General features: G+C 40.1%; 44 protein-coding genes, 1 tRNA gene and 1 pseudogene (2 of these 46 only partly in view). 22 read left to right on the forward strand and 24 right to left on the reverse strand.

Annotated elements, in window-relative coordinates:
• Positions 1-105, reverse strand: partial view of a tRNA uridine-5-carboxymethylaminomethyl(34) synthesis GTPase MnmE gene (gene mnmE / locus ACSQ6I_RS05515; RefSeq protein ID WP_438889657.1) — the 5' end (the start) only. The gene continues 1290 nt to the left of window position 1, outside the view; the window shows 105 of its 1395 coding nt (coding positions 1-105); its start codon is at positions 103-105; its stop codon lies beyond the left edge, outside the window.
• Positions 106-275: 170 nt separating this feature from the next.
• Between mnmE and ACSQ6I_RS05520 the strand changes: the two genes are divergently transcribed.
• Entirely contained in the window at positions 276-476 is a 201-nt protein-coding gene (locus tag ACSQ6I_RS05520) for a hypothetical protein (protein WP_438889369.1), read from the forward strand.
• Here the strand turns inward: ACSQ6I_RS05520 and ACSQ6I_RS05525 are convergent.
• The gene (locus tag ACSQ6I_RS05525; RefSeq protein ID WP_438889371.1) at positions 473-1162 is read right to left on the reverse strand and encodes a Uma2 family endonuclease; all 690 of its coding nucleotides are present in this window, start codon (positions 1160-1162) and stop codon (positions 473-475) included. The two genes, ACSQ6I_RS05520 and ACSQ6I_RS05525, sit on opposite strands and share 4 nt — an antisense overlap.
• 143 nt (positions 1163-1305) lie before the next feature.
• Between ACSQ6I_RS05525 and ACSQ6I_RS05530 the strand changes: the two genes are divergently transcribed.
• The 3 genes from ACSQ6I_RS05530 to ACSQ6I_RS05540 all read left to right on the forward strand — a co-directional run bounded on the left by ACSQ6I_RS05530 (position 1306) and on the right by ACSQ6I_RS05540 (position 3697).
• The gene (locus tag ACSQ6I_RS05530) at positions 1306-1752 is read left to right on the forward strand and encodes a DUF29 domain-containing protein (protein WP_438889372.1); all 447 of its coding nucleotides are present in this window, start codon (positions 1306-1308) and stop codon (positions 1750-1752) included.
• Between the two features lie 174 nt (positions 1753-1926).
• Positions 1927-3018 (forward strand): AAA family ATPase, encoded by a 1092-nt coding sequence (locus ACSQ6I_RS05535; protein WP_438889373.1) that lies wholly within the window; start codon positions 1927-1929, stop codon positions 3016-3018.
• Positions 3011-3697 (forward strand): DUF3226 domain-containing protein, encoded by a 687-nt coding sequence (locus tag ACSQ6I_RS05540; protein ID WP_438889374.1) that lies wholly within the window; start codon positions 3011-3013, stop codon positions 3695-3697. Before ACSQ6I_RS05535 ends, ACSQ6I_RS05540 begins: the two co-directional genes overlap by 8 nt.
• 71 nt (positions 3698-3768) lie before the next feature.
• Here ACSQ6I_RS05540 and ACSQ6I_RS05545 read toward each other — a convergent pair whose 3' ends face one another.
• The 8 genes from ACSQ6I_RS05545 to ACSQ6I_RS05580 form a co-directional block, all read right to left on the reverse strand.
• Positions 3769-5397, reverse strand: a complete 1629-nt coding sequence (locus tag ACSQ6I_RS05545) for a mucoidy inhibitor MuiA family protein (protein ID WP_438889375.1) — start codon at positions 5395-5397, stop codon at positions 3769-3771.
• Between the two features lie 171 nt (positions 5398-5568).
• Positions 5569-6510, reverse strand: a complete 942-nt coding sequence (locus ACSQ6I_RS05550; protein WP_438889376.1) for a LysR substrate-binding domain-containing protein — start codon at positions 6508-6510, stop codon at positions 5569-5571.
• Positions 6511-6756: 246 nt separating this feature from the next.
• The gene (locus ACSQ6I_RS05555; protein WP_015212734.1) at positions 6757-7551 is read right to left on the reverse strand and encodes a BMC domain-containing protein; all 795 of its coding nucleotides are present in this window, start codon (positions 7549-7551) and stop codon (positions 6757-6759) included.
• A gap of 52 nt (positions 7552-7603) precedes the next feature.
• On the reverse strand, positions 7604-8380 hold the full coding sequence (locus tag ACSQ6I_RS05560) for a transferase (protein ID WP_438889377.1): 777 nt from the start codon (positions 8378-8380) through the stop codon (positions 7604-7606).
• A gap of 156 nt (positions 8381-8536) precedes the next feature.
• A complete protein-coding gene (locus ACSQ6I_RS05565; protein ID WP_438889378.1) occupies positions 8537-10201 on the reverse strand; it encodes a ribulose bisphosphate carboxylase small subunit in 1665 nt (554 codons plus the stop codon).
• 114 nt (positions 10202-10315) lie between these two features.
• A complete protein-coding gene (locus tag ACSQ6I_RS05570; protein WP_015212737.1) occupies positions 10316-10615 on the reverse strand; it encodes a EutN/CcmL family microcompartment protein in 300 nt (99 codons plus the stop codon).
• Between the two features lie 6 nt (positions 10616-10621).
• On the reverse strand, positions 10622-10966 hold the full coding sequence (locus tag ACSQ6I_RS05575; RefSeq protein WP_015212738.1) for a carbon dioxide-concentrating mechanism protein CcmK: 345 nt from the start codon (positions 10964-10966) through the stop codon (positions 10622-10624).
• Between the two features lie 88 nt (positions 10967-11054).
• Positions 11055-11363: a carbon dioxide-concentrating mechanism protein CcmK gene (locus tag ACSQ6I_RS05580; RefSeq protein WP_015209255.1), complete on the reverse strand. Its 309-nt coding sequence runs from the start codon at positions 11361-11363 to the stop codon at positions 11055-11057.
• Positions 11364-12018: 655 nt separating this feature from the next.
• Between ACSQ6I_RS05580 and ACSQ6I_RS05585 the strand changes: the two genes are divergently transcribed.
• The 8 genes from ACSQ6I_RS05585 to ACSQ6I_RS05620 all read left to right on the forward strand — a co-directional run bounded on the left by ACSQ6I_RS05585 (position 12019) and on the right by ACSQ6I_RS05620 (position 26163).
• Entirely contained in the window at positions 12019-13875 is a 1857-nt protein-coding gene (locus tag ACSQ6I_RS05585) for an NAD(P)H-quinone oxidoreductase subunit F (protein ID WP_438889380.1), read from the forward strand.
• Positions 13876-13978: 103 nt separating this feature from the next.
• Positions 13979-15478, forward strand: a complete 1500-nt coding sequence (locus ACSQ6I_RS05590) for an NADH-quinone oxidoreductase subunit M (RefSeq protein WP_438889658.1) — start codon at positions 13979-13981, stop codon at positions 15476-15478.
• 101 nt (positions 15479-15579) lie between these two features.
• The gene (locus tag ACSQ6I_RS05595; protein WP_438889381.1) at positions 15580-16713 is read left to right on the forward strand and encodes a CO2 hydration protein; all 1134 of its coding nucleotides are present in this window, start codon (positions 15580-15582) and stop codon (positions 16711-16713) included.
• Between the two features lie 152 nt (positions 16714-16865).
• Positions 16866-17639: a COP23 domain-containing protein gene (locus tag ACSQ6I_RS05600; protein WP_438889382.1), complete on the forward strand. Its 774-nt coding sequence runs from the start codon at positions 16866-16868 to the stop codon at positions 17637-17639.
• Between the two features lie 301 nt (positions 17640-17940).
• Positions 17941-20160 carry an FG-GAP-like repeat-containing protein gene (locus tag ACSQ6I_RS05605; protein WP_438889383.1) on the forward strand — a complete coding sequence of 740 codons (2220 nt, stop codon included), beginning with the start codon at positions 17941-17943 and terminating at the stop codon, positions 20158-20160.
• Between the two features lie 502 nt (positions 20161-20662).
• Positions 20663-21388, forward strand: a complete 726-nt coding sequence (locus ACSQ6I_RS05610; RefSeq protein WP_438889384.1) for a peptidylprolyl isomerase — start codon at positions 20663-20665, stop codon at positions 21386-21388.
• 79 nt (positions 21389-21467) lie between these two features.
• Positions 21468-24473 carry a peptidase domain-containing ABC transporter gene (locus ACSQ6I_RS05615; RefSeq protein WP_438889385.1) on the forward strand — a complete coding sequence of 1002 codons (3006 nt, stop codon included), beginning with the start codon at positions 21468-21470 and terminating at the stop codon, positions 24471-24473.
• A 106-nt stretch (positions 24474-24579) separates the two neighbouring features.
• Positions 24580-26163, forward strand: coding sequence for an HlyD family efflux transporter periplasmic adaptor subunit (locus ACSQ6I_RS05620; RefSeq protein ID WP_438889387.1), 1584 nt, complete (start codon positions 24580-24582; stop codon positions 26161-26163).
• 402 nt (positions 26164-26565) lie between these two features.
• Here ACSQ6I_RS05620 and ACSQ6I_RS05625 read toward each other — a convergent pair whose 3' ends face one another.
• The 3 genes from ACSQ6I_RS05625 to trpS form a co-directional block, all read right to left on the reverse strand.
• Entirely contained in the window at positions 26566-27309 is a 744-nt protein-coding gene (locus ACSQ6I_RS05625; RefSeq protein WP_438889388.1) for a Uma2 family endonuclease, read from the reverse strand.
• 157 nt (positions 27310-27466) lie between these two features.
• The gene (locus ACSQ6I_RS05630; RefSeq protein WP_438889389.1) at positions 27467-28381 is read right to left on the reverse strand and encodes a methylenetetrahydrofolate reductase; all 915 of its coding nucleotides are present in this window, start codon (positions 28379-28381) and stop codon (positions 27467-27469) included.
• Between the two features lie 59 nt (positions 28382-28440).
• Positions 28441-29448, reverse strand: coding sequence for a tryptophan--tRNA ligase (gene trpS / locus ACSQ6I_RS05635; protein ID WP_438889390.1), 1008 nt, complete (start codon positions 29446-29448; stop codon positions 28441-28443).
• A gap of 649 nt (positions 29449-30097) precedes the next feature.
• Here trpS and ruvB point away from each other — a divergent pair.
• The 3 genes from ruvB to ACSQ6I_RS05650 all read left to right on the forward strand — a co-directional run bounded on the left by ruvB (position 30098) and on the right by ACSQ6I_RS05650 (position 32686).
• Complete coding sequence (ruvB, locus tag ACSQ6I_RS05640; protein ID WP_015212775.1) at positions 30098-31201, forward strand: Holliday junction branch migration DNA helicase RuvB; 1104 nt, start codon at positions 30098-30100, stop codon at positions 31199-31201.
• Between the two features lie 29 nt (positions 31202-31230).
• Positions 31231-32025, forward strand: coding sequence for a TIGR01548 family HAD-type hydrolase (locus ACSQ6I_RS05645; protein WP_438889391.1), 795 nt, complete (start codon positions 31231-31233; stop codon positions 32023-32025).
• 160 nt (positions 32026-32185) lie between these two features.
• On the forward strand, positions 32186-32686 hold the full coding sequence (locus ACSQ6I_RS05650) for a dihydrofolate reductase (protein WP_438889392.1): 501 nt from the start codon (positions 32186-32188) through the stop codon (positions 32684-32686).
• 192 nt (positions 32687-32878) lie between these two features.
• Here ACSQ6I_RS05650 and ACSQ6I_RS05655 read toward each other — a convergent pair whose 3' ends face one another.
• The gene (locus ACSQ6I_RS05655; protein WP_438889394.1) at positions 32879-33685 is read right to left on the reverse strand and encodes a tetratricopeptide repeat protein; all 807 of its coding nucleotides are present in this window, start codon (positions 33683-33685) and stop codon (positions 32879-32881) included.
• Between the two features lie 186 nt (positions 33686-33871).
• Here ACSQ6I_RS05655 and ACSQ6I_RS05660 point away from each other — a divergent pair, with 186 nt between their 5' ends.
• Together ACSQ6I_RS05660 and ACSQ6I_RS05665 are read left to right on the forward strand one after the other, a co-directional pair.
• Positions 33872-34171, forward strand: coding sequence for a 30S ribosomal protein PSRP-3 (locus tag ACSQ6I_RS05660; protein WP_013190996.1), 300 nt, complete (start codon positions 33872-33874; stop codon positions 34169-34171).
• Positions 34172-34751: 580 nt separating this feature from the next.
• The gene (locus ACSQ6I_RS05665) at positions 34752-37901 is read left to right on the forward strand and encodes a GAF domain-containing protein (RefSeq protein WP_438889395.1); all 3150 of its coding nucleotides are present in this window, start codon (positions 34752-34754) and stop codon (positions 37899-37901) included.
• A 327-nt stretch (positions 37902-38228) separates the two neighbouring features.
• On the opposite strand, the gene ACSQ6I_RS05670 is transcribed toward ACSQ6I_RS05665, so the two are convergent.
• From ACSQ6I_RS05670 to ACSQ6I_RS05700, 7 genes are all read right to left on the reverse strand, one after another.
• Entirely contained in the window at positions 38229-40364 is a 2136-nt protein-coding gene (locus tag ACSQ6I_RS05670; RefSeq protein WP_438889396.1) for an SPFH domain-containing protein, read from the reverse strand.
• Positions 40365-40708: 344 nt separating this feature from the next.
• Positions 40709-41122, reverse strand: a complete 414-nt coding sequence (gene atpC / locus ACSQ6I_RS05675; protein WP_438889397.1) for an ATP synthase F1 subunit epsilon — start codon at positions 41120-41122, stop codon at positions 40709-40711.
• A gap of 109 nt (positions 41123-41231) precedes the next feature.
• Complete coding sequence (atpD, locus tag ACSQ6I_RS05680) at positions 41232-42680, reverse strand: F0F1 ATP synthase subunit beta (RefSeq protein WP_015212783.1); 1449 nt, start codon at positions 42678-42680, stop codon at positions 41232-41234.
• A gap of 338 nt (positions 42681-43018) precedes the next feature.
• On the reverse strand, positions 43019-43561 hold the full coding sequence (locus ACSQ6I_RS05685) for a DUF2231 domain-containing protein (protein WP_438889398.1): 543 nt from the start codon (positions 43559-43561) through the stop codon (positions 43019-43021).
• A 419-nt stretch (positions 43562-43980) separates the two neighbouring features.
• Positions 43981-44133, reverse strand: coding sequence for a hypothetical protein (locus tag ACSQ6I_RS05690; RefSeq protein ID WP_438889399.1), 153 nt, complete (start codon positions 44131-44133; stop codon positions 43981-43983).
• 88 nt (positions 44134-44221) lie between these two features.
• Positions 44222-45145, reverse strand: coding sequence for a DUF4344 domain-containing metallopeptidase (locus ACSQ6I_RS05695; protein WP_438889401.1), 924 nt, complete (start codon positions 45143-45145; stop codon positions 44222-44224).
• Between the two features lie 1297 nt (positions 45146-46442).
• Positions 46443-49142: a DUF3536 domain-containing protein gene (locus ACSQ6I_RS05700; RefSeq protein ID WP_438889402.1), complete on the reverse strand. Its 2700-nt coding sequence runs from the start codon at positions 49140-49142 to the stop codon at positions 46443-46445.
• Positions 49143-49426: 284 nt separating this feature from the next.
• Between ACSQ6I_RS05700 and ACSQ6I_RS05705 the strand changes: the two are divergent.
• From ACSQ6I_RS05705 to ACSQ6I_RS05715, 3 genes and pseudogenes are all read left to right on the forward strand, one after another.
• Positions 49427-50059: pseudogene (locus tag ACSQ6I_RS05705) on the forward strand (RNA-guided endonuclease TnpB family protein); the annotation flags it as partial.
• A 458-nt stretch (positions 50060-50517) separates the two neighbouring features.
• On the forward strand, positions 50518-51636 hold the full coding sequence (cax, locus tag ACSQ6I_RS05710) for a calcium/proton exchanger (protein WP_438889403.1): 1119 nt from the start codon (positions 50518-50520) through the stop codon (positions 51634-51636).
• A 371-nt stretch (positions 51637-52007) separates the two neighbouring features.
• Entirely contained in the window at positions 52008-52556 is a 549-nt protein-coding gene (locus ACSQ6I_RS05715) for a peptidoglycan-binding domain-containing protein (protein WP_438889404.1), read from the forward strand.
• A 170-nt stretch (positions 52557-52726) separates the two neighbouring features.
• Here the strand turns inward: ACSQ6I_RS05715 and ACSQ6I_RS05720 are convergent, their stop codons facing one another.
• The 3 genes from ACSQ6I_RS05720 to ACSQ6I_RS05730 all read right to left on the reverse strand — a co-directional run bounded on the left by ACSQ6I_RS05720 (position 52727) and on the right by ACSQ6I_RS05730 (position 56023).
• Positions 52727-55147 (reverse strand): sucrose synthase, encoded by a 2421-nt coding sequence (locus ACSQ6I_RS05720; RefSeq protein ID WP_438889405.1) that lies wholly within the window; start codon positions 55145-55147, stop codon positions 52727-52729.
• 531 nt (positions 55148-55678) lie between these two features.
• On the reverse strand, positions 55679-55816 hold the full coding sequence (locus ACSQ6I_RS05725; protein ID WP_438889406.1) for a hypothetical protein: 138 nt from the start codon (positions 55814-55816) through the stop codon (positions 55679-55681).
• Between the two features lie 133 nt (positions 55817-55949).
• Positions 55950-56023: transfer RNA gene (locus ACSQ6I_RS05730), tRNA-His, on the reverse strand.
• A gap of 118 nt (positions 56024-56141) precedes the next feature.
• Between ACSQ6I_RS05730 and ACSQ6I_RS05735 the strand changes: the two genes are divergently transcribed.
• Together ACSQ6I_RS05735 and ACSQ6I_RS05740 are read left to right on the forward strand one after the other, a co-directional pair.
• Complete coding sequence (locus ACSQ6I_RS05735; protein ID WP_438889407.1) at positions 56142-56522, forward strand: DUF4359 domain-containing protein; 381 nt, start codon at positions 56142-56144, stop codon at positions 56520-56522.
• Positions 56523-56589: 67 nt separating this feature from the next.
• On the forward strand, positions 56590-57671 hold the 5' portion of the coding sequence (locus tag ACSQ6I_RS05740) for a protein kinase domain-containing protein (RefSeq protein ID WP_438889408.1). It continues 454 nt past the right edge of the window; the window shows 1082 of its 1536 coding nt (coding positions 1-1082); the start codon lies at positions 56590-56592; its stop codon lies off the right edge, out of view.

The raw sequence follows: 57671 nt of genomic DNA on the forward strand, positions 1-57671 counted from the left end.
TGCATGATCACCAGAAACCCGCACAATCCCCACACTACCTTGTTGAGGGACAACAGCAGTAGCTATAGCAGCGATCGTTCCAGTATTAGCTAATAATTCCGACATGGGAGTGTAGTAGGGGTGGTATTTTCTCACCAATTTAAGATTTTTGTAGGGGTTTAGCACTGCTAAACCCCTACAGCACTTAGATAGTAATATTAGTTAATAACCTATTACCAATAATAGTAAAATTTATTTGAAGGGTAAAACGCCCAAATTGTAGAGAGGAATCCACCGTGGAGCAGAAAATTAACTGCGCTGAAGCCTGCGTTAACGGTTGCGTTTTAGGCGATAAATGTCCCAATATCGAGTTTAGAGAAGCAACTTCTAAGTTTATTGAAGAGACTTCTTTGGATCAAATGCTAGAGATGGCTGAAGAACGACTGCGGAAAAAAATGACCGAACCGCCAAAATGGGTGTTTCCAGAAGATCCTTAAACAGTATTTGGATCAATACCTAATTCTCGCAGCTTCGCCGCCAATCGATCGCTGCATTGTTTCTCCTGTTCAGCCCTTGCAAATTCCTGTTTTGCTACTTCTTCAGGTGTGGGAACTAATTCTCCTTCAGCCGTGAAAAAGCGTAATTTGTTTTGATCAACTCCCAAAAATAACTCTAACTGCTGACTCCACAACCAACCTTGATCATTAGGTTCTATTGGTTGATACTTTCCAGCTAAGAGGACAAACCCAGCAAACTCTAAATTGTGAGGATCAAACCAAAAGTATTCTGGTGTCCGAAAAATATCTTGGTAAATTTGTTTTTTTAAACCCTTATCTGTTTTAGCTGTAGAATCTGATAGCAGTTCGACAATTACATTGGGATACTTACCATCTTCTTCCCAAACAACCCAACTTTTCCGGGGTTTACGTTCTGTCTCCAACACAACAAAAAAATCTGGACCCCGGAAATGTTCAGATTTCAGTTGCCGAGGACTGTAGTAAATTGTAATATTACCAGATGCATAGAAGTCATTATTATTTTGCCACAACCATTCAAGACATTGAATAAGCAGCGTCATTTGTAGTCGGTGTAAGTCAGTTTCCAAAGGCGGTTCATCACTATATAAATCTCCTGGAGGAAATATAACATCTTCTGGGACGGGAATATCTTGGATAAAAGTCATGGTAATAAGTAGCGGATTAATAAATGTATCCAATTGGTCGGTGCTAAGTTCAGTAATTCAATACTGTCAACTTACAGATGATATTATGATTATAGAATAAGCTCAATGCCAGAAGAAGGCTATATTTTAAAGTATAAACCGCTATGAAACTTCAAACTCAAGCAACTTTATACGAGCAAGATTATTATTTATGGCTAGAAACTACGATAAAAAAATTACAAGAGCATGAATTTCAATCTTTGGATATTGACAATTTAATTGAGGAACTTGAAACATTGGGACGAAGTGAAAAGAAAGCTTTGCGAAGCTATTTACGTTTAATTGTCATGCACTTGCTCAAATGGCAATATCAACCGGAGATGCGTTCTAAAAGCTGGCAAATCACTATTAGAAACAATCGCTTTGAAATCGAAGAAGCATTACAATATAGTCCTAGCTTTAAACCTCAATTAGCAGAAATCCTCACTCAATGTTATCCTCGTGCTGTCATGGAAGCCAGTGATGAAACAGGTTTGTCTGCTTCTATATTTCCTCCATCTTGTCCTTTTACTATAGAACAAATCTTAGATCAAAATTTTCTTCCCAACTGAAGTGTAAAAAGGATGAAAATAGTATCTCAATTTCCTTGACTACAAGATTAGTAATCTCTTATGGCAGGCTACGCATCTAAATTACTAATTCATTAGACAAAAGTGAAAGAAGATCGAATATGGATACATTTTATTAAGCAATGCAAGTGAGTATATTTTTATCTGGAGGTTACAGTGATTAAGAATATTGAGATTAAAAATTTTAGATGCTTCGACAATTTAAAAGTATCAGGGTTTGAAAAAATTAATTTAATTAGTGGAAAAAATAACGTTGGTAAAACTGCATTATTAGAAGCATTATTTCTAAATAGTACACCCAGACCAGATACTATTTTTCTATTGCGGCAAGTAAGAAGAGAATCACCTAAGTTTAGTAAAACTTGGCCTGAAAGAACTTGGACTAATTTCTTTTTTCAACAAAATAAGAATATTACCATAGAGATTGAAGCTACCCTTGAGAATGGTTTTTTTAAACAGGTTCAATTATTTGTTGATGAATCAGTGCAAAGTTTAGAAGATACCTATCAACAGGATAATGATGATGATCAGGAAAAACTGATCAGTCTCTTTTCTAGTAGTCAGTCTGTATTATCTGTGATGCATCTGAAAACAAGGATTAATCATCAAGAATCTTTTGAAAATCTAATCATTTCCAGTGCTAAGGGTATTATAGGGAGAGATATCAAAGTTCCTGACATAAAAAATGCTTTCTTTATTCCTTCATTTCTACGAGTTGCTAGTAGAGAATTAACAGAGGAGTTTGATAAAGCTGTTTTAAATGAGAAGAGAGAAAATGAGCTTTTAAAAGCCTTTCAATCTATTGATAATTCTATTATTGCTGTAGAGAGTGTGAGTATCGGTGAACCAAATCTTTGGGTAAAGAGAGAAGGAGGAAATAAGTTGCCTTTATCCTTATTTGGTGATGGTATGAATCGCATTGCTGATATTATTTTAAGGATTGTGAATAATGAAAATAGTATTTTGCTGATTGATGAAATAGAAAATGGTATTCATCACTCTAACCAAGCTGCTTTCTGGAGTATTATTTACAAGTTAGCTAATGAATTAAATGTACAAATATTTGCAACAACGCATAGTTTAGAAATGATTGAAGCTTTTATAAAAGCTGGTTCAGAGTATCAAAAAATGGCTGCTCACTTTGAGTTCACAAGAAATATTAAAACCAGTAAAATAATTGCTATAAAACGAGATTTAGATACTTTAGAGTATGGAATAAGTCATAAAAAGGAGGTGCGAGGTGAGTAGTAATATTGTGATTGTAGAAAGCAATAATGATAAATATTTTTTACAGGCAATTATTCGTTACCTCAATTTCAATATAGAAGTTGCACCTCCGATTATTATTTCAGAAGATGATTATAAGTCGATGAATGGATTAAATCTAACAAAACTAAAGGATGCTCTCAAAGATTTAAAAGCGGACATACAAAAGGGCGAGATTGAAAGGGTAGGAATTGTTATTGATATTGATGACAAGGGAGAAAGTGAGAGAATCAATTTTATTAATGAGTGTATTCAAGAAGTTTTTCCAGGTTCACCATTACTTGCAAAAGTTAAGCAGTTCATAAATATAACTTTTGATGATTTCAATATCCAACTGGCTTGCTATTTTACCAATGTTGATGGGCAAGGAGAACTGGAAACAGTCCTAAAAATTATTAAGAGTAAAGATTCTAATTATGCTGATTGCTTAGAGAGTTGGAAAAGTTGCTTGAATAATCATGGTCAAGAAATAACTATTAAAGACTTTGATAAATTCTGGGTTTCTATATATCTAAGATTTGATACTTGCTCAAAACGGGACAAAAAGCAAGCCGAGCGTAAATGTAGCTTTGAGTATGCGATGGAGAAAAAAGCAGAGATTTGGGATTTTGAGCATCCTACTTTAAATGATTTGAAAGAATTTATGCAAATGTTTACTTAATTCTAAATTAAAATAAACTATTATTATAGTATTCTTCAAATAGATTTTATTATCCTTCAATCTCCACCTTTCTAAATATCCAAACCCAACACCGTTAACTCCGGTGGATGTTCAACAGTGAACTGATAATATACCTCTTGTTGTTCCTGTGGTGCAAGTACAATATCCCATTCTAGAATTCCCATTTCACCTAATTGAATTTGTGGCTGAGAACGGCTAAGACGCACCTTAATTTGCTCATTACGACTAACTGGTAATTGTTCAGTTAATTTCAAATTTGCTTCTTGATTTAACAAGTTAGTAATTACAACTCGATAAGCATAGGTAACTCTGCGTTGACTGCTCATCAGTTTCTTATCTACCTGACGTTCAACTAAATCACGCTCAACTTTTAAACCTTCATCTATCCCTAAATTAATTTTAAATTCTTGTCCTGGAGCAATATTTTCTAATTGAGTTGCACCGACAAAAATAGTATCACGAAAAATATTTGCTTTTCCTGGTAATAAAGTTGCACCATCAGGACTATTTTTTATATTAGCTTGCAAATAAGCAAAACTAACTAAACGAGGCATTCCTACATAATTAAAATTACAAGGATAATCACCTTGCCAAATAGTTATTTTATGAGGTGCGCCATCACTAGGAATATTACCACCACTATTTAGTTTAAAAGTAACTACACTTCCTTGTTTAGATACTTCAGTCACAACTATTTCCGCGTCAATAAAATTTTCTTCATCTTCCTCTTTTACAGGTTTCAACATACTGCTTGGAGTAGGTAAAAGTATTGCCATAGCAGGAGGAGGAGACATGGAACGCTGCATAGTGAGAGTATCATCTGTGCGTATACGTGGAGTGTCAATATACCAAGGTTTCAACTTAGGTGGTAGTGTACCTAATCCCGGTTTAGCCGTAGAAAGGGTAAGAGCTACATCTAGCCAATCTTCCCCTGTACTTTGGGTAACTTCTGCCAAATAGCTTAAATGTAGAGTCTTGCTTAGACTATCTACCCGCAAGTCATAAAGGGGTTTCCAGTTAGCACGATTTACCAAATAAGACATCTCTAACTCAAATTCACCTTCTCCCCCAACTTCTACACCCACAATTACGCTTAAACTTTCTTTAGGGTGGGGTGTTTGGATTTTTTGTAATGCAGTGCGGAGTGATTGTAATTGCTTTTCTATTTCTTGCTGTTGGGTTTTACATTCCCCAGAAGCGATCGCATATTCGCTATACTGACTACCAATAAAGTTGAGAAAATCCAATGTTTCACTCAAGCTCAAATTTTTGCGCGACAGGCTCTGAGCAAAGGGTTCTTCCGTCTTCTCTCCCAAGCCTGCAATGAAATGAGATTGTAATGCCAAGGCATCTATTTGAGCTTGTAAATGGCGTTTTTCTGCTTCTAGTTGTTGAATTTGTCTTGTCAACTGCGCCACTCTTTCAGCCACTGGTTCAGTAGTGTAAATGCGATCGCAACTCACCCCCAGTAACCGCACTCCTACCGTACCAGCACCGCTTATCCGCACAGACTCAGTTTCCAGAGTTACAGGCAATGGTGTAATTAATAACTCCCGTTCTTGTCCTGTAAAGGATATTACACCTCGTCTTGTCACTAAAGCTTTGTCACCATAGACAGTGACAGCAACAATTTGGCTTTGTACTGTTTTGCGCCAAGATGATATTTCCGGGTTCACCACTACCAGTTTTGCCTCATGTTTAACAGTTATCAGTTATCAGTTTCATCGTTTGGAGCTAAATTCCCCTCCGTGATCCTAGATAACTGTTCACTGGTTTAATCTTTCTGTTAGTTCATTGTCAATGGTTTGAGGTTACACCGTCAAGCAGACAGGAAATTTTGGATGTAAACTTTATTCTGGAAGTCTATCAACCGTAATACTTAGAGGGGTAAGGTTTTGCGCTACAATCTTCTTTGCCGCCTCTAGCAGATACTCATAATAAGTACGAGCAACAATAGATAACTGCTTACCTGCTGGGTAAACGATATACCAAGTGCGTTTAATAGGAAAATTCTGCACATCTAAAATGCTGAATTCATGAGCATCTGTCAATAAAGTATGACGAGATAAAACCGAAATTCCTAAACCTCCAGCTATTGCTTGTTTAATCGCTTCATTACTTCCCAATTCCAATTTTACCTTTACCTTTACCCCATGTTCATCAAAGAGACTCTGCACAGCGCGACGTGTACCCGAACCAGGTTCACGCATAATAAAAGGTTCTTCTCCTAACCGTTCTATAGGAATATTTTTTTCCTTTGCCAAAGGATGATTAAAAGGTGCAAAAACTACCAAAGGATTTTCTAAAAAAGGCTCGAAATTGATATCCAGATGATCTGGAACTTGGCTCATAATATACAAGTCATCCAAATTACCAATCATACGTTCCAAAATCCGTTCATGATTCGTAACTTGGAGAGATATGTCAATTCCCGGATAAAGTTGACAAAAAGGCCCCAACAAACGGGGAATAATATATTTGGCCGTAGTGATCACAGCCAATCGTAATTGACCTTGTTTTAGCCCTTTTAAATCTGCCACTGTCATTTCAAACTGGCTGATAGTCTCAAAAATCTGGCGACAAGTGGCAAATAACTCCCGTCCTGCTTCCGTCAAAAATAACCGTTTCCCCACCTGCTCAAATAATGGCAACCCTACCGATTTTGTCAGCTGCTTGATTTGCATTGATACGGTAGGTTGGGTGAGAAATAATTCTTCAGCAGCACGAGTAAAGCTACCGTGCCGTGCAGCGGCCTCGAACACCTTCAACTGGTGCAGCGTCGCTTGGTTCAAGGTGATTCTCCTCTAATAGCAATTCGTAGACATATATTTTAGTATTACTTAACACTAGCCAATTATGTAGTGGCACACATACCAAGTTATGAGTCTAAGTATAGACAAAAGTCTATGTTCGCTATCAGAAGTGCGGTATTGGACTTATGGAGTTAAGAAGTTATCATCAAAAAACAAGCAAATGACAAAATGCCTTCCAACTCAAGATGAATGCTGAATATTGAATAATTTATTATTTAGAATTCATCATTCATCGTTCCATAGTTCTTCCTTAATTTTGACAGGCAATCTGGCTAAATCTGGCAACTCCACAGCTTCCGCGTCTACAATTTTATCCCTGATATTCAAGGGAATATTTAACGGTTCACGTTCTTCTATCCAACAACTTGCGATCGGTAAGGTTAGCTCCATTTCATCCAAAGGACGAGGAATTACCATCACCGCGTTTAATTCCCCAATGCGTTCAGCCTCAAACATTCCCGCTTCTACGGCTACGGCCACATTAGCCACAGAACCACGAATAATAGCTGTACACAAACCCGCACCAATTTTTTCATAAGCTGCCAAATGAACATCAGCAGATTTGAGCATGGCATCACAAGCGCCTACCATTGCCGGAAAACCCCGCGTTTCCACCAAACCAATTGCTTGATTACTCAACCGGCTATAACTACCTTCCTCCATCAATTTACTGATGCGGTTGGTAATTGGCAGCACAATATCAAGGTTGGGATAAGGCCTGGGAATCACCAAACTAGAAACCAACTGACCAAATTGTTCAGCAGTTTGGACACCAGCTTCCACAGCCAAACGGACATCAGCAATACCACCCCTGATAATTGCTGTGCAGTGACCACTACCGATTTTTTCATATCCAACCAAGTGAACTCCGGCCGATTTCAACATCATGTCAGCTGTCCCAACTATTGCAGGAAAGCTAAGAGTAGATACTAAACCCAGGGCAGTATCCTTGAAGTTGTCTCGATGACGGCGACGTGATGGCTGGATAGTGGTAAGAGACCGTTGATTAGATGTTTCCATCATGAATTCTCCAGGATACTCACAAAACTCTCCACTTAACAATTAACACTTACTACAAGGAATTGTCAGAGTGTTTGTCGTTGTGTTTGTCGTTCAAGGATTGCCTATGGGGAAACAATGTGACCAACAGCCTATTGATGCTACCTTGTCCGTAAATTTGAGTCCCAAAAGTGTTATTAGCTTCAGTTTCAGCTTGGCCGGTTGCTGCTTCTGGATTACTAATTTCGGTAGATTCTGGGGAATCAGGTTCTTCTTGGTTAGATTCAGCAACCTGAGCCTGTTCCTCCACTGGGGGAGATTGGCTTTTGGGAGTCGGAGAAGGCTGAGAAACAGCATTAGACTGGTTTTGGAACTCCACAAAGGCTGAGGCTGAAAAATGAGTCGAAGAAATTACTTTTTCTTCTTGCTTTTCTTCTCCAACTTCCACGGCAGTTGAATTATTAGTGGATGGTTCAAGTTGTTGGGTTTCTCCAACTTGGCGACTGGTGTCTCCTAAAAGCGATCCAGGTGCGACTACTTCTCCTGGTGCGACAGAACAGTTGAATACTGTCGTTGCTGCACCAATACAAGCATTAGCCCCGATTTTGCCTTGACCAACCATTAAAAAACCGGCTCCCAGATTCACTCCTGCTTCTACTTCTAGAATACCCTCATTAACCTGGAGAATTGACCCCATGCCAATACAGACCCCAGGCCCAATAATAATTTTACTGTTGGTAGCTGCTTGGAGTAATACTCCTGGAGCAAGTACCGCGCTCTTATGAATATTCACCTCGCCACTGATATACTTATCAAAATTGTCGCTGAGGCGAAGCAACGGCACAGACATGGAATTTATTCCCTTGGAAGATCAAACTCGATGATGTTGGTAATTGGTGTTGGCGTTAGCCTGCCGTTAGGCATATGGTAAGTGGTAATTGGGAAGAATATATTACCTAGTACTCATTACCTATTACCCATTACCCATTACCCATTACGCAATCAATTATGGACGTTGGATAATTGCTTCCAACACGCGGCGTTTAGCTGCGGAATCAATACCTATCAAGCGTACATATTCACCTGCATATTCAGAAATGTAAGCTTCTAAGGTAGCGATCGCATCTCGTTCAGATGTAGCCTGAATCTGACCGCAGCTTGCCCAAGTACCTGTTCGGAAACGTCTTTGGTCTACGTGTTCAACGCTAATCTTAAACCCACCGTTTAACAACTGTCTCAGCTGGTCTATTACTTCTGTACTCAAGCGAGTGCTGGTTGCAGTTGCAGTTGCAGTTCGACCACCATAATTGGCAGCTACTGCTGTTTTAGCACTACCTGAAGATACTTCTTGACCGTTAGGACGCTGGATAATTGTTTCTAGTACCCGACGCTTGGCTTTGCTGTCAATGCCAATTAGACGCACATATTCGCCTTGGTGGTTAACCATGCATTCTTCCAAAGCAGCAACTACATCATTAGCTGAGGTTGCTTCAATGGGGTTACAACTTTCCCAAGTACCTGTCCGGAAACGACGCTCATTTACGTGTTCTGTACCAATTTTGTAACCATTAGCCAAGAGTTGGCGAATTTGGTTAACAGTTTCAGCACTGAGTCCACCAACAGCACCATTACCGTTGCCATTGCCATTGCCGTTGTAGCTCCTGTAAGATGTAGCAGCAGGAGTCTTAATACTAGATGTACCTGCAACTACACCATCGGGACGTTGAATGATGGTTTCTAATACCCGTTTTCTACCGTTATCAATGCCAAACAAACGCACGTACTCGCCACTGTGGTCCATTAGACAAGATTCTAACGCTGCGATCGCTTCTCCTAAAGACCTAGTTTCAATCGGCTGGCAGCTTTGCCAAGAACCTGTGCGAAAACGTCTTTGATCAACGTGTTCCGTGCCGATTTTATAACCTTGATTCAGTAAATAACGGACGTGTTCTACTGTTTCTGCACCCAATTTGCTTGCCACTTCACTACTCCTTTCCAACTCTTCAACAACAATACTTCTTGTATAAGATTTAGCCCCAGACAGATTCAGCTCATCCCGAATTGGGGTAATACACTTAAGATCCTCCGCACAGCGATAACCAGTCCGCAAAGCCTGGTTAATCCCCACAACGTGGTGAGCAAATTCCTCATCCTGAGCTTGTACATCTGGCAAGCGGTCAGCTTGCTGCTGCGTAGTAATTATCGAGCCAGAGGCTACGTATTTACCCGGGGGAATTTCTACATCTTGGATTAAAGCGTGCATCATGACGATGCAACCAGCCCCTACCCTGGCATTAAATACCGTGGAGCGAAAGCCAATAAAGCAACTATCACCAATGTATGCGGGCCCATGAATGAGCGCCATGTGGGTAATTGAAGCATTTTTACCAATCCATACCGAGTATTCTTGGCCATCATCACCAATTACTCGACCTTGCTCCAACCCATGAATTACTACACCATCTTGAATATTAGTATTTTCACCAATAAAAAAAGGTGTGCCTTCATCTGCTCTAATCGAAGTTCCTGGAGCAATAATCACATTTTGACCCAGGTGTACATCCCCAATAATAAGAGAAGAAGAGTGTACAAATGCGGTTTTATGGATATCGGGTTCAGCTAAACTCCTAGACCACGGGGTTGGGGGGGCCGCCGTGCTGCGGACTGCCATCGCGAGATTCCTCCTGAAATAAGCTTTTTGTCAGTGATTCAGTTATCAGTGGAAAAGGCAATAGGCAATAGTTTATTCTCGCTTCCTGTTCCCTGTTAAGAGTTCCCTGACTATCTATATTTGGTCTTTTTTGCTGTAAAGGAGGCGATCTTCAACATATATAGTATCTATTATCGCCACTACTGCTGCATCTAACGGACGTTGTTCATTGCCAAGAACTTGACGAGCGGCACCATTACGACTAAACAGCACCCACTCTTCCACTCCTGCTCCGACATTATCGGCTGCTACCTCATATTCTGGCAGGAGTTTTCCGTCTTCATCTACTAATTGCAACAGCAGTAGTTTGACACCTCTAAGACTTGGATCTTTTTGCGTGCTAACTACTGTGCCACGGACTTTGGCAATTTGCATTCTAAATTATGGTCTTCTGCCGAAAGGACGAATCGCGTTTACACCTTCCCGGAACTGTTCTACATCTTCTGTATAACGAATTGGTAGAACGTATTCCAAGTTTTCGTGAGGACGAGCAATGATGTGAGTAGACAGCACTTGTCCACCGTTGACTCGCTTCACATTTTCAACTCCAGCTGCTACTGAAGCTTGTACTTCGGAAACGTCACCGCGAACAATGACTGTCACCCTACCACTACCGATTTTTTCATAGCCTACCAAGGTAACACGAGCAGCTTTCACCATCGCGTCAGCAGCTTCTACTACTGCTGGAAAGCCCAGCGTTTCAACCATTCCCACTGCAATTGACATTATTGTAAATCCTTAAATCAAGTTTTCCGACAGGCAAAAATTTCCACTCAAGCAAGCAACACCGTTAATCGCTTTGTTTAAACACTTTTTAAGTGCGGAACTGTTCTACCGCTTCTGTGTACCGAATTGGTAAGACGTATTCTAGGTTTTCGTGGGGACGAGCAATGATGTGAGTGGACAACACTTCACCGCCATTTACTCTTCTGGCTGCTTCAACTCCAGCTGCTACTGAAGCTTGTACTTCAGATACATCACCCCGTACTATAACGGTAACACGCGCACTACCGATTTTTTCATAGCCTACCAAAGTTACACGGGCTGCTTTCACCATCGCATCAGCAGCTTCTACTACTGCTGGAAAGCCTTTAGTCTCAATCATTCCAACTGCAATTGGCATCGCAGAACTCCTAAAAATTTAATCAATTAGTACTATGGGTTGAAATTTTTGACGGGGATGCTTATCTTGAGGGAAGAAAATACTTCTAAAATTAAGCATATAAAACCTTGGCATCCCTGGCAACATAAATTACTATAATAGTTTGTAATAAAAAAGTTTTAAAAAACTTAACAAAACTTAATGCACTCCTAAATTTGATCAAAGTTCACGGTTTCCTAGAGCGGCCGCTTATGCTTTATAATTTCTTTATTACATTTAGAAAATCACATTCATAACCAGGGCTAACCATATCTGGTCAGGATTGGGCAGAGGCTGTATATTCTACTGTCTCGGTCTTTCCTCAATTTTTGCTATTTGCACAGGTATTAAATGAAAAATATATAACTTTTTTAAATATAAACTATAAAATTCTTTGCACCAAGTAGAAATATAAATTTCCACCCAGAGAATTAGTAAAGGCAAGTAAATGCTGTTAAATCTGTAAACCTATATTTAACTGCCATTGAATAGCGCACATTAAAGTAAAAATGCTGATTCAAGTTTATTTGGAAAATAGTTAAGAGAAACTTGATTTTTTCAAAATTAACGTTTTAAGCAAAGGATTTTTTTTAGGGTGTCTAAGAAACTAAAAGCTGAGTCGTCAAGGAAAATTTAAATGAATGAGTTTCTATTTTTTACAAGTTGGTTCGTACCTTTTTATAGCTTACTAGGGGCAGTTTTAACCTTGCCTTGGAGCATAGGAATAATTCAACGAACAGGGCCAAGACCTGCGGCCTACTTGAACTTGTTGACGACTTTGGTGGCTTTTGTCCATAGCCTGTTGGTATTTCAAAATATCTGGGATAGAGATCCAGAAACTTTAGTAATCAATTGGTTCCAAGCTGCGGATTTTAATTTAACATTTGCTTTAGAACTGTCGCCGGTCAGTATTGGTGCAATAGTTTTAATCACAGGATTGAGTCTGTTAGCTCAAATTTATGCCTTGGGTTACATGGAAAAGGACTGGTCGATAGCACGTTTTTTTGGGCTACTGGGATTTTTTGAGGCAGCCTTGAGTGGTTTAGCGATCAGTGATTCTCTGTTTCTCAGCTATGCCTTGTTGGAAGTTCTCACCCTTTCCACCTACTTGCTAGTTGGTTTTTGGTATGCTCAACCATTGGTAGTAACGGCAGCGCGGGATGCGTTTTTAACCAAACGGGTGGGAGATTTATTGTTACTGATGGGTGTAGTTACCCTTTCCACCCAAGCTGGTAGTTTAAACTTTTCTGATTTATATGAGTGGGCGCAAACTGCTCACCTAAGTCCATTAACATCAACATTAATAGGTGTGTCATTGATTGCTGGACCTGCTGGTAAGTGCGCTCAGTTTCCCCTACACCTGTGGCTAGATGAAGCAATGGAAGGACCTAACCCAGCTTCGGTGATGCGGAACTCTTTGGTAGTAGCAGGTGGTGCTTATGTGTTGTACAAAATTCAACCATTATTAGCACTCTCACCAGTGGCACTAAATGCTTTAGTTGTGATGGGTACAGTGACGGCATTAGGTGCAACCTTAGTGTCCATCGCACAAATTGATATTAAACGGGCTTTATCTCATTCCACAAGTGCCTACATGGGGTTGGTATTTTTGGCTGTGGGTTTACAGCAAGGGGGTGTAGCTTTGATGTTGCTGTTGACTCATGCGATCGCCAAAGCATTATTATTCATGAGTTCCGGTTCCATCATCTACACTACCCAAACTCAAGATTTAACAGAAATGGGTGGTTTATGGTCACGAATGCCAGCCACGACCACAGCCTATGTCGTTGGTTCGGCTGGGATGGTGACACTATTACCACTGGGTAGCTTTTGGGCAATGCTGGCTTGGGCTGATGGCTTGGTGAAAGTTAATCCTTGGGTAATTGTGGTTTTAATATTAGTCAATGGTTTGACAGCATTGAATTTGACGAGGGTTTTCCGCTTAATATTTTGGGGAGAACCGCAACAGAAGACTCGCCGCGCCCCCGAAGTTGGTTGGCAGATGGCCTTCCCAATGGTGACTTTGACGATATTGACCCTACTATTACCCCTAATGCTACAGCAATGGTACTTGTTGCCAGGATGGGAAAGTATTGATTGGTACGTGGTATTAGCTTTGCTAACTTCTACTGTATTGGGGGTGGGTATTGGTGCAACAATGTACCTACATAAAGCTTGGTCAAGATCCAGAATTCTAGCATGGAGATTTATTCAAGATTTACTAGGTTACGATTTTTACATTGACAGAGTTTATCGCCTTACCATCGTCAGTGCTGTAGCTCTGTTATCAAAGATTTCCTCTTGGAGCGATCGCTATTTAGTCGATGGTTTAGTAAACTTAGTGGGTTTTGCTGCCATTTTTAGTGGTCAAAGTTTAAAGTACAGCATTTCTGGTCAATCTCAAGCTTATATGCTGACTATTCTCGTAGTGATTAGCGTCCTTGGTTTCTTTATTAGTTGGTCATTAGGCTTACTTGATAAATTACCTTTTTAATAGTACCGAGTACCGAGTAAACAGTTAAGAGTAAGGAGTTATCCTCATCTCCTTCGTCATACCCATCTTCTTCCCCCCATCCCCATTTCTTGAACTGCTTATGATGCTGAGTACGTTGATTTTGCTACCTTTACTTGGTGCCGCCTTAATCGGTTTCTATCCCTATCCTATCAGTGGGAAAGTGTCCCGTGGAATGGCTTTGTCCGTGTCCGTAATGATTTTCTTATGGACAATTTTCCTGGCAATTCAGTTTCATCCAGAGGAAGTCGGGATACAATTTTCTGAATCCCTACCTTGGATAGAAGCCTTGGGATTAAACTATAATCTAGGCATAGATGGTTTATCATTGCCATTATTATTGTTGAATGGACTTTTGACTGCTATTGCCATCTACAGCAGCGATGAATCTCTTCAGCGTCCGAGATTTTATTACTCGTTAATCCTACTCCTGAGTGCTGGGGTGATAGGAGCATTTTTGGCACAGGATTTATTGTTATTTTTCCTGTTTTATGAGTTAGAACTAATTCCCCTATATCTGCTAATTGCAATTTGGGGTGGTGCAAAGCGTGGTTATGCAGCTACAAAGTTTCTGATTTATACATCAGTTTCGGGAATCTTGATTTTAGCTAGTTTCCTGGGGATGGTTTGGTTAAGTGATTCTCCAAGCTTTGGACTAGCAACCCTAAACACCACTAATTTATCTTTGGCAACACAATTATTACTACTAGTAGGAATTTTGGTGGGTTTTGGAATTAAGATTCCCTTGGTTCCCTTTCATACTTGGTTGCCTGATGCCCACGTCGAAGCTTCCACACCGATTTCTGTACTGTTAGCTGGGGTATTGTTGAAATTAGGAACTTACGGTTTACTCAGATTTGGAATGAACTTGTTGCCAGAGGCTTGGGTATATGTAGCACCGACTTTAGCCACATGGGCAGTAATTAGTGTCTTGTTTGGTGCATCTTGTGCGATCGCTCAAACTGATATGAAAAAAATGGTAGCCTACAGTTCTATCGGACATATGGGCTATATTTTGTTAGCAGCAGCAGCAGCCACACCCCTCAGCGTATTAGGTGCTGTCATGCAAATGATTAGCCACGGCTTGATTTCTGCCATGATGTTTTTACTAGTGGGAGTTGTATATAAAAAAGCTGGTAGCCGTGATTTAGATGTTATTCGCGGGCTGCTGAACCCAGAACGGGGTATGCCCGTCATCGGCACATTGATAGTTTTGGGAGTCATGGCTAGTGCTGGGATACCGGGAATGGTAGGTTTTATTTCCGAATTTATTATTTTTCGAGGCAGTTTCGAGGTTTTTCCAGTACAAACCCTGTTATCAATGCTGGGGACAGGTTTAACTGCGGTTTACTTCTTAATTCTTCTCAATCGCGCCTTTTTTGGGCGGTTATCTGCTCAAGTTACCAACCTCCCACGAGTTTATTGGAGCGATCGCATTCCTGCATTTATCTTAGCTGTATTAATTGTGATTTTCGGCATCCAACCATCTTGGTTAGTGCATTGGAGTCAAGCGACAATCACCGCAATGGTAAATACACCAAGCCTAGTAGCAAATGCACCAGTAGATAAAGCTGGTAAAACTTAAAAGATATTAGTTTTGTGGTAGGGCTTAAATTCTACTACAAGCTAATTCTTAACTTTTATCCCTCAACCGTGATTTATTGTTAATTTCCTGGAGAAATAGTAATGGTTAATCTTAAAAAAAAACCTGTTAATAAGCCTTTATCTGAATATATTCAACGGTTAACAACTGGAGGTGCATTACTCTCTGATAGTCCAGAGAATGTCATGGAAGTAGTGGGTATTCTCAAAAGCTATGGTGTAGTTTTAGATGCCTATTCCAAAAATCTAATTTACATAGCTGAACATCAATTTTTAGTATTTTTTCAATTTTTTAAATATTTTAATGGTGAGATGTCTTTCTCCAAATTATTCCGTCACTGGTGCCATGACAGAATTAATTTTGAATATGCAGAATATTGTCTGAAAGCCATGATGTGGCATGGTGGTGGTGGATTAGATACATATTTAGATACCGCAGAATTTAAAACCAGAACACAAGCTGTTATTGCTGCTAAGTTTAAAAATAATCCCTTAATCTTAGGACTTAATCAACTATTTCCTGAATTTCTCACAGAACAGTTGCGTGTCTCAGCTTATTACACTGGTTTAGGTCAATTTTGGCGAGTAATGGCTGATATGTTCCTGAGTTTATCAGATCGCTATGACAAAGGCGAAATCAAAACTATTCCTCAAGTTGTAGATCACATCAAAGCAGGTTTAGTCGCAGATGCACTCAAGCCAATTACTTACAATGTCAAAATTGACAACAAAGTCTATGAACTTATTCCTAAATCAGTCGGTTTGACTTTTTTAGCAGATACAGCTATTCCATATGTAGAAGCGATTTTTTTCCGGGGAACCCCTTTTGCTGGTACAGTTTCTCTCAACGCTCAAGCTTATCAAATTCCCCCAGATCAGTCTCGATTTCAGTATGGCGCGTTATATGCAGATCCTTTGCCTATAGGTGGTGCGGGGATTCCTCCCACGTTGTTGATGCAGGATATGCGTCATTATTTGCCAGAATATTTGCATGATATTTATCGTCGCAGTCGTCGTGGTGAAGATGACTTACGCGTACAAATTTGTATGAGTTTCCAAAAGTCGATGTTTTGCGTAACGACAGCAGCGATTTTGGGATTGTCGCCTTATCCTATAGATACACAAGATCCATCTGAGCAAACAGCTAATCGTATTTATTTAGAAAAGTGGATGGATAGGTTAAAAAACTCGCAGATATTGGAAGTGAATAAATCTTGAGCAAAGCGCAATCAGACAGCCTTTAACCTGATAACATGGTGTATGTGACAGAACAATTGAAACAACAAAAAGAAAAATAAGCTTCTCAGATGAATCAAAAAATAAAATTCTCCGTCACTAGATGTATTCAGTGAGATATTAGAGGTTTAATTATGTCATTACAACCACTTCAGGTTTTATTTTTGAGTAGTCTTAGCTTATCCTTACTTCTTAGCAATTCTGTAGCTTTTGCCCAAGTTGATGGTGTTGTTGTCCCCACAGTACCATCAGGATCATCAACAACAGTACCACCTGGATCATCTACTAATATACCGACTTCAAGCACTGTTGACAGCAGCAAAAGATTTAGCTGTCAATATTATAATGGTAGATATACTGTAATGTACCAGCCCCAAAGTCAACCAGGTCAATTCTTTGCTTGGGCAGCACCTCAAGCTTTAGGTGGTGGTTGGACACCACAAAATCGCTGTGAAGCGATCGCTACTCGTTTAGAATTATATCGCCCAGATGGCTTACAAGAACTTCAGATAGCTGTAGAAAATAACGAAAATATTATCTGTGTAACCACAGAAGCTAACACTGGTTGTCGGATTGTACTCACAGTACCCCGTGGTCAAGACCCTTACGCTATCCGCAGTAGTGTTTTCAATAACTTAGCTACTGCTGACAACGGTCAACAAACTATAGCTGTTAATACCTATGCTAATCGTAACCAAGGAGGAGCTAACGAATTATACAACTTGGGACGCAGTCTTTTAGGTGGTGGTAATAATCGTGTTAATTCATCTAAAAATGGCATTAATTTGAAACCTTTCCTAGATCGCCAAGATGGTGGTACAGCCAGTAACTTGCGAAATGGAGTCTCAATTGGTCGTCCTTCTCGACCACAAAATACTACTATCCTCAACCCACGGTTATTCCGCTGATTTATGATTTATCTCAGCTAAATATTTACCGTTGAAGTAATTATTAATAAATTCATTTTTGGCTTCTTTGTACTTATTTACAAGGAAGCTTTTGTCTGTAGATAATCTTCAGATTTCATAATATAAATTTTCTGTAAAAAAATAGTAATACTTCTTAATTAGTCAAGATTTTCGGCTTACAGTAGGTGAAAATTATAGAAAAGGAAGTATTTGTCAGGTAATAGTGATCTTGATCCAGACAAATATGACAGTTTTCAATTTAGATAAATACAGTGTTTCAACTTTATCCAGGAAAAAGTAAATGACAATATCATTTAGTGCGCCCAACGATATTAACGTCGGTTCTGAACCCTTTTCCATAGCTGTAGGAGACTTTGATGGGGATGGTAATCTAGATGCAGCAGTAGCAAACTCTCTTGACAAAACAGTCTCAGTACTTTTGGGTGATGGACTAGGTGGTTTTTCCCTGATTTCTAGTCCCGCTGTAGGGTTATATAACCCTATTTCAGTAACTGTAGGAGACTTTGACGGGGATGGTAATTTAGATTTAGCAACAGCTAACTTTGACTTACCTGATCTCCAAACCATGCCTCCAACCCTAAATCCCGATAGCAATATCTCAATTCTGCTAGGAGATGGAACTGGTAATTTCGGCGCTCCCAGTGCAGTTGCTGTTCCTGGGGGACTGAGTGCAATCTCTTTAGGAGACTTCAACAAAGATGGCAAGCTAGACGTAGCTGCGGGTAATTTTCTCAGCCCTGATGTGTCTGTCTTCCCCGGAACTGGTTTAGGTACATTCGGAGCGGCTCAGACCTATCCAGTTGGTAACAATACCCGTGCGATCGTAGTAGAAGATTTCAACGAAGATGGTGTTCCAGATATAGCCATTGTTAGGTCTGGTGCTTCAGTTGTGTCAATACAGCTGGGAGATGGCTTAGGTGGCTTTAACCCTGAGACTGACTTTAATGTAGGAGCAGAACCTCGATCAGTGACTGTAGCTGACATCAACGGTGACGGCGACCTTGATTTATTGGTAGGCAACATTGATGATGATAATGTTTCATTACTCTTAGGTGATGGCACAGGCAACTTTGGCACTGCTACTAACTATGGTGCAGGAAATGGTTCTCGCTCCGTAGCTGTGGGAGATTTTAATGGTGACTACAAACTAGACTTATTAATAGCGAACCAACTCGGTAATAATATTTCTCTGTTGTTGAATACTACTGTAGGAGACAATTTTATTGGCACTCCTGGTAATGATATTTACACAGTTGATAGTATAGGTGACACAGTTACTGAAAACTTCAATGCTGGTATAGACACAGTTAGATCCTCAGTCACTTACACCTTAGGCAACAATATAGAACATCTGACTTTAACTGGAACAAACAATATCAATGGTACAGGTAACGAACTAAATAACAACATCACAGGTAATATTGCGAATAATATCCTTGATGGTGGGGATGGTAACGATAACCTCAAGGGTGGAGATGGTAATGATACCCTGATTGGTGGTCTTGGCAACGATAATCTCAATGGTGGTATAGGTGCTGACAGTCTCACTGGTGGTGATGGTAATGATTCTTACACGGTTGATGATTTGGGTGACACAGTTACCGAAAACGTCAATGCTGGTATAGATACAGTTAAATCTTCTATTACCTACACATTAGGTAATGACCTGGAACATCTGACGTTAACCGGGACTAATGATATCGACGGTACAGGTAACGCACTAAATAACAACATCACAGGTAATATTGCGAGTAATATCCTCAATGGTGGGGATGGTAACGATAACCTCAAGGGTGGAGATGGTGATGATACCCTGATTGGTGGTCTTGGCAATGATAATCTCAATGGTGGTATAGGTGCTGACAGTCTCACTGGTGGTGATGGTAATGATTCTTACACGGTTGATGATTTGGGTGACACAGTTACCGAAAACGTCAATGCTGGTATAGATACAGTTAAATCTTCTATTACCTACACATTAGGTAATGACCTGGAACATCTGACGTTAACCGGGACTAATGATATCGACGGTACAGGTAACGCACTAAATAACAACATCACAGGTAATATTGCGAGTAATATCCTCAATGGTGGGGATGGTAACGATAACCTCAAGGGTGGAGATGGTGATGATACCCTGATTGGTGGTCTTGGCAATGATAATCTCAATGGTGGTATTGGTTATGATTTTTTCCGATTTAATGCCTCCAATGAAGGAATTGATAAAATTTTAGACTTTTCAACTGTGGATGACTTAATTGAGGTGTCTGCTGGTGGATTTGGTGGTGGATTAGTTGTAGGTAATTTAGCTGCTTCAGCTTTCCTTTCTGGTGTAGGTAGCACTACAGGTACTACTGCCGATCATAGATTTATTTACAACACTATTAATGGTGCTTTGTTCTTTGATACTGATGGCGTTGGTGGTGCAGCTAGTGTTCAAATAGCACTTATTAGTACAATACCTAGTCTCAGTGATGCTGACATTTCTGTTATCGCCTAAAACACTTAGCCAGCTTGCTAATATTTTTGTAGGGCTGGCATTTTGCCTGGCTGACAATGAGAAATAGTAAATGAAACCGCGAGGGGATAAAGGGAAAATTGTGTGATTTTTCTTTACCCTCTGCGTTTTAATCTTGTTCTAGAACAATACAAAATTTATTTTATAAAAGGTGTAACCATAGATTTATGGTAACTACAGACTCAATTTTCCGACTTTTTTGTACCTGACTGCCAATTTAAGGTTGCAAATTCAAAAAATTATGATAGTTTGGTACGATATCGGCAAATATGGATGCCTTTGTTACCAAGGGTGATCAAAAGATATTCGGTTTATACCATTATCTTTGGTAACAATCTATCTATGCACATAAAAAGAGCTAAATACCAGGACTGAGATTGTAAAGAATTGTATAAGCTTAACCCATAGATAAACTGCCAACAATCTGTTTCTACTATGTTTTTAACAACAATTTATAACTGTGGTAACCCTGTTTACAAGTGATATGAATCAAGTTCTGCAATTTAGCGATGCCTCCGGTGAGCGAAGCGATCGCATACTGACAGCCCCAGAAGTTCTACAATTACTAGCTAAATACCAATTAATTCCCTCATTGCTCAGAGAAGTGATCATTGATCAAGCGATCGCACAGATTGAGTGTACGCCACAAGAAGAACAGCTTGCCTGTGAACAGTTAGCTCAACAATATCAAGGGCGACAAGAACTAAGTTCTGAGCAATTGAACAGTACGGCCATTCGTCAATTAAAACTGGAAAAATTCAAAGAAGCTTCATGGGGACAAGATTTAGAATCTTACTTCTTCCAGCGTAAACCTCAGTTGGATAAAGTGATCTATTCCCTAATTACTACTGCTGATATCGGTATTGCTCAAGAAATCTATTTCCGCATCCAAGAAGGAGAACAGTCCTTTGCTCAATTAGCAAGGGAATATGCCCAAGGGCCTGAAGCTCAAACAGATGGTTTAGTAGGTCCGGTGGAATTACAATCTCTTCATCAATCACTAGTGAAAATTTTATCTACTAGCCAACCACGACAAATTTCACCACCCACTCAAATAGGAGAGTGGATAGTAATTGTTCGGTTAGAGAAATTACTACCGGCGCAGATGGATCGCCCACTACGTCAGCGATTGTTAAATGAACGTTTTCAGGGTTGGCTACAAACACAACTATCTGCACAAAATTGGCAAATTAAAGAATTAGAAGGATGAATTGATAGCGATATGAATAAATACCTCTAGCCAATAACTCTCACCATAACCGACAGTAAATTAATTAATTTTCATAAACATGACTTATATTAAGAGCGCGTTTGAAGAATTTATTGCCACCATTGATGGATTTGAACAACTATCGACGGCGGAAAGAAATAGCTTTGTTTCACAACAGCAAGCCTTACGCTACCGGATAGGTCAAAAAATAATTAGTAAAGAAAAACTACCTGACCGCATAGCAATTCTTTATGAAGGGCGAGTGCGGCTGTTAGCGTATGACCCCCAAACCCAATTACCAATTACCTTAAAAATACTGGAACCGGGAGCGATAATTGGTGAAATTAGTTTATTGAGGCAGATTGCTTGTGAAACAGCGATCGCATCCACCGAAGTTATCTGCTTAACTTTAAGTACCGTAGATTATTTAAGTCTTCTTTCCCAAAATCCAGCCTTTGCCCATGCGCGTCAAAACTCTAGTCACATCATAGAAGTATTCGACGTTCTCAGCCCCCAGTTAGCCCAACAAGCCAACGCTGGTTTAAATCTCAAAGAAATTAGCCAACAAGCTTTATCAGGGGCAAAAATCCATCACCTAGAACCAGGAAAAACCCCCTTCAGTCAACTAGATGATAATCGCATCTGGTTTTTTAGTGGTGGTGGTACAGTAACCAATCTTTCCCCAGGTTCTCAGTTAGCATCTAGCAATGGCAAAAATGTTCTGGAAGTTATAGGTAAAACTCCAGCACGGTTGCTAGGTATAAATCCCACAGATTTATTATTCCTGAATGATGATCAAGTAAAACAGGAACTTGCAGACAGTCAATTACAAATTAGAGATGAGTTAGAAATTCCTTACGCATCAACAGAGGAAGTTTTTCCATCACCATCTGATACACCACAAGTTAAACAAAAACATCTAAACTATCCATTTTTTCGCGCCCAGGGTGAATTGAATTCAACCCTTGCTTGCTTTCAAATGCTCGCCAAGCACCTAGAAATTCCCTTCCGGAAGGAGGTAGTGCGGCGGATTTTAAATGAGCAAATGAAACGTCAAGGGAGTATATCCTTTCAACTTTGCGCGTATTTAGCAGAATTAATCGGACTCAGATCCCAATTAGTAGATGTTCCCGCTGCCGCAATTGCACGTATTCCCGCACCAGCCTTAATTCAATATAGTGATAGTTTTGCTGTTATCTATGCAGTAGATGCAAAAACAGTAGTTTTAGGTGTACCTTCCAAAGGTATTATCCGCTGCAAACCAGGCAAACTATTAGAAGAATTAGAGACTGATGAAAACAATTTGCAGCCGCAACTCAGAGTCTTATTACTCAGTGCTACCCAGGAAACACCCCAAGAACGCTTCGGTTTGCGCTGGTTTTTACCCTACTTATCCAAATATCGTCGCGTCCTCATAGAAGTATTCATCGCGTCCTTTTTTGTACAATTAGCAGCTTTAGCTAATCCCCTCGTTATTCAGTTAATTATTGATAAAGTCATCGTTCAAAATAGTATTAGTACTCTGAATATTTTAGGGGTTTTACTATTAGCAGTTGGTGTATTTGAAGCGATACTAACTACACTGCGAACATACTTATTTGTGGATACGACCAACCGCATTGATATGAGTTTGGGGTCACAAATTATTGACCACTTACTGCGGTTGCCACTCCGTTATTTTGAACGCCGACCGGTAGGGGAATTATCTACTCGTGTCAATGAGTTAGAAAATATTCGTCAGTTTCTCACAGGTACTGCTCTAACTGTGGGGTTAGATGCCTTATTCTCTGTGGTGTATATCGTCGTCATGCTGTTTTACAGTTGGAAACTGACTGTAGTTGGGTTAGGGACAATCCCCTTATTTGTGGTGATTACATTAATTGCTGCCCCCACAGTGAGCCGACAATTACGTGTAAAAGCTGAACGTAACGCCGCAACTCAATCTTACTTAGTTGAGGTCATGTCAGGGATTCAAACAGTGAAAGCGCAAAATATTGAATTGCGATCGCGCTTTTCCTGGCAAGAACGTTACGCTAAGTTTGTGGCCGCAGGGTTTAAAACTGTGATCACTTCCACCCTGGCTAATTCCACCAGTCAGTTTCTCAACAAACTCAGCGGCTTACTAGTGTTGTGGGTGGGAGCTTATTTAGTCTTGCAAGGAGAGCTAACTTTAGGAGAATTAATCGCCTTTAGAATTATCTCCAGTTACGTAACTAGCCCCATATTACGTTTAGCGCAAATCTGGCAGAACTTCCAAGAAACTGGGTTATCTTTAGAACGTCTCAGCGATATTGTTGATACCCCACAAGAAGCAGAAGCAGACAAGGGCAACATTCCCTTACCTGCAATATCTGGTGCAGTCAAATACGAAAATGTGTCTTTCCGATTTGCTCCCAGTGGACCACTACAACTAAATAATGTCAGTCTTGATTTCGAGGCTGGTAAATTTGTCGGTATTGTCGGACAAAGCGGATCAGGTAAAAGCACAATGATGAAATTACTGCTCAGACTTTACAACGTCGAGTCAGGCAGAATTTTGATTGATGGTTACGATATTGGCAAAGTAGAACTTTATTCTCTGCGTCGGCAACTTGGAGTCGTTCCTCAAGATCCGTTGTTGTTTGATGGCACAGTGCAAGAAAACATTGCCCTGACCAATCCTGAAGCCACAACCGAGGAAATTATCGAAGCGGCACGAATTGCTGTAGCCCATGAATTTATCATGAATCTACCCAATGGTTACAACACCAGAGTAGGAGAAAGAGGTTCAGCCCTTTCCGGTGGACAAAGACAGAGAATTGCGATCGCACGTTCGATTCTACAAAAGCCTAAATTATTAGTTTTAGACGAAGCCACCAGCGCCTTAGATTATCCCACAGAGAGACAAATAGGTCTAAATTTAGCCAGAGCATTTCAAGGAACTACCGTCTTCTTTATTACTCACCGTCTGAATACTGTCAGTAGTGCAGATACGATCATCGTCATGGATGGTGGTAGGGTAATAGAGCAAGGTAGCCATCAAGAATTAATGGCTACTAAAGGTCATTATTTCTATCTTTATCAACAACAAGAAGTTAATTTGTAATTTGTATGGGCGGCTAAAACCCGTCCTCCAAATCAGTTATTTAACCTATTGACAATTAAATTTTCCATTCAACATCACAAATCTAAAATCTAAAATCTAAAATTATATGACTCTACTTAATGGACATCATGTAAACGGTAATGGCAACGGCAACGGCAATGGTAACGGCAAAAAGCAAGATTCCCAGGTGCTGACACTGCCAAAAAAAGCTGCAAAAAATTCCTTAATTACCCCTTATCAGGATAGTTTTGAGCAATCTGTAGTCTTACGTCAGTCTCCTATTTGGTCACGTACCATCATGATCACCTTGATGGGGTTAGCTTGTTTTGGGATTGCTTGGGCTAATTTTGCCAAAATCGAGCAAGTAGTTCCCGCAACAGGTCAATTAAAACCAGAAGGAACAGTCAAAGAAGTACAAGCTCCCATTAGTGGTGTAGTGAAATCTGTTTATGTCAAAGACGGGCAAGAAGTAAAACCTGGAGACTTACTCTTAACTTTTGATTCTATTGCCACCTTAGCGGAATTGAGTTCCTTAAATAAGATTCGCGTCGCTTTAACCAAAGAAAACGATATTTACCGGCGCTTGATGGGAGCAAGTACAGGTACAGCATCAGAATTAGACTTTTTACGCAGTAGATTACCAGCAGAATCTGCTTTTCTTCTCAAAAGTCGAGCATCCTTAGTAGCAGAAAATGAACTACTGCGTTCTCAATTGAGAAATTCAGGAACAGAATCAGGGAATGGAATTGACGAACAACAACGTCTCATAGCTGCTAAAACAGAATTAGATTCCCGATCTGCCGCAGCAAAGTTAGAAGTAGAAAAAACGAGAAAACAATTATCCCAAACAATATTAAAACGACAAGATACTCAAAGTAGTTTAGCTATTCAGGAAGGGATTTTAAGTAAACTCAAAATCTTAGCAGAAGAAGGTGGTATTTCTCAACTGCAATATCTTAACCAGCAACAGCAAGTACAAACTCTCAAAGCTGAAGTAGCCCAATTAATTGAGGAAGAAAAACGTCTTCAGTTTGATATTCAAAAACGGCAACAAGAAGTAACTAATACAGTTGCATTTTCTGATAAATCTGTTTTGGATAAGATAGCTGATAACAAAAAGCGGATTGCAGAAGTCGATAGCCAATTCATGAGAATTATCCTGGATAATGAGCAGCGATTGGCAGATATTACGAGTAAGATTTCGCAGACGCAATTAAATGTTAGATATCAAGAACTTCGCGCACCTGTAGCGGGTATAGTGTTTGATATGCAAGCTAAAAATCCTGGTTTTGTAGCCAACCCCACACAGAAGTTATTGCAAATTGTTCCCAATGATAAATATATTGCTGATGTATTTATCACCAATAAAGATATTGGTTTTGTCCGCAAAGGTATGAAGGTAGATGTGAGAATTGATTCGTTCCCCTTCAGTCAGTTTGGCGATATTAAAGGTGAGGTAATTGATATTGGTTCAGATGCTTTACCCCCAGATCAGACTCATCAATTTTATAGATTTCCAGCTACTATCAGCTTAGATAAACAATACCTAGAAATGACAGGTAAAAACATCTCTTTACAGTCTGGTATGTCAATTACTGCCAATATTAAAGTGCGTGAAGAACGAACAGTCATGAGTTTGTTCACTGAAATGTTTACCAAGCAAGTTGAGAGTCTGAAAGAAGTGCGTTAATACCACAGCATTCATAATGGGCTGCAATACGCCTGTGCAGTAAAAACTTATTTTGTCTCTCATTTACCTGGAAGACGCTGTATCTAGTTTATTAAATTTACTCTATTTTAGAGGCGTTGCAGACAACGTCTCTACTTTTTTGGATGTTAATTTACAAAGATAAACTTGATGAGAAGATTTTGGATGAAGCGCATGATTATATACTCTTTTCGAGAAAGGAGTTTGAGAAAACTCAGAAAGGTCTAAAGAAATTACATAGAAGTGAGCAATTCAGGGCAAAAATTTTAGAGGTAATTTAGAAAATTTGCAGATTTTTATCTGATAACTCAAAGTTATTGGAAGATAGGGAAGTGTACTCAATGCACCGAGATTTGGATCAACCTCAGTAAATCGCATTTAATATTACGCTTCCGGTTCAACCCCCAAAGCACGCAATTGTGCAGCCAAGCGATCGCTTTTTTGACGTTCCAATTCTGCCCTTTGGCTTTCCTGTTCGGCTCTTTCTTCACCAGTCAACAACAAATTACCTTGCAAATCCCACCAGCGTAACCAAGGTAATTCTGCATTCTGATATTCACCTTGCCATAAACCTAACTCAACTCCCAAAGGTGAAATTGAATAATGTCCCCATTCATTTGCTGGTAATAACTGATATTGTCCACCAATTAATTCATAAACTTCTACACTGGCTTTATTCACTTCATAAATGCCGTAAAAGGGAGTACGAATTACCTGCTCATAAATCCAAAATTTACCTTTCCAAGGGGTTTTATCTCGCTCTTCGCTGCCATTCCCAGAGACAAATTCTAAAACAATTAATGGGGCAATGTATTCTTGCCAAAGCACATAAGAACGGCGTGTTTGCCCATTTAAGGTAGGCGGTACATTGGGTACAAAGAACCAGTCAGGAGCTTCTGCACCGCGTTCTGGGGGGTCAGTGATGCGCCAATAGATACCTAAGTCCTGACCAATACAATATTGACCATCAGGATTTAATTTCTTGAGAATGGGTGTAATTGAGTCAGTCAGTAAGATGCTTTGGGGATGTTCTTGCCAATTCTTCACAAATGTACCGTCTGACTCTGGAAGTTGGGTATGGTCTGGGAGAGTGGTTTCAGAGGTTGGCGGCTTGGTGGTAAAAGTCATATACCCTCGCGCTGGATGAGGTTTGTTTTACTTTAGCAAAATTAGCAATATCAGAGACAACGACTGAATTTAAATATCCGTGATGTCGAAATCCTTATAGAGACGTTCCATGGAACGTCTCTACAAACAAAATTCATAATTTAAGCTGCATTTCCCTCTAACTAACCTTCTCCACCCCTGCTAAATCCAAAATAGGTGCGATCGCATCTTCCCGTTTCACCGCCATCATATGCACACCCTGACACAATTCCCGCGCAATCTGCACTTGTTCCGCTGCAATTTTCATTCCTTCCTCCAGCGGATCTTTCGCTTTTGCTAACCTATCAATAATATGTTGGGGAATATTTACACCGGGAACAGCCTTATTAATAAACTGGGCATTTTTTGCTGATTTCAACAGAAAAATTCCTGCCAAAATTGGTTTATTATAACCTGAAGCAATTTTATCCATGAACTTTTCTAGAATTTCAAAATCTGTAATTAATTGACTTTGAAAAAATTGCGCTCCGGCTTCTACTTTCTTTTCAAAACGACTTTGTAAACCTGACCAACTTTTAGATTGTGGATCTACCGCTGCACCTGCAAATAAATCTAATGCACCATCATTAAGAAGTTTTTCATTAAAATCAACACCTTGATTCATCTTCCTAATTAATTGCAACAGCCGCACAGCTTCTAAATCAAATACAGCCTTTGCTTCAGGATGATCACCTGCTTTTACAGGGTCGCCAGTTAAAGCTAAAATGTTGCGGATACCCAAAGCATGAGCGCCCATTAAATCTGCTTGTAATCCTATCCGATTGCGATCGCGGCAAGCAACTTGGCAAATCGGCTCAATTCCATTGTGCAACAAAATCGCTGACGCTACCAACGAAGACATCCGCATCACGGCTCTGCTACCATCAGTAATATTGACAGCATGAACTCTCCCCTTAAGAGTCGCCGCCATTTTCAGCATCTGTGTGGGATTTCCTCCTTTGGGAGGTGCAACTTCAGCAGTAACTAGAAACTCTCCCGCTTCTACCGCTTTTCGGAAGTTATTTAATGTACTAAAACTATGGGTATCCAGCATAATGTTATCAGTTCGGTTTCCTTAAAGGGTAAAACAAATCACACCTAAAAGCGCAAACCTTAGAGAGGAACAGAAAAACCCAAAGCAGCTTTGACATCTGCTAGAGTTTGATTAGCTATAGCCTCTGCTTTTTCCCTACCATCTCGCAACACCGACTCCAGATAACCTTTATCTTTCATTACCTCCTCATATTTTTCTTGAATTGGTTTCAAAGCATTAATTGCTGTTTCTGTCAACAATGGTTTAAACTGTCCCCAACCCATATCTGCACATTCAATAGCCACTTCTTCCTTAGTTTTTCCAGCCAGCAAAGTATACAGCGTTAACAGGTTATGACATTCTGGGCGTTCTGAGTCATCAAAAGTTAAACCCCGCACCAAATCAGTTTTACAGCGTTTAATCTTCTTCGTGATTTGATCTGGTGGATCTAAAACATTAATTCGACTCAATTCTGAAGGATCTGATTTTGACATTTTCCGTGTTCCATCTGTCAAACTCATCACCCTTGCACCTTCCTTTCTAATCAAAGGATCTGGTAACTTCAGCACAGGTGCATCTTTCGCAAATTGGTGATTAAACCTGTTGACGATATCCCTTGTTAGTTCCAAGTGTTGTTTCTGATCTTCACCCACAGGTACTTTATCCGCTTGATAAAGCAGAATATCGGCAGCCATTAGCACGGGATAATCTAACAAACCAACACCGACATTTTCACCTTGTTTAACCGCTTTTTCCTTAAACTGGATCATATCTTGCAACCAGTTAAGCGGAGTAATACAATTTAGCAACCAGGTAAGTTCACTGTGCGCCGAAACGTGAGATTGGACAAAGATGTGAGAATGACTTAAATCAATACCACAGGCTAAATAAAGAGCAGCAATATTGTAAGTATCAGCCGCTAAAGTGGCGGGATTATGTGGTACAGTAATTGCGTGTAAATCTACAACACAAAAGAAATTTTCATACTGGTCTTGAATTTCTACCCAGTTGCGAATAGCACCCAAGTAGTTACCTAAATGTAAGTTACCAGTTGGTTGAACTCCCGACAGAACGCGCTGCTTACCCATAATTATCAGTGTAACGAGAACTTGCTCAATTTTATAGACCCTAACGGTCAAGTCAAACCCCTGAAAACCGTCCTAAGTATAGAGGAGGTTTTTTTAGCTAAAGCAGCAAGAAGCCCCACGTCTCATATCATGTCCGGTTTAATACTTATCATTAAGGCAGCAGGGGGCAGGCTTGCCCTGAGCGAAGTCGAAGGGGAGCAGGGGGAAAGAGAATTTTTGGATTTCTGCACAAACAATTTATATCGCCAGTGATTAGGTGGACATGATATCACTATTAGGAGTGTGGGATGAATTACGAGTGAATTGACGACAGTTCCCTGACTAATGTGCGTAGTGCGAGGGAAAGGAGACACGATAGTAGCGTCTGTCTATAGTTGTTCCTATCATTAGATTCACCCCTCTACCCTATTCCTTATTTTGGGCAACATACCGTTAATTATCGCACACTTAAACACCAGTGTTGGGTAAATAGCATTAGAGGTTAATCAAAATTGATTACTGGTAAATTGATAAGATAAAATAGAAATCCATGCTTTTTGGTACTGTCACTGTATTTTAACTAACTGCAAATATCTTATACTGGTTTTGCTTCTTGACTGCCGTAACGATTTATCGGTGCTAAACCTCTACTTCTGAATTTCTGAAAATTATGGCGATAATCTCCTCAAAAAAAAGCGGACAAGAACCTAATAAAGAACCTCAACAGCCGAGGGAATCAGCGAAAGTACCTCCCCAGGAAAATAATATATTGCAACCTGAAGCGGCTATTGATGAAGAAGGTAAACAAGAAGAGAGTATTCGACCCCAGCGATTTGCAGATTACATTGGGCAAAAAGACTTAAAGGATGTGCTAGATATTGCCATTAAAGCTGCTAAGTCTAGGAGTGAAGTGATGGATCATCTGTTGCTGTATGGTCCTCCTGGCTTGGGTAAAACCACAATGGCGATGATTTTAGCCTCAGAGATGGGAGTAAGTTGTAAAATTACCAGCGCCCCAGCATTGGAACGACCAAGGGATATAGTTGGGTTATTGGTGAATCTCAAAGCGGGAGATGTGCTTTTTATTGATGAAATTCATCGCCTGTCGCGGATGACTGAAGAGATTTTGTATCCAGCGATGGAAGATTATCGTTTAGATATTACGGTGGGTAAGGGTTCCAGCGCCCGGATTAGAAGTATACCACTGGTTAAGTTTACCTTAGTGGGAGCGACAACCCGTGTAGGTGCTTTAACTTCACCTTTGCGCGATCGCTTTGGCTTAGTTCAAAAACTGCGATTTTATGAAGTTGACGAACTCAGTCAAATTGTTCTCCGCACCGCTGAATTATTAAAAACACCAGTCAACTCGGATGGGGCTACAGAAATTGCCAAACGTTCACGGGGAACGCCACGGATTGCAAATAGATTATTAAAACGAGTCCGTGATTATGCTGAGGTTAAAACCTGTGGAGAAATCAATGAAAACGTAGCTGCTGAAGCTTTACAACTATTCCAAGTAGATCCTTGTGGCTTAGATTGGACAGATAGAAAAATGCTGAGTATGATCATTGAAAACTTCAATGGTGGGCCAGTGGGTTTAGAAACCATCGCCGCAGCAACAGGTGAAGACACCCAAACCATTGAAGAAGTTTATGAACCTTATTTAATGCAAATTGGTTATTTAAGCCGTACTCCTCGCGGTCGAGTTGCCACGCAAGCCGCATATAAACACATGGGATTTAAACCACCCAACGAGCAATTATCATTGCTTTAATTCCCTGCAAACATCAATTCCCCATTCCCATGACTCAACAAACAAAAGCAATAGTCGTTTTTGATATAGATGGTGTTATCCGTGATGTTGGTGGTTCTTATCGCCGCGCCTTAGCAGATACCGTAGAGCATTTTACCAACCAAGCTTACCGTCCCACACCAGAAGACATTGACAACCTCAAATCTGAAGGAATTTGGAATAACGATTGGGAAGCCTCCCAGGAATTCATTTACCGTCACTTTGCTACCCAAGGACAAAACCGCGAACAACTGCAATTAGATTATCAAGATATTGTTGCTTATTTTCAAACCCGTTACCGAGGTACAGACCCAGAAAATTGGAATGGGTATATTTGTGATGAACCTTTATTAGCCCAGCCTAATTATTTTCAAGAACTCACACAAACAGGTATAGGTTGGGGATTTTTCAGCGGTGCTACTCGCGGTTCTGCTACTTATGTTTTAGAAAAACGCTTAGGTTTGCAATCTCCTATCTTAATTGCAATGGAAGACGCACCTGGTAAACCTGACCCCACAGGACTTTTTGCAACTATTAGCTTATTAGAAAATGGTAATGACAGAAAACAAACAGTAGTTTATGTAGGTGATACGGTTGCAGATATGTACACCGTCGCAAAAGCTAGAAATATAGATGATTCTCGCACTTGGCTGGCTGTGGGAGTTTTACCACCTCATGTACAAGAAACAGCAACGCGACGTGAGGCTTATACTGAAACATTAATTCAAGCAGGAGCAAATATAGTATTTAGTAATGTGCAGGAATTGAATTTCAAGCAGATTCAGGAATTGCAAAAAGGATCATAAATATTTTAAAATCAATCAAGCAATGGGTTCAAAAGCGATCGCTCTATAGAATTGTGAGATTTTTTTGTCTAGATTTTGCATATTAGGTACTGAAGAACCAAAAAAATAACCTAACTTGAAATTAGCAAAATTTACATTTCAAAAATAAGGATAGTGTTATATGCCTCTAATTAGCCTCATTGCAGCTATTTCTGAAAATCGGATTTTAGCTGACTCAACAAAGGAACATATTCATGTGGGTATTCCTTGGAATATTCCCACAGATGGACATCATTTTCAAGAAATTACCTGGCGGCATCCTGTGATTATGGGTCGGAGAACTTATTCTACTTTTTATCAACCGCTGCCAAATCGTACAAATATAATTGTTACCAGAAATCTTGATTATCAAGCTCCTGGTTGTGTTATTTTCCATTCACTTTTGGAGGCAGTTGAATGGGCTAAAATGAGTGAAACAGAGGAGATATTTATTGCTGGTGGTGGAGAGATTTATACTGAGGCGATCAAATTTGCGGATAAGCTTTATTTGACAATTGTGGAAGGTAATTTTGAGGGAGATATATATTTTCCTGAGTTTGCAGATTTCGGTAAAGTAACCAAAGAAGAACATTTGCAGGAAAATGGCTTTAAGTTTAAGTTTGTGGAGATTGAAAGGGGTTAGTTAAAATTTGTATTGGAGTGCGATGCAGGCATCGCATTCAGTATGGATAAAACTGTATAGTAGAATACTATCAACAAGAATTACGGCAGTTTGCGTAGTTAGGAGGTACAAAATCTAAATTGAAACCTATACACAAAGCCAGTTTTACTTCTGACTCCTGACTCCTGAATTCTGCTGTAATAGCAAATCCATTTACTGTAATTTCAGAAATTTATCCAAGGCTGCTACCATACTGGGAGGCCAACGACGGATATTTTGCACCCAGTTCATATCTTTATAGCGGGTATCAAGTCCATAAGCTGCTACCCAGTTGCTTTCAGCTTCGCCTTTTTGTCCACTTACCCAGTATGCAGCTGTTAAGGCGGCACGCATATCAGCGAATTTAGGATATTTACGGACTATATTTCGCATTTCCCGGATAGCTTTGTCTATTTGATTAGTTTCATATAAAGCTAGGGCATAATTAGCTCTAGCAAAGGCAAAATTGGGAGCGATTTCTGTGGCTTTTTGGTAATCTGCGATCGCATCTTCCCATTTTCCTAACCCTGTTTTGGCGTTACCCCGATTGTTGTAAGCCATTGCGTCATTAGGGTCTAGTTCTAGCACATAATTATAATCTGCGATCGCTTCTTCCCATCTCCCCAAACCTTCTAATGCTGTCCCTCGATTTAAATAAGGGTCTGTGACATTTGGTGCTAATTCTACAGCTTTGTTGTAATCTGTCAGTGCTGCTGCCAATTTATTCTGGCTAACGCGGGAATTACCCCGATTACTCCAAGCACCCGCATTAGTAGGAAACTTTTCAATAATCTCTGTCCAATAGCTTTCAGCCGTAGCAAAATCACCTTGATTTGTAGCTGCAAATGCCTTAGTTGCTAACTCATCCCCTTGTTGTAACTCTTCTGGGGTAGTATTCCCTGTTGAGGATTGTGCCATTACTGGTGTACCCCAGCCAAACATAATTAACAAACTTAAAAAAATACAGATTATTTTAATCATTGATCGCTCTGTGATGGGCAATAAAATTAATCATAAGGCATAAATATTCCTTATCGGTTCCATCCTGTTACCGTCCCAAAGGGCTGGTCAATTGGTCAGATTTTGCGTTAAAATAAGCCTCGGTGTAGGTTGCCGCAGGCATCGCTAACTTAGTAAGTAATAGCCGGATTTTTCCCGGAGGTGTAATTGACCAAGTTCATTTTAAAAATTCTCTGGTTAGATGAGAACGTCGCTCTAGCAGTTGATCAGGTTGTTGGTAAAGGTACTAGTCCTTTGACCAAATATTTTTTCTGGCCCAGAAATGATGCCTGGGAAGAATTAAAAAAAGAGTTAGAATCCAAACACTGGATTACAGACGTTGACCGCGTTGAGTTGCTCAACAAAGCCACAGAAGTAATCAACTACTGGCAAGAAGAAGGCAGAAACCGTCCCATGGCCGAAGCCCAGTTGAAATTCCCAGAAGTTGCCTTCACCGGTAGTGCTTGATCCTTTTAGTAATCGCTAATTGGTGATTGGAGGCAGGAAAAAGGTGGCAGGTGGAGAGGTAAGAGGTGACAGACAGGAATATAGCTAGAACGTTATTCTCCTGATCTTCCCATCCTCCCCAGTCACCTTTTCCCCAGTTTGATTTTCTTGTCTAGGTTTTATATAGCAGCAGTTATATTTTCGTAAGTTTACACACTCTCGCCAAACGCGATTTTCACTTAGTTGTTTAAACCCGAAAAAACTATTACGATCAAAATTCATTCTGTTAGCGGTAGCGGGGCGTTGAGCAGCGTTCTGACTCCAGATTCCTGAATTCTGTTCGATAAATTACCGTTTTTTAATAACGAAAAATAGTCAAAGTTTTTCTATATTTGTCTGGTTCTATTTATTAAATTGTCAACTAGGGACGAGATCCTCTATCTAAATTTTTGTATATCGTTGTCTTTATGACAATGTAATATATTTTACCTATTGCCTTAAATTCTCTATCTCAGGGAGGATAAAAGGTTAGTATACAAATTTAATACTGAATTTTTATTAGTGTTTATGCCTAATAAATTTAGAGCAGCAAGGTTCAATCATGCAAGTAATATTGACATTATTCCCAAAGATTTTAGCGTCTAATTACTATATGCCGCATGGGAATTGCTATCTATGGCAAACTCCTCTTGTGGGTTTGCATTTAGTAAGTGATGCATTAATTGCGATCGCTTATTTTTCAATTTCGGTGATGCTGATTTACTTTGTCCGCAAGCAGAGTGATGTTCTCTTCTCCAAAGTTTTTGTCTTATTTGGGACATTTATCATCCTCTGTGGTATCGGACACCTGCTCGACATTTGGACGCTTTGGCATCCAGACTACTGGATTTCCGGCATTGAACGCGCTCTGACTGCCGTCATTTCTTGTTATCTGGCCTTACAACTAATAGAAATCTTGCCGCAATTTTTGGCATTAAAAACACCAGCACAGCTAGAAGCTATCAGCCAGGAATTAGAAAAGCAAGTAGCAGAACGGCAACGTACCGAAGAAATCATGCAAATGATTGTGGCAGCAACTGCCTCTGTGACTGGAAACGATTTTTTTCCTGCCTTGGTAGAGAACCTAGCCACAGCTTTAAATGTTGCCTACGCGATGGTATTTGAAACAGTTGACAACTCCTTACAAAAGCTCCGAAGTATTAATGTTTGGTATGAAGATCATCTAGCAGAAAACTTTGACTATGAATTAATTAACACTCCTTGCAAAGATGTAGTGCAGAAGAATTCGCTGCGTTTTTATCCCAGTGGCTTACAGCAGATTTTTCCTAAAAACTCATTGATTGAGACATTGGATGCAGAAAGCTACCTGGGTGTGCCTTTGGTCGATATCAATCAAAATGTGATTGGCAACCTTTGTGTTGTCGATGTTAAACCCTTTTTGGCAGATGAACGCACCAAAGCACTCCTGACTGTATTTGCCGCACGAGCTTCGACTGAACTGCAACGCAAATGGGCAGAAGAAGAAAAACACCAAGCGTATGAGGAACTAGAATTTCGAGTTGTGGAGCGCACAACTGAACTTATTAGAGCTAATAACGCTCTAGAAAGTGAAATTAGCGAACGGATTGCGGCAGAAGGGGCTATGAGGGTAATGGCAGAGCAAGAACAGGCAACCACCCGCGTTATCCTGCAAATGCGTCAAACCCTGAATCTGGAATCAATTTTCAATGTCACAACCACAGAATTACGACAAACTATAGATTGCGATCGCGTTTTGATTTATCGCTTCCAACCAGATTGGAGTGGGGAATTAGTTTCTGAGTCGGTAAATGAACGTTGGAATATCTTACTTCCCAGACGGGCAAATGATCTCGAACTTACCCAAATAGCTGTAGAACAAACCGATTGTGTCACGACTAAACTAAGTACTACAGATGTTTTGAGCCATGATACCTATTTACAGTCCAGTCAAGGTGGCATTTATAGTCAAAAAAGCTATTGCTGCGTTAACGATATCGACAAAGCCGGATTTAATTCTTGCTATCTCAATCTTCTAGGAAAATTGCAAGCACGAGCTTATATCATTACTCCCATCTTCTGTAGACAAAAACTATGGGGCTTGTTAGCAGTTTATCAAAATAGTAGTCCTCGCAACTGGCAACAGGCAGAAATCGGCATTGTCACCCAAATTAGCAATCAATTAGGGGTAGCGGTACAACAAGCAGAACTACTTGCCCAAACCCAGGAACAGGCAGAGGAACTGAAACGGGCTAAAGAAGTAGCTGATGCTGCGAATCGGGCTAAAAGTGAATTTTTGGCGAATATGAGTCATGAACTGCGTACCCCCCTCAATGCCATTCTTGGCTTTACTCAGTTGATGCAACAAGATCAGTCCCTAACTATTGATCATCAGCAGTATATAGAAATCATTAACCAAAGTGGTGAACACCTGTTAGCACTGATTAATGATGTGCTAGAGATGTCGAAAATTGAAGCTGGCAGGATTTCACTCTACAAAACAGAGTTTGATTTGCACCAAATGCTGCATAGTTTAATATCTATGTTGCAACTGAAATCAAAATCCAAAGGCTTACAACTGATTTTTGACTATGATGTTACTGTACCTCAGTACATCAAAACTGATGAAAACAAACTGCGTCAGGTACTCATTAACCTGTTAGGCAATGCCATCAAGTTCACCGAAAAAGGAAGTGTATCCTTGCGAGTTAGTAATCAGGAATTATCTGTGGGAGAAAAGGAGGAAGGGGAAAAAGATAATATTCTTTTATTTGAAGTTGAAGACACCGGTCCTGGTATTGCTTCAGAAGAACTTGGTGATTTATTTCAGGCATTTCAGCAAACACAAGCCGGTCAAAAATCCAAAGAAGGAACAGGTTTAGGTTTACGAATCAGTCAAAAGTTTGTGCAGTTGATGGGTGGAGAAATTAATGTATATAGTGAATTAGGTAAAGGTAGTCGTTTTCAGTTTCATATCCAGGCAGGTTTGGTTAAAGAATTTACCACCTCTGGCTTATGCCCTATTAATGAAACAGTCAGTATGATTGTTCCTGGGCAAACAACCTATCGTATTCTGATTGTCGAAGATTATCCTACCAATCGTTTGCTGCTCAAACAATTTTTGCTCAATTTCGATTTTGAAGTGCAGGAAGCTGAAAATGGACAAATTGCGATCGCACTCTGGCAGCAATGGCAACCTCACCTCATTTTTATGGATATGCATATGCCGATTGTTGATGGCTATGAAGCTACCCGGCAAATTCGTCAACTAGAAAAAGAATTAGAAATCGGGCAAATTTCTACCCCGACAAAAATTATTGCTCTCACTGCTAGTGCTTTTACTGAACAGCGACAGGAAAGCTTAGACGCAGGTTGTGACGATTTTGTCAGCAAACCATTCCGTCAAGCAGAAATTCTGGAAACCCTATCCAAGCATTTACAGGTGCAATATATATATAAACCTACTCCAGTCAAGACGCTCTCTAATTCATTGTTTCAAACACATGACTACATTCTTGACAGGAATGCCTTAGCTATTATGCCCACTGAATGGATTGATGAATTACACTTTGCCGCAGCCCAAGGTAATGATCTCAGATGTTTCAATCTTATTGATCAAATTGCTCCTCAGCAAACTTCGCTGATTGCTGCTTTAACTAAATTGATTGACACCTATCAGTTTGATCTACTGATGATACTTACTGAACCAACAGATTTAGAGGATGGACAATGAAAACAATTTCATGAATTACCTCTAATTTTGTGATGTTTTGCCTAAGTTCTGTACAAAATAACAGGATCTAATCTGTAGAGATATTTCCTGAAACATCTCTACAAACGAGATATTATTTATCGAACAGAATTCAAGAGTCAGAATTCAGTTGGGTATTCTGTGCGAGTGGCGGATGAATAACCGGGTTTAAGATCCCTACACCAAATCGTAGATTTGGTGGTCTACAATCAGTTGCGAGTCCCAATCCTCGACCGATAGCGCAGCGTTAGCGAGGAACGAGCGTCTTGATTCTGACTCCGTTCGGCTGACGCTCACAGCAAAGCCTGGCTACTGACTCCTGACTCCTTCTCCAACTACTTTATCTACTGGCGATTGCACAACTAATTGGGGATTATTATTGTGATCATTTGGTTCAATTTTAGTCAGCGGTGGTGGTGGTACAGGCATTTTGGTTTCTTGATGTGTTTTGCCTGTTTGATTCCATAAAATCATCGACAGTAAACCATCTACCAAACCGTTGCTATTGCCATTATTACCAGCAACCATGACATCGGGAATGAGACGCACATTGCGATCGCCTATAATTTGCATTAACTGCATGGCGGTGTAACCCTGAGAACCCAAAGCTTGTACACCTGTACGGTAAGTTTCAGCTTTAGCGTTACCTGTAGCCCGGATACCATCGGCTTCCGCTATGGATTTGAGTTTTGTGGCTTCTGCTTCACCATTGGCTTCTTTAATAGCAGCTTGGGCTTTAAGTTCGGCAATTTGAACACTTTGCTCAGATTTGACCATTTCTTGCTGAATATTAGCTAAGGCTGTTTCCCGTACCAGTTGTTGGCGTTGGGTTTGCGCCATTTGCTGAACTTCGTAAGTTTTGCGTTCTTCTTCCGCAATTTTCCGGTCTGTCTGTGTCTGCATTAAGGCCGCAGGTGGTTGAATATCACCAATTAAGGTGTCAATTGCTTGTACATCATAGGCACGCAAAGCTGCCTTAATAAATTCAGCAGCTTCAGTTTGGCGTTCACTGCGCGCTGTTAAAAAGTCGAGTACAGTGCAGTTTTGAGCAGAGTTGCGGAAATAGTTACCAATGGTTGGTTCTAGGACATGATCTACCAAATTTTGCATTGCACCAACGCGGGAAATGACCTTTGGTGCATCTAAAGCACCGACATGAATAATCTGCGCTACTTCCAAATCAAATGCGAAACCATCACGCGATCGCACCGTCAAAGATTCTAGCTTCTCATCATAGCTATGTCTTTCTGTCCGACTTGACCAATTTAAAACTATGTTCGTCGTTGGTACTAACTCAATTTTCATAATCCGGGAGTTAGTTGGGTGTTTACCAGGATACAGAGGTTCTACCCAAACGCCTTTATGTCCCTGATGCACCAAATTACCGTGAGTGAAAGCTGCACCGCTGATATCTTCTTGCTCTTGCCCCACGAAAGAAATTACCACACCTACATAACCAATGGGTATTTCTGTCATCGGTACTTGTTCTACCTGCACAAACCAGGGATTCAAGTTCCAAGAACCAGATAATAAAATCTGCTCTTGCAAACCTCTTTTACCACCACCATTAATAAATTTTTGACCATTTTGGAAGTTGTCGTGTCCTTCAATCATAGACCCAGCAATTTCCCCTGGTGAAATGGGCAACCCATCCAAAGTGGTGACAATGCCGACTTTATCAGATTTGACACTATATACATTCAATTGTTCTGCACTCATGCCATGACTACTAGCGTTAGCCGCTGTAATCACTTTGAACAAAGCAGTATTGATACGGTAACTACCAGCAGTAAGAAAGCCCATTTGCCGACCTTTTTCCCCACCTTTAGTCAAGAATTTACGAGCATCTTGGAAGTTGTCACATTCGACAATTTTGCCTAAAATCCGTTCTGGTGGGTTTTGTGCGCCATCTGCGGCGACAATCATCGCAATTTGACCTTGGGGGACAACAATTATCGACTCTTTTTTGATTGAGTATTGCCAAGGCCAATGTCCCCAATGCCAACCAGGTGCAAGGGTATCTGCTTGTAAACCTGCTTCTCCGTTGAGGGCTATTAATCTTCCAGCAGGTAGTCCTTTACCTGTTAGGGCGAATTTTTTCACCACAATTCCGACTTCGCGCTCACCGATAACTACCAGTCCCCCAAATATCAGAGGAACACTAATCACAAAACCACCGACTAAAATCAGCGGTATCAGTGCAAAAGGTTCTAGCCCCATTGCTTGATATTGAGGTCTATTATTTGTTAATTGGTTGATGTTAGGTTCTGTTTGACTAGGCTGGACTGAGGCGGAAATAACTTCTTTTGCTGTGGGCGTTTTTATACTTGTCGCATTGGCGGCATTAATACCACTAGCTAAGGCTAAAGCTGCTACAGTCGATGCTGTCAACTTTACAAACTTATTTTGTTTACTCTTACCAAAGGAAGATAGAAAGCTTTTCATATTTTTGCCCCTTTGGGCAATTAATCATTTAAGATATCACTTCACTAAGGCAGAGGTTATTTTCTTAAACTTGATGTAATTTTTTTGAGTATAAATAAAAAGCCGGAATTCTGCTATGTACCTTAGAGACTTCCAACTAAAAAAATATCCCGTCGTTGTGACGGCAGGGGGGCAGGGAGCAGGGAGCAGGGGGAAGAAAAGTCGCTTTGATTTGATAAAATTGGATAGCGAAGCGCTGCTGCAAGCAGTTCATCTTTTTTGTGGAGTTCTCTTAAAGACAATAGGGGTTTAACAGTGTTAAACCCCTACTGGGCAAAATGCCTACTCTGACAATTTGAATGTTTTTAGACCAAACCACCGGCAGCTTGAAAACGAGCGCGGGCGCGTTTAAAGGCTTGTGTTGCCTGGATTTGTGCTTGGCGGTCGCCTGCGGGAACTTGATTCAGAACAGTTTGGGCTTGGTTGTAAGCTGTGCGGGCTTCTTCCAGGTTAATTTTGTCGCCACGTTCAGCACCATTGACCAAGATAGTCACTTCGTCTTCATCAACTTCAGCAAAACCGCCCAAAAGTGCGATCGCTTGCCAATCTTGATTTTTATTGGCACGAACACGCATTACACCTGTATCTAAGGCTGATAACATCGGTGCGTGTCCAGATAGGATACCTAATTGCCCAGTAGTGCTAGGTAAAATCACTTCTTCAGCTGCGGCATCCCAAACAGTCTTATCTGGGGCAATTACACGAACAGTTAGGGTCATATTGTTAATTTCTAATTGGCGAAAGGGTGACTGGTAACTGGGAAAAAGGCAATTGGTGATTGGCAAGAATTTCTTACCCATTACCCATCACCGATTACCCATTACCTAATTAACCTTTAAGCTTTTCACCTTTAGCGATCGCTTCGTTAATATCGCCTACCAAGTAGAAAGCTTGCTCTGGTAAAGCATCCAACTCACCAGACAGAATTTGTTTGAATCCTTTAATGGTGTCTTCCAACTTCACATACTTACCAGGAGAACCAGTAAATACTTCTGCTACGAAGAATGGCTGAGACAAGAAACGCTCAACTTTCCGCGCCCGTGCCACAATTAGACGGTCTTCTTCAGACAATTCATCTAAACCAAGAATAGCGATGATATCTTGTAGTTCTTTGTAACGTTGTAGGGTTGATTGTACAGCACGAGCAGTGTTGTAGTGGTCTTCACCAACAATGTTCGGTTGAAGCATGGTGGAAGTAGAACCCAGGGGATCAACCGCAGGATAAATACCCTTAGATGCTAAACCACGAGACAATACTGTTGTTCCATCCAAGTGAGCAAATGTAGTTGCAGGTGCGGGATCTGTCAAGTCATCCGCAGGTACATATACAGCTTGAATAGAAGTAATAGAACCCTCTGTAGTCGAGGTAATCCGTTCTTGCAACGCACCTACATCAGTACCCAATGTAGGCTGATATCCTACAGCAGAAGGCATCCGACCCAACAGCGCCGATACTTCAGAACCAGCTTGTACAAACCGGAAAATGTTATCAACAAACAGCAATACGTCTTGCTTGTTGACATCACGGAAATACTCAGCCATTGTCAAACCAGACAAACCAACCCGCATTCTAGCTCCGGGTGGCTCGTTCATTTGACCATAAACTAGAGCAATCTTGGATTCATTGAGATTATCTTTATTGATAACCCCAGATTCCATCATTTCGTTGTAGAGGTCATTTCCTTCCCGTGTCCGCTCACCCACACCTGCAAACACAGACACGCCACCGTGTTGAGTAGCGATGTTGTTGATCAATTCCATCATGATCACGGTTTTACCAACACCCGCACCACCGAACAGACCGATTTTTCCACCGCGTCGATAGGGAGTTAGCAAGTCAACAACCTTAATCCCCGTTTCAAACACAGAAGGATTGGTTTCCAAATCTGTGAATTTAGGAGCAGGACGGTGAATAGGTAGAGTTGCTTCAGCATTTACAGGACCCCGGTTGTCTACGGGTTCGCCCAAAACGTTGAAAATCCGTCCTAAGGTAACTTTACCTACAGGTACGGTGATGGGAGCGCCAGTATCAACAGTTTCCAAACCGCGCACTAGGCCATCTGTGGTACTCATAGCCACAGCCCTTACCTGGTTGTCGCCTAGTAGTTGCTGCACTTCAACGGTGAGATTGATTTCCTGTCCGGCTTCGTTGGTGCCTTTGATGGTCAAAGCGTTGTAGATTTGAGGCAATTTCCCGCTGGGAAATTTAACGTCTACGACTGGACCAATGATTTGAGTAATGTAACCGATGTTTGTTTTTTCTGCGGTGGTGACCATGCTGCGCCTAAATGATTGAAGCTATTTTTGAGAATGGGTCGTAAACGACCTGAGATCAAGCAATGTCATCTTTTAGGTTAGCACCTAACGCCCCCACCTTCGCCTTAAATTCATTATTAAGAGGAGATCCCCGATTTCTTGAAAATTCTTTAACTACTTATAAATATTCGGTATCAAAAACAAAATGCTTGTGTCTGTGTGGTTTTTGTATCTCACTCAACTGATGACCGCTCTCATGGATATTAGACTGCTCTAAAATTAAAAAGTAATGACAACTCAAGCAGAAATAATCAATCAATTAAAAACCCTAGAAGCACTTTTTCAACAAGGTATTGTTACTAGGGATATCTTGTACTGCCCGCACCTACTACGCCGATTTTATGGCGATAAGAAAGTTCTGCTCCAAACCAACCAGTAATACTCGTTAATGTCCCTACCAGCACGGAGAGAGCTAAACCCCAAGGAAGTATACGTAACTCAGCATCCCCGAAACGCAGAAAAAAGTTGAGGGCTGTGAAGATGAGAATAGAAAGGTTGAGAATCAAATGCGCCCAGCCTGCGAAGCGTTTGCGGACTCGTTCAATTTGCAAAAAATCGCTCATGCCAATTATTGAGGCAATGATACCAGTAACTAACCCCGAACCGATTAACCACAGAGAAGCCCTAGCCCAAAAGAAATCACGAGTTAACCAGTAGCCAAAATCGCTACCCAAAGCGGCTGCTAGAAAGGCGATAGGGAAAATTATACTTAAGGGGTGCAAGGGATGTCCAGCGATCGCTACTGTACTGGGTACTCCGCTATCCCGATATTCTCTATCATCACTTTCAATAATTGGTGGAACATTCGGGAATGGTGTAGAATTCGGTTCCGTAGTTTCCATGAATTTAGCTCCTTTTATTTCCCTATTTGAGGAAACTAAACATCAGATTTTATCTATCTAGCGGAGGAATAAAGATGAAGAATTTAGAAGGAAATTAGGTAGGGCTGAAAATGGGTTACTTTTCCATCTAAATTTTATATTTACAGGACTCACGCACTGAAACGGAAAACTGTCATTCTGAGCGCAGCGAAGAATCTCTCCAGAAGTTGAAACGCCTATTCTACCGTTCTCAACTTGGCTGAGTGCGTAAGTCCTAAGAGCGATCGCGAGGTTTTCAGCCTTTTTACTTTTCGTTACATAGCTAGGTTTATTTATGCCTACCTGACTTGAAAATAATTGGCGCTGAAATTAATCAACAAAAATGACTGTACAGACTGTATTTGACAATTTGAACTCAAGAAGGCAGCAAGTTGTTTCAATCAGGCGATCGTTGACGAGGCAGTGTCTAGTTCAGTCAGTGAAACTTCATATCCCAGTTTCTGCAACCGTTTAACTAAACGTTTTTTTGTCGCCTCTGGTTTTTGTTTATCGAAATAATCACCTCCTAAATCTTGATAAGGCTCTTGACGCAAAATTAAGTGGTAGGCAATTTTTAAAGCAGTTTGGTAAGCTCACTGTAAGACTTGTCGAAACTCACGGCAAGCCTGCTCTAAATTAAACCTACAATAAATTCACACCTGCTCTTAAGTGAGGGCTTAGTAAAGTCCGCCAAGCTTTAAGTTTCCTATCGTAATCTATTCGGCACGTAGTTTGTCTTTGAGCAGGGATACCTATTTTTTTTACTAAAACATCATATGCTTGTGGATTTTTCCCATATACCAAACAGATAATATTATAAAATCTTTGGTAATTCAAAGAATGTTCATCCCAAAAAGATAAATTTTTACTAACAATTTCTATTTCCCGATTTCCAGATAATCCAAACTGGATAGCAGATGCCAAAGCTGCGTATTCTTGTCCCCATTCTGACAAAAAAATTGTAGAAAATTCATCAACAGTATCTTCTTCTTTGCCAGTTACAGGTAAATCTAACTCATCGATCAAGGTATGTCCTAATTCATGAAAAAAAGTAAAAATAGTCGTACCTGCTACCCGATGATTTACTTTATTAACTACTTCAGATAGATTGATATTTAGTCTCTTTGATTGATAGTGGTTCATAAATACATCTGTGAACCTATCTATCAATTCATAGCAAATAGTAATACTATGTTCAGAAGGTTTATAATAGGCATTCACAGCACCACAATCACCCAAAATAATTTTGACATCATTAGGCATGATTAAAACTGCATTCAATTTTTTGGCTAGTTTTTCAAATGACTGATATTTTTGCAATCTCTGTTGTCTGTCGATAGAATGCTTTCGCTGTAAAGCAGTATAAATAACTTTAAATTTTCCTTTAGAATCTACCTGATTAATACTTGTCGTTTTGGCTATATTATTACTAATTATTTTTGAATAATCTTGATTAAAACTGGTATTGATAAATAATATTGTTATCACAATAGTTAAAATACTTATTAATGTTAAAATTTTTAGTCTCAGATCAATTGATTGTAAAGGTTTAAACAAGGAAGACATAAATAAGTAGTTGTGCAGAATAAATTATTGAGTTAGGGGGTAAGGATTCAGGATACAGAATGTTTGATATAGCAGAGAACTCTTAACAGATGAGAAAAATATTCTACTTTCTCCTGACTCCTGAATTCTTACGTTAGGGACTTCCAAGAAATAAATTATCCAGATTAACGAACCGCAGAGGCGCAGAGGACACAGAGGAATAAGAGTTTGAGTGTTTTTTTATTTGGAAGTCCCTTAGGGGAAGAAACTCTTCACTGAAACGGATAACAATAAATAATACAGTGTATTCTTGTGTGGTTTAAAATGCCTCAGTATTTATCCTTAAGCCTTTAAATTATAATTAGAAAAAAAATAACAATATTTAACCCTTACTTGCAAAGTGCTGTATCAGCTACAAGACTTACGCAACTAGCATATTAGTAGGGTGTCTCAGATGCCGAAAATCTGTTGATTATTACCAAATTATGGAGTCTGAGACACCCTAAAATCTTGCATTGATTGTGACACTTGCGTAAGTCTAAGCTAAATAGAGTGTAGTTGCAACAATTACAAATAATACTGAGACGTTTGAGGAAGAGATAAGGGTGCAAGGGGATTTATTTTTGTGTTTGGCTTGAATACTTGGGAAAAGTTTCAAAAAAGTCACTGAGGCGTTAATCCCAATATACAAGCCAATAACGCTATATTTGTGGTGAAATTGCCAAAAAATCTCTATCAACAAAGACGCACATTTGTAAGTGTGGTTGTGCAATGGATAGAGATTTTAATTGTTGTCGATTTAATCACTGTTAAAAGGGATTAATGTATGTTTTGGTATCATTGCCATCTCAGTTAACAGCCTTCGGGCGAGGCAGAGGGCAGGAGGCAGAAGGGAAAATTTTTAATTAAGAATAAAGCCTTTTTGCCACGACAATTTGGGTTTAAGTCCCCCTCTAAGAAAGCCTCTTACACTAATAAACCTCACCCCCCTAGCCCCCCTTCCCTACCTACGGTGTACACACAAGTCCTAAAAACCTAGCTTGATAAGACTTTCCTCGTTCCCAGTCGGAGACTGGGAATGCATTCTTTGAGTCTCTGACTCAATGCCAGATTGGAGGCAGAGCCTCAATGAGCAGCATTCCCATACAGAGCATGGGAACGAGATAAACGAGAGAACAATGAAAAATCCAACTTTTTTGACTTGTGTGTACACCGTAGCCTTCCCTACAAGGAAATGGGGTTTTCAAAGCCTCTCCCCGCATCGGGGAGAGGTTTGGAGAGGGGTTTATTTATACATTAAGAACTTTTAAAGCATCCTCTAAGCCAACTTTTTCAAAATTATACTGACATCAACTGCTAATTTTTGTCCTAATTTTAACAATTGACTACACTGATTAGCTTCTGCTGGATTGTTAAAATTGCTAAGACACAAGGGGACTATTTGATTATGCAAACAGCTAAAGTAGAGTTCTTGGGATTTTTCTAAAGAAATACCTAGATTTAGCTGATATCCTACATCAATGAGTTTTTCTAAACGTTGGATATCTGTACCAAAAGAACCATTCGCATCGTGCAGAAGTTGTCCTAGAAAGCGCACAATTAACTGTTCTAATATCTGCTTACCTTCCGGTATATTTAGCTGACAACGCAGATTTTTAGCCTCGGTGGCGATCGCTTCTAATTCTGATATGTGATTCCAACTTAATTGCGGTTCAGCAATATCTTGATCGAGCGATCGCAATGTCATCATACAGCGATAGCTTAAAGCAATCTCCGCTGCTACCTGCAATTCTTGGGGAACTTCTAACTCATCCCGATGAAACGCCATAATCACACCGTAATTTTCACGATATGCTTGGGTATACAATTGGTCGAGTCTTGTTAGTGTTTCCTGACTTAACAGCCGCATAATCCGGTGGCGTTCTTCGGCAAATAAATTCTGTAAACTAAAGGCTTCATCCCCCAAAAGTTGCGTCATCACTAAAATAGCGTGAGCCGCGCTGGCTTTTTGTAAGGATGCAAATAGCTTTTCTTTCAAGTGTGTGTAATCACGTCTGCCTGTAAATGGTTGTATACAGCAATGGAAATCCCAACCGCCTAAATGCAGAACCGCAAACACTAAATTTTCACTTTCCCAAGTAATTTCCGACACTAGCTTTAATTGTCCTACTGCCATACTCAACGCGCCCATACGTTGCATTTGATAATCTAGTTCATGGGCGGTATAGCAATAAACGCGCTTTTGATAAGTTTTGAGGTGTTGATCCCCATCCTGTAACGCAGGTGCATTGTTGTGATTGTTAAATAGGGAAGTAATGGCGTAATGGGCAGCAACTTGTTTAAACCCAATTTGAGCAGTTAGCACCAACTGACGATAAATTTCTGCACCATGTTTAAACTGTTCAACATTACTAGGGGCTAAACCCAAATGTTTGAGGAAGCCTTTTTCTAACTGTACACCAGCGACATCCCCAGCTAATTCTAAAGCACGGGAGGCATAACGGAGAATTTGTGTGCCTTCGGGGCGGGATATTTCTTCAAAAAACCAGCCGCAACTGGTGAACATGAACAAAGCATGACGCTGCATTTCTAATAAACGCAAAGCATCTATTTGTTCTGTGGCTGTTAGTTTGTGGGTTTGATGATGGGACAGAAAGCGAGTAACATTGGCTGGAGAGCGATCGCGCAAAATTTGAATATATTCATCCCTTGCTAACCAGGGATCACGAAATAATTTGCTGCCATATTCCTCATACACCTCAATTAACTGATCCCGTAGCCAGTTTAAAGCATTCCGCAACGGTCTTCGCCATTGTTGATGCCAGACACCGCCTTCTCCGCCACAACCACAATCATCCTGCCATCTATCTACACCGTGGGCGCAACTCCAAGCTGTAATTGACTTTAATTCCACTTCCCAATTGGGAGGATTTAAACTCAAATAGTGAGCAAAATTTGTTACCGTCCAACCGTGACGAGGAAACTCGTCAATAAACGCATAAGCTAAGGTTTTCTCAGTTCCTTTTTTGTGATGTCCAAAGGTTTCCCCATCAGTCGCTACAGAAATTAACTGGGCTGGACGATGATCCCCGCGCACTGCTGCACCCACCCTACCTGCAAAGTGATGGGAATTATAAACCACATCACTAAAACCCATATCCCGCGAAATCGGGCCATCGTAGAAGAAGATATCAATATAAGGTAAACCTTCTGTTTTATCTGAGTTAGTCGCGTTAGTTGAACTCAGCGGAGAAGAGGCAATACTCAGGGATGGTTTTAAATAACAACGATAGGGGCGGGTGGGATCAATTTGACTACCACCTACTTCATGCCATTGAGGTTGGGGATCGTCTTGAGTTCCTAGAGGGCGACAGCGTTGGGCTTGGGATGGTGCGAGGACAATAAAGCGAATATCCTCATCCACTAAAGCTTGTAGAGTGGCATAATCCACAGCAGTTTCAGCCAGCCAGATACCTTCGGGATCACGGCCAAATCTGGATTTGAAATCTTCTTTACCCCAGCGAATTTGGGTATGTTTATCTCGTTCATTGGCCAGAGGCATGATGATGTGATTGTATACTTGAGCGATCGCATTCCCATGACCATGCAATCTTTCACTACTCTTCGCATCAGCCTCCAAAATTCGCTCATAAACTTCCATATCATAACGTTCCAACCACGACATCAGCGTTGGACCGATATTGAAGCTCATGTATTCATAATTATTGACGATCCCCACCAACTCGTTGCGGTCATTTAACACTCTGGCAAAGGCATTGGGGCGATAGCATTCCCAATGAATGCGTTCATTCCAATCATGGAAAGGTGCAGCACTGGGTTGGCGTTCAATTGCATCTAAATAAGGATTTTCTCTTGGTGGCTGGTAAAAATGACCATGTACCGTTACATATACACCCTGAGATTGTTTCAGGGGATCGTTATTTAGGGTATGTTGAGAATCTTGGTTTAATTGCAATTTTGAGCCAGAGCTAACTGGCGTTTCAGCAGCAGAAGTCATGATATTTTTATCCCAAGTAAAATTGTATTTGTAGCGAAAGTATAGTTATAGGAACATTTTTACGGTTATTTTTTCACAAAATCCGGTATAAACAACATCATTGAAATCAAGCTGAATCGGAATTTCGGCAAAAATAGTCTTAATCTGACGGGAAATCTGCATTATCGCGCAGTCATGTCCCCAAACGCAAAAAAGCATCAAGTATGAAATCAAAATGCATAATGTGAATTTTATCACTAGCAACGCCAATCAGCCAAGAAAACTAATACTCTTTTAACGTATCGCAACGGAGGCAGAAAAAATTAGCACGTAAACAAAAAGGAAGTAAATCAAGAAATAAATACCGTAAAGTTGTTGCCAAAGTGTACGAACGAGTTAGTAATTCCAGGCAAGATTTTCTACATAAACTTAGTTATAAGTTGGTCAGCGATAGCCAAGCTGTCATAGTAGAGAATCTTCATATCAAAGGCATGGTTTGTAACCATAAATTGGCGAAAGCAATATCTGATGTTGGTTGGGGGACGTTCACCAATTTTTTAGCCTATAAGCTAGAACGCATTGGTGGGAAGTTGGTTGAGATTGACAGGTGGTTTCCTAGCTCCAAACTCTGCTCTAATTGTTTCTATCAGGTTAATGAGATTCCATTAGATATCCGCGAGTGGACTTGTCCTCATTGCGGCACTCATCATAATCGTGATGGAAACGCAGCGATAAATATTAGAGCAGAAGGTATCAGAATGCTGGCATTGAGCATCTCGACTTCGCTCGATGGAACCGAAGTCGCAATGCTAAAGGCGGAAGGTTCAGCCGTCTCTGCTGTAGGAGCTACGGTGTACACACAAGTACTATCTGCAAGGGTTTTAGGCGTTATAGACCCCTTAAATTGTCATTACGAGCGGAGCGAAGTAATCACATAATCCCGTGGTTTTTGCGATTGCTCCGTCGTTCCTCCTCTCTACGAGACGCTAACGCGAACGCAATGACAGGTTTCCAGAGCGATCGCAAAACCTCAAGCTAGATGACGAAACCAAGTACTAGTAGGAATTTTAAGACTTGTGTGTACACCGTAGGCTGTAGGAGGGGAGGTAAGACCAAAGCTGGGGCGAAAGTCCAAGTTGCGGCACTCCCCCTTGAGTACAGAAGCTCCTAGTTCAGCCATAGGCAACTAGGAGCAGTTCACTTTATTGAAACCTATTTTTGTGATGAAATCCTGGCGTGAAGTCATAGTTTGGCAACAAAACATTGCAACAACTAATTAAGTCGCAGTCTTATTTTATATATCTGCTGCCATCTAACAAACAGTGAAATTTCTGAATAGCATCACGGACAGTTGAGAGTATCATAGGCATCTGATACCCAAAATTCGAGATCAAAAATGTCAGCTAAAAACATCATTTTTGCAATTTTGTTACTGTTTATACCAATCTCTTTAACCGCTCACTTCCTGGAATGGGGAGACTTAATAGTTTTCATTACCGCTGGAATAGCAATTCTCCCCCTCGCAGCTTGGATGGGTACAGCCACAGAAGAAATTGCCGTAGTCGTGGGGCCATCATTAGGAGGGTTATTAAACGCCACCTTTGGTAACGCTACAGAACTAATTATTGCTTTAGTTGCCCTCAATGCCGGGCTAATAGATGTTGTTAAAGCCAGTATCACTGGCTCAATTATCAGTAATTTACTCTTAGTCATGGGTTTTTCCATGCTTTTGGGTGGACTACGCTACAAAGAGCAAACATTTCAGTCAGTTGTGGCACGAGTAAATGCTTCATCAATGAATTTGGCAGTGATTGCCATTTTATTACCAACAGCGATGAACTACACTTCAATCGGCATTAACGAAAGAACAGTGCAGAATCTTTCCCTTGCCGTTGCTGTCGTCTTAATTCTGGTTTATGGCTTAACACTGCTATTTTCCATGAAAACCCATGCCTATTTATATGACGTGGGTGTAGCAGAGATAGAGATAGAAGCAGCAGACACAGATGTAAAAATAGAGGAAATCGCTGAAGAAAAACCAAATCTTTGGCTTTGGACTGGTGTACTGCTAGTATGTACCCTGCTAGTAGCCCTAGAGTCAGAATTGCTAGTTGATACTTTAGAAGTAGCCACATCCAAGTTAGGTTTGACATCACTATTTACAGGGGTGATTTTATTGCCCATTGTCGGTAACGCCGCAGAACACGCTACAGCCGTCACCGTAGCCATGAAAGATAAGATGGATCTTTCTCTATCTGTAGCTGTAGGATCTAGTATGCAGATTGCCCTATTCGTAGCCCCTGTTTTAGTAATTGCTGGGCGGTTATTGGGTCAGCCGATGGATTTAGATTTCAATCCCTTTGAATTGGTGGCGGTGGCAGTATCGGTGTTAATTGCCAATAGCATTAGTTCTGATGGTAAGTCTAATTGGTTGGAAGGAACTTTACTCTTAGCTGCCTATACAGTCTTGGGTTTCGCTTTCTATTTCCATCCGGTTGTTGACACTATGGGTTAGATCAATCCAGTGTCCAGAGCAATTCCTACTATTGCTTTGGACACAAACAAACTTAAAATAATTCGTAATTTGTAATTCGTAATTTATTTAAGGCAGATCTTTACGTAAATTTTTGTTCTTTATATTGCTTATTTTTACCTAAGAGAATTTCTGTAAGTATTCAGGATAGAGAATAAAGACTTTTCGAGTCAAATTTAAGGATTTTGGTAAAATCTTGCTTCTCTCTATATCTTCATTTCATAAGCATTCTGACTCCTGACTCCTGACTCCTGAATTCTTACGAATTTATTTATTGAGAGTCATAGTTTTATCTTATTTGTTTGTCTACTCCTGGTTTATCCTTATAGGTGCAAGATATGAGATGAACTACGATGACTGAAATTGGCCTGCTAATGACGGGCGTGTTAAGCACCACACAACCAAATTTGCCCCATTTACCGAAGCAACGACCATTTCAGATCAAAAATGGCGTGCAGAAGTCAAGCACTAGTCAATTATCTCCGTCAGTTTCTACTTCTCAAATCACACCACCTGAATTTATGGAAACAGATGGAAGAGAGAAATCTAAAATTTCTGCGATCGCCATCAAGCGAGATAAAATATTAAAGCAAGTCCGACAAAAGCACCTTTCCTCCATATCCTTAAACTTAGCCGATGCTCAGGATCTCCCCACCAAAGGGCAAATATTAGCACGATATCAAGGATATAATAGACAACCTATGCCAACTTTACGTTTTGGTAGCTCAGGTATATCTGTAAGAATTATGCAGCGGTTATTAGTGTCTAACGGCTATGGTATCCGAATTGATGGGATATTTGGTCCTCTGACAGAGGCAGCTATCAAAGCCTTTCAAAATCAGCGCAGTTTATTAGTAGATGGTATAGTCGGTCAAAGAACTTGGTGGGAGTTGTCAATTTAAGGGCTAGGACGGGCAAGATACCTGTCCCAGAAGAACTTAGAAACTTCCAAATAAAAAAATATTCCGTATTTGTGAGGGCAGGGAGCAGGGAGCAGGGAGCAGGGAGCAGGGAGTAGGGGAGGAAAAGTTGTTTTGATTTCACAAATTGCATCATTTTTTGTGGAGTTCTCTTAGCGATATTTATGCTGTTCTAATAAGTGCTGCGCCCTGGGTTTGTAAATTAGATAAAATAAAGCCTCTAGATAGCGCAATAAATCTTCACGATTCTCCTTGGAGCTAAAATTCCAGAAACCATAAATCCGTGCTAATGATAGCAGCTTGGTAGTATGAATCTTCCAAGTATAGGTACTATAAACTCGCTCTATTGCGTGCTGAGAAATTTCTGACCAATAATTAGGATTATGATCACATTTAGTCACAAACTCCAGAATTTTAGCGGCTGTTTCTTCTAAATTTGTGGGGTTAATGTAAAACCCATTCACCTGATCCTGAATAATTTCCTGTGGTCCACCAAATTGGGTAGCAAAAGTGGGTAATCCCGAAATCATCGCTTCCAAAATTGTCAACCCAAATGCTTCAAATAAAGCCGGTTGCACAAATATTCCTTGACGTTCAGCAATAACGCGGTAAATTTCCCCAGAATCAGTTTTGCTTAAGCGCACACCTAACCAGCGAATTTTGCCGTGGAGATTATATTCGTCAATTATGTGATAAAGCCTGATAATTTCGTCTCGTTCTTCATTATCGCCAGATTCTTCTACACGCAACTTACCTGCAACTAAAATTAAGTTGCATCGCTCTTGTAATTCTGGACTTTTACCAAAGCATTCTGCCAAACCAGTTAAATTTTTGATTCGGTCAAGACGTGCCATTGAAAACAGTGGACGCTTGCTAGGATCATCGAGTTTACCAAAGATTTGAGCAGGATCTTCTAGAGTAAAGAGAATTTCTTCTAGTCGTAAACTATCACTTTCTACTCTGTCTTGAGTCCTTGTATAGGGGAAATAATAATTCTCATTTACCCCAGGTGGCACAACATTAAACTTAGGACTAAATAATTCTATGCCATTAACCACATGATATAAATCTGGCATAGTGAAACATTTGTAAGATTCGTACTGTCCTACACTGTCCCTTGTACCAACAATTTCTTGATAGGTGCTGCTGACGACAAAATTAGCAGCGTTCATAGCGATTAAGTCAGCAGTAAATTGTAAGGAAAAATGATATTTATCATCTAAATCTTGCCAGTAGAGGTTACTAAACAAGTATTTAGATTTTTCTAACGCATGGGCAATATTACATTGGGTGACTTTCATCCGTCGCGCTAATAAAAACGCCACTAAGTTACCATCAGAATAGTTACCAACAATTAAATCAGGTCTACCTTGTAATTCTGCTAATAGTTCTGTCTCTGAGTCAATGGCAAAGGTTTCTAAGTAAGGCCAAAACTCAAACCGAGAAATCCAGTTTTGAGTCATGTTGGGATTAAATTCCCGCAAGGGTACACGCAAAATCCAGGCATTTTCTGAACCATGAACTTTTTCTAGTCTTTGGTTACACAAAGTACCATCGCTATGAGGAATTAAGCGGGTGAGAATAATTACTTTTGGTTGGACATTTAAGCCTTCTAAACCAGCTAACATTGCATCTTCTTGTAGCTGCTTTTCTAGACTTTTAGCTTGGTCAAGGACATAAACTACCTGTCCTCCAGTATCGGGACGACCTAAAACTCCCTCTTGTCCAAACCAACCATGAGCGGAAACTAAAACAATTCTAAAAATAATCGGCAGACGAGAGATGAAACCTTCGAGAGTTTGCGGATCAGGAGAATCAATTAGTTCATCCAGAATGTTCAGAGTCTCTTGCACACGTCCAGCTGTGTTCCCCCAACCAGGTTCAAAACCGATCATCTGCAATTGAAACCGGAATTGTTCGTATGGTTCATTTTTAGGGCGATCGCTCACTAAAGCTATGGCTTTCTTGATCTGCACAGAAAGTTGCTGCTGTGATTGAATGCGATCGTTGATTAACAATTGCACACCGTTATAATGGTGCAAGCGCAAAAAATTAAATAGGGTTTCTAGCCACTGTTTCGGGTCTTGGAAGAGTTTGCTAGATAGATAACGATTGAGAAATTGTACCCCTTTACCAATATTTTTGGGGTCACGAATGGCCGGGGAATAATCATAAAACGGACCAAAATCAAGTTCTAACAGATCACCATCTTGGGGATGAAATTGGTTGACTAAGCGATCGCGCAGATCCAACAACTCCTGTACTGTCATTGGGATAACATCAAATTCTTCCGTTAGACGATAAACTTCCTGACTTGCAATTTTCGGACGAATGATGAAACAAAAGCTTGATTCTTCTTGAATAATCTCCTGGGTATAGTAAATTAGTTTGCCTAAATTTGAGTCGGTGCAGAACTGCTCAGATTTAGAGTATTTAGAACAGTAATCACTATAGACATTAATTGTATCGTTCCTTAGCCAGTACTTTTTGTCTTGTTGGCGTAAGTCACTAATAAATGAACGTAAATCAACTTTTTCTTCACTGTCTAGTAATGTTTGGAGTAATTCAGACATGACAACACAAGATAATATTTTTTTGCAAAGTGGATCAACACTTTTTATCTATTTTCTGAGTATTGAAGGTTTAGCAAATAGATAGAACGTGTTGATCTTGAACTAAATTATCTATATCACACTATTTTGGTATCTAACGGCAGGAATACCTTTTTTCTAACTTTTGATAGATGTCTGGTAGCGATTTTCAACAATATAAATCAGACTCCTATCTCTGATGATTTATAGCTTCTGCTTGTGCTTAATCAAATATTAACTTAATGAGAGAACTTTCCTGATTACCTTTTTATTAAATACCCATAATACATCAGGTGTAAAACTACGTAAAGTTTTATTTTTGTCAGAATCAGGATTTCCAGGATTTAAGGATGAACAGGATGAATTCTGGGATTTTATCACCAATTACCAATTACCCATTACCAGCCTCAACTAGATAACTAGCAACTTGGGTTAGAAATAATAGCTATTTTTAATTTAAATAAATTAAAATTAATTTTTGATATTTTCTACTAAATTTTTAATTTCTCTTGGTTATAATTTCAGCATTGAGTCATTAATATCTGGTTGATAACCTATGGCTGACAATACACAAAACTTAACATCTCCTGACCACAGTATAGGCAACATGATGATCATCACGTTTCTTGTCTTCTGTGGGCTAAGTTTCATCTTTCTTTTAGGAATTTTCTAAGGCTTAATGTGCGTTCAATAACAGCAAAAATGGAAGCTGATTAATTAAGTGCATCAGCTTCCATTTTTAAGTAATAAATCTATTTGCTGTAGAGCATTTTAGATATTTAAGGGCGAACGACGGGACTTGAACCCGCGGAATGGTGGTACCACAAACCACTGCCTTAACCACTTGGCTACGCTCGCCATTCACTACTTGAGTATAGCACGCCTTCGGCAAAATGGTCAATATTTTTTGCCAGAAATTGAGTGAATTTCTTTGTAATCTTTAATAGTATAAAGACCACATCACAATCGAGAGTATATGAAAGTCTGGACTATTATTACATCTGTAGGAGCGGCAGGAATCGCCGTCTTGGGAGTGACGATGGCCAAGACAAATCCTCAACAGGCTGAATATGAAGAATATGCAGTGCAACGGCTGACAACCTACTTAAAAACGGATGTTTGCAAAAAAACACCGAATTTCTTGCAAAATCTCATACAATTTAATTGCGATAAGTTAATTGAGTCAGTTAACCCACAAATGCGAGATATTATTGCCAGTACGACAAAACGGCAAAATTATATTGTTTTTAGTGTTTATAGTACTGAACTCAAGCTTGATAATTTATTACCTAACTATAAATTTGAAACTGTAGGGGCGTTAGACAACTTTTATACTTATAAGGCCGAGCAGCGATGAGGTGACAGGGAACAGGTGAAGGAAGAGTTTTTCCCAATGACCAATGACCAATGACTAATGACTTGTAATGAGTTTTTGTACTGCTTGTCTGTATCCGCAATATCTTGACACTACTCTATTTTGTAGTAAATGTGGTAAGCCATTATTACTCAAAGAACGCTATCGGGTACTTTATCCTATTGGTAGCGGTGGATTTGGCAGAACATTTTTGGCTGTAGATGAGCACTTGCCGTCAAAACCCAGGTGTGTAATCAAACAACTTTATTTTTCAGATCCCAATAGCGCTATTTTTACAAAGGTTGTGCAGTTATTTCATCAGGAAGCGGTGCGTTTAGATGAATTGCAACATTCCCAAATTCCCCGATTATTGGCACACTTTGAACAAGAAAGTCAGTTGTATTTGGTGCAGGAATTAATTGTGGGGCGGACTTTAGCTCAGGAATTGCAAGAACAAGGTGTATTTAGTGAAGTGCATATTTGGCAATTGCTCAAAGATTTATTACCTGTACTGCAATTTATTCATGCTCGACGGGTGATTCATCGGGATATTAAACCAGCAAATATCATGCGGAGATATACTCCTTTAGCTGGGAATGAATCTGAAGATCCTCAACCAATTACTAACGCTGCATTATTAAATAAAGGTTCTACCATGACTATTGGTGGACTGGAATCTCTGTCTTTTCAACAACAGCGAAGAAAAATCTTACCAGCTAGTAATATCAAGGCAGCAAATCGCACCGACAACTCTGCATCTGGGGAGATAGTGTTGATTGACTTTGGAGTTGCTAAACAAATCACCGCTACAGCTTTGGTAAATACTGGTACTACAGTAGGTAGTGCCGAATATATGGCTCCTGAACAAATGCGGGGTAAAGCTTTACCAGCTAGTGATCTCTACAGTTTGGGTGTGAGTTGTGTTTACTTGTTAACTGGTGTTTCTCCCTTTGAGTTATTTGACGTGACAAGCGATCGCTGGATATGGCAAAATTATTTACCTAATGGCAATCGTATTTCCGACCGTTTGAGCATAATTCTTGATAAACTCCTCCAAAATGCCCTTTCCCAACGTTATCAATCGGCTACAGAAGTTTTAGCCGCAATCAACGCAGAAGTAAAACCAATTAAACAACAGCTACTTAATACCCT

The organism is Anabaena sp. WFMT, from assembly GCF_051781005.1.
Lineage (GTDB): Bacteria > Cyanobacteriota > Cyanobacteriia > Cyanobacteriales > Nostocaceae > Anabaena.

What these genes read in the sequence shown, in the direction of transcription:
- ACSQ6I_RS05525 (WP_438889371.1), bottom strand. Translation starts at nt 1,162, where the DNA reads ATGACTTTTATCCAAGATATTCCCGTCCCAGAAGATGTTATATTTCCT.
- ACSQ6I_RS05530 (WP_438889372.1), top strand. Translation starts at nt 1,306, where the DNA reads ATGAAACTTCAAACTCAAGCAACTTTATACGAGCAAGATTATTATTTA.
- ACSQ6I_RS05555 (WP_015212734.1), bottom strand. Translation starts at nt 7,551, where the DNA reads ATGGAAACATCTAATCAACGGTCTCTTACCACTATCCAGCCATCACGT.
- ACSQ6I_RS05560 (WP_438889377.1), bottom strand. Translation starts at nt 8,380, where the DNA reads ATGTCTGTGCCGTTGCTTCGCCTCAGCGACAATTTTGATAAGTATATC.
- ACSQ6I_RS05565 (WP_438889378.1), bottom strand. Translation starts at nt 10,201, where the DNA reads ATGGCAGTCCGCAGCACGGCGGCCCCCCCAACCCCGTGGTCTAGGAGT.
- ACSQ6I_RS05570 (WP_015212737.1), bottom strand. Translation starts at nt 10,615, where the DNA reads ATGCAAATTGCCAAAGTCCGTGGCACAGTAGTTAGCACGCAAAAAGAT.
- ACSQ6I_RS05575 (WP_015212738.1), bottom strand. Translation starts at nt 10,966, where the DNA reads ATGTCAATTGCAGTGGGAATGGTTGAAACGCTGGGCTTTCCAGCAGTA.
- ACSQ6I_RS05580 (WP_015209255.1), bottom strand. Translation starts at nt 11,363, where the DNA reads ATGCCAATTGCAGTTGGAATGATTGAGACTAAAGGCTTTCCAGCAGTA.
- ACSQ6I_RS05585 (WP_438889380.1), top strand. Translation starts at nt 12,019, where the DNA reads ATGAATGAGTTTCTATTTTTTACAAGTTGGTTCGTACCTTTTTATAGC.
- ACSQ6I_RS05590 (WP_438889658.1), top strand. Translation starts at nt 13,979, where the DNA reads ATGCTGAGTACGTTGATTTTGCTACCTTTACTTGGTGCCGCCTTAATC.
- ACSQ6I_RS05595 (WP_438889381.1), top strand. Translation starts at nt 15,580, where the DNA reads ATGGTTAATCTTAAAAAAAAACCTGTTAATAAGCCTTTATCTGAATAT.
- ACSQ6I_RS05600 (WP_438889382.1), top strand. Translation starts at nt 16,866, where the DNA reads ATGTCATTACAACCACTTCAGGTTTTATTTTTGAGTAGTCTTAGCTTA.
- ACSQ6I_RS05605 (WP_438889383.1), top strand. Translation starts at nt 17,941, where the DNA reads ATGACAATATCATTTAGTGCGCCCAACGATATTAACGTCGGTTCTGAA.
- ACSQ6I_RS05610 (WP_438889384.1), top strand. Translation starts at nt 20,663, where the DNA reads ATGAATCAAGTTCTGCAATTTAGCGATGCCTCCGGTGAGCGAAGCGAT.
- ACSQ6I_RS05615 (WP_438889385.1), top strand. Translation starts at nt 21,468, where the DNA reads ATGACTTATATTAAGAGCGCGTTTGAAGAATTTATTGCCACCATTGAT.
- ACSQ6I_RS05620 (WP_438889387.1), top strand. Translation starts at nt 24,580, where the DNA reads ATGACTCTACTTAATGGACATCATGTAAACGGTAATGGCAACGGCAAC.
- ACSQ6I_RS05625 (WP_438889388.1), bottom strand. Translation starts at nt 27,309, where the DNA reads ATGACTTTTACCACCAAGCCGCCAACCTCTGAAACCACTCTCCCAGAC.
- ACSQ6I_RS05630 (WP_438889389.1), bottom strand. Translation starts at nt 28,381, where the DNA reads ATGCTGGATACCCATAGTTTTAGTACATTAAATAACTTCCGAAAAGCG.
- trpS (WP_438889390.1), bottom strand. Translation starts at nt 29,448, where the DNA reads ATGGGTAAGCAGCGCGTTCTGTCGGGAGTTCAACCAACTGGTAACTTA.
- ruvB (WP_015212775.1), top strand. Translation starts at nt 30,098, where the DNA reads ATGGCGATAATCTCCTCAAAAAAAAGCGGACAAGAACCTAATAAAGAA.
- ACSQ6I_RS05645 (WP_438889391.1), top strand. Translation starts at nt 31,231, where the DNA reads ATGACTCAACAAACAAAAGCAATAGTCGTTTTTGATATAGATGGTGTT.
- ACSQ6I_RS05650 (WP_438889392.1), top strand. Translation starts at nt 32,186, where the DNA reads ATGCCTCTAATTAGCCTCATTGCAGCTATTTCTGAAAATCGGATTTTA.
- ACSQ6I_RS05655 (WP_438889394.1), bottom strand. Translation starts at nt 33,685, where the DNA reads ATGATTAAAATAATCTGTATTTTTTTAAGTTTGTTAATTATGTTTGGC.
- ACSQ6I_RS05665 (WP_438889395.1), top strand. Translation starts at nt 34,752, where the DNA reads ATGCAAGTAATATTGACATTATTCCCAAAGATTTTAGCGTCTAATTAC.
- ACSQ6I_RS05670 (WP_438889396.1), bottom strand. Translation starts at nt 40,364, where the DNA reads ATGAAAAGCTTTCTATCTTCCTTTGGTAAGAGTAAACAAAATAAGTTT.
- atpC (WP_438889397.1), bottom strand. Translation starts at nt 41,122, where the DNA reads ATGACCCTAACTGTTCGTGTAATTGCCCCAGATAAGACTGTTTGGGAT.
- atpD (WP_015212783.1), bottom strand. Translation starts at nt 42,680, where the DNA reads ATGGTCACCACCGCAGAAAAAACAAACATCGGTTACATTACTCAAATC.
- ACSQ6I_RS05685 (WP_438889398.1), bottom strand. Translation starts at nt 43,561, where the DNA reads ATGGAAACTACGGAACCGAATTCTACACCATTCCCGAATGTTCCACCA.
- ACSQ6I_RS05695 (WP_438889401.1), bottom strand. Translation starts at nt 45,145, where the DNA reads ATGTCTTCCTTGTTTAAACCTTTACAATCAATTGATCTGAGACTAAAA.
- ACSQ6I_RS05700 (WP_438889402.1), bottom strand. Translation starts at nt 49,142, where the DNA reads ATGACTTCTGCTGCTGAAACGCCAGTTAGCTCTGGCTCAAAATTGCAA.
- cax (WP_438889403.1), top strand. Translation starts at nt 50,518, where the DNA reads ATGTCAGCTAAAAACATCATTTTTGCAATTTTGTTACTGTTTATACCA.
- ACSQ6I_RS05715 (WP_438889404.1), top strand. Translation starts at nt 52,008, where the DNA reads ATGACTGAAATTGGCCTGCTAATGACGGGCGTGTTAAGCACCACACAA.
- ACSQ6I_RS05720 (WP_438889405.1), bottom strand. Translation starts at nt 55,147, where the DNA reads ATGTCTGAATTACTCCAAACATTACTAGACAGTGAAGAAAAAGTTGAT.
- ACSQ6I_RS05725 (WP_438889406.1), bottom strand. Translation starts at nt 55,816, where the DNA reads ATGAAACTTAGCCCACAGAAGACAAGAAACGTGATGATCATCATGTTG.
- ACSQ6I_RS05735 (WP_438889407.1), top strand. Translation starts at nt 56,142, where the DNA reads ATGAAAGTCTGGACTATTATTACATCTGTAGGAGCGGCAGGAATCGCC.